This window comes from Dietzia sp. IN118, assembly GCF_032905965.1.
GTDB classification, from domain to species: Bacteria; Actinomycetota; Actinomycetes; order Mycobacteriales; family Mycobacteriaceae; genus Dietzia; species Dietzia kunjamensis.
This window is the reverse complement of the sequence record NZ_JAUMSR010000001.1, coordinates 3161738-3217461: the sequence shown is the minus strand read 5'-3', so window position 1 is coordinate 3217461 and position 55724 is coordinate 3161738. Positions and strand designations below refer to the sequence as shown.

Annotated in this window: 54 protein-coding genes, 1 tRNA gene and 2 pseudogenes (1 of these 57 cut by a window edge); 36 read left to right on the top strand and 21 right to left on the bottom strand. The window is 71.3% G+C overall.

Features of this window, described 5'->3' with window-relative positions; translation table 11 throughout:
- Nucleotides 1–226, top strand: partial view of an MFS transporter gene (locus Q2K20_RS15330; RefSeq protein WP_269504708.1) — the final stretch only. 956 nt of this gene lie to the left of the window's left edge; only the last 226 of its 1182 coding nucleotides appear in the window; the start codon falls outside the window, past its left edge; it ends in the stop codon at nucleotides 224–226.
- Between the two features lie 15 nt (nucleotides 227–241).
- Here Q2K20_RS15330 and ppc read toward each other — a convergent pair whose 3' ends face one another.
- Nucleotides 242–3103 carry a phosphoenolpyruvate carboxylase gene (gene ppc / locus Q2K20_RS15325; RefSeq protein WP_317176921.1) on the bottom strand — a complete coding sequence of 954 codons (2862 nt, stop codon included), beginning with the start codon at nucleotides 3101–3103 and terminating at the stop codon, nucleotides 242–244.
- 95 nt (nucleotides 3104–3198) lie between these two features.
- Here ppc and Q2K20_RS15320 point away from each other — a divergent pair, with 95 nt between their 5' ends.
- Nucleotides 3199–3648, top strand: a complete 450-nt coding sequence (locus Q2K20_RS15320; protein ID WP_132062302.1) for a DUF4870 domain-containing protein — start codon at nucleotides 3199–3201, stop codon at nucleotides 3646–3648.
- 43 nt (nucleotides 3649–3691) lie between these two features.
- Here Q2K20_RS15320 and Q2K20_RS15315 read toward each other — a convergent pair whose 3' ends face one another.
- Nucleotides 3692–5254: an AMP-binding protein gene (locus Q2K20_RS15315; RefSeq protein ID WP_268099023.1), complete on the bottom strand. Its 1563-nt coding sequence runs from the start codon at nucleotides 5252–5254 to the stop codon at nucleotides 3692–3694.
- Between the two features lie 175 nt (nucleotides 5255–5429).
- Between Q2K20_RS15315 and Q2K20_RS15310 the strand changes: the two genes are divergently transcribed.
- The gene (locus Q2K20_RS15310; RefSeq protein ID WP_317176920.1) at nucleotides 5430–6284 is read left to right on the top strand and encodes a tyrosine-protein phosphatase; all 855 of its coding nucleotides are present in this window, start codon (nucleotides 5430–5432) and stop codon (nucleotides 6282–6284) included.
- 16 nt (nucleotides 6285–6300) lie between these two features.
- Here the strand turns inward: Q2K20_RS15310 and Q2K20_RS15305 are convergent, their stop codons facing one another.
- The 6 genes from Q2K20_RS15305 to Q2K20_RS15280 form a co-directional block, all read right to left on the bottom strand.
- Entirely contained in the window at nucleotides 6301–6684 is a 384-nt protein-coding gene (locus Q2K20_RS15305; protein WP_317176919.1) for a hypothetical protein, read from the bottom strand.
- A gap of 278 nt (nucleotides 6685–6962) precedes the next feature.
- Complete coding sequence (locus tag Q2K20_RS15300) at nucleotides 6963–10415, bottom strand: UvrD-helicase domain-containing protein (protein WP_069390009.1); 3453 nt, start codon at nucleotides 10413–10415, stop codon at nucleotides 6963–6965.
- On the bottom strand, nucleotides 10415–13342 hold the full coding sequence (locus tag Q2K20_RS15295) for a PD-(D/E)XK nuclease family protein (RefSeq protein ID WP_269529472.1): 2928 nt from the start codon (nucleotides 13340–13342) through the stop codon (nucleotides 10415–10417). Before Q2K20_RS15295 ends, Q2K20_RS15300 begins: the two co-directional genes overlap by 1 nt.
- Nucleotides 13343–13377: 35 nt before the next feature.
- Nucleotides 13378–13971 (bottom strand): TetR/AcrR family transcriptional regulator, encoded by a 594-nt coding sequence (locus Q2K20_RS15290; protein ID WP_067715435.1) that lies wholly within the window; start codon nucleotides 13969–13971, stop codon nucleotides 13378–13380.
- A gap of 48 nt (nucleotides 13972–14019) precedes the next feature.
- A complete protein-coding gene (locus tag Q2K20_RS15285; protein ID WP_067715430.1) occupies nucleotides 14020–14832 on the bottom strand; it encodes a Fic family protein in 813 nt (270 codons plus the stop codon).
- The gene (locus tag Q2K20_RS15280; protein ID WP_082923854.1) at nucleotides 14829–15731 is read right to left on the bottom strand and encodes a putative nucleotidyltransferase substrate binding domain-containing protein; all 903 of its coding nucleotides are present in this window, start codon (nucleotides 15729–15731) and stop codon (nucleotides 14829–14831) included. The genes Q2K20_RS15285 and Q2K20_RS15280 overlap by 4 nt, the downstream gene beginning before the upstream one ends.
- Before the next feature lie 180 nt (nucleotides 15732–15911).
- Between Q2K20_RS15280 and Q2K20_RS15275 the strand changes: the two genes are divergently transcribed.
- From Q2K20_RS15275 to Q2K20_RS15250, 6 genes are all read left to right on the top strand, one after another.
- Nucleotides 15912–17450 carry an amino acid permease gene (locus Q2K20_RS15275; protein WP_067715427.1) on the top strand — a complete coding sequence of 513 codons (1539 nt, stop codon included), beginning with the start codon at nucleotides 15912–15914 and terminating at the stop codon, nucleotides 17448–17450.
- 6 nt (nucleotides 17451–17456) lie between these two features.
- The gene (locus tag Q2K20_RS15270; protein ID WP_067715424.1) at nucleotides 17457–18332 is read left to right on the top strand and encodes an urea amidolyase associated protein UAAP1; all 876 of its coding nucleotides are present in this window, start codon (nucleotides 17457–17459) and stop codon (nucleotides 18330–18332) included.
- Nucleotides 18333–18343: 11 nt separating this feature from the next.
- On the top strand, nucleotides 18344–19012 hold the full coding sequence (locus Q2K20_RS15265) for an urea amidolyase associated protein UAAP2 (protein WP_067715421.1): 669 nt from the start codon (nucleotides 18344–18346) through the stop codon (nucleotides 19010–19012).
- Between the two features lie 50 nt (nucleotides 19013–19062).
- Entirely contained in the window at nucleotides 19063–21045 is a 1983-nt protein-coding gene (locus Q2K20_RS15260) for a 5-oxoprolinase/urea amidolyase family protein (RefSeq protein WP_067715418.1), read from the top strand.
- Nucleotides 21042–22775: an allophanate hydrolase gene (gene atzF / locus Q2K20_RS15255; RefSeq protein WP_067715416.1), complete on the top strand. Its 1734-nt coding sequence runs from the start codon at nucleotides 21042–21044 to the stop codon at nucleotides 22773–22775. Before Q2K20_RS15260 ends, atzF begins: the two co-directional genes overlap by 4 nt.
- 102 nt (nucleotides 22776–22877) lie before the next feature.
- Nucleotides 22878–22951 (top strand) — tRNA-Asp (locus Q2K20_RS15250).
- A gap of 55 nt (nucleotides 22952–23006) precedes the next feature.
- On the opposite strand, the gene Q2K20_RS15245 is transcribed toward Q2K20_RS15250, so the two are convergent.
- Both Q2K20_RS15245 and Q2K20_RS15240 read right to left on the bottom strand, forming a co-directional pair.
- Nucleotides 23007–23864, bottom strand: a complete 858-nt coding sequence (locus Q2K20_RS15245; RefSeq protein ID WP_067715413.1) for a T3SS (YopN, CesT) and YbjN peptide-binding chaperone 1 — start codon at nucleotides 23862–23864, stop codon at nucleotides 23007–23009.
- Nucleotides 23865–23868: 4 nt separating this feature from the next.
- Nucleotides 23869–24546 (bottom strand): HD domain-containing protein, encoded by a 678-nt coding sequence (locus tag Q2K20_RS15240; RefSeq protein ID WP_253701980.1) that lies wholly within the window; start codon nucleotides 24544–24546, stop codon nucleotides 23869–23871.
- A 124-nt stretch (nucleotides 24547–24670) separates the two neighbouring features.
- Here Q2K20_RS15240 and Q2K20_RS15235 point away from each other — a divergent pair, with 124 nt between their 5' ends.
- From Q2K20_RS15235 to Q2K20_RS15225, 3 genes are read left to right on the top strand one after another with little or no spacing between them, the layout of a single operon-like run.
- A complete protein-coding gene (locus Q2K20_RS15235) occupies nucleotides 24671–24979 on the top strand; it encodes a hypothetical protein (RefSeq protein WP_067715410.1) in 309 nt (102 codons plus the stop codon).
- Complete coding sequence (locus Q2K20_RS15230; RefSeq protein ID WP_317176918.1) at nucleotides 24976–25953, top strand: WXG100 family type VII secretion target; 978 nt, start codon at nucleotides 24976–24978, stop codon at nucleotides 25951–25953. The genes Q2K20_RS15235 and Q2K20_RS15230 overlap by 4 nt, the downstream gene beginning before the upstream one ends.
- 7 nt (nucleotides 25954–25960) lie before the next feature.
- Nucleotides 25961–26188 (top strand): hypothetical protein, encoded by a 228-nt coding sequence (locus tag Q2K20_RS15225; RefSeq protein WP_007626596.1) that lies wholly within the window; start codon nucleotides 25961–25963, stop codon nucleotides 26186–26188.
- A gap of 9 nt (nucleotides 26189–26197) precedes the next feature.
- On the opposite strand, the gene Q2K20_RS15220 is transcribed toward Q2K20_RS15225, so the two are convergent.
- The gene (locus Q2K20_RS15220; protein ID WP_067715405.1) at nucleotides 26198–27256 is read right to left on the bottom strand and encodes an NAD(P)-dependent alcohol dehydrogenase; all 1059 of its coding nucleotides are present in this window, start codon (nucleotides 27254–27256) and stop codon (nucleotides 26198–26200) included.
- 192 nt (nucleotides 27257–27448) lie between these two features.
- On the opposite strand from Q2K20_RS15220, the pseudogene Q2K20_RS15215 reads away from it, so the two are divergent.
- The 3 genes and pseudogenes from Q2K20_RS15215 to Q2K20_RS15205 all read left to right on the top strand — a co-directional run bounded on the left by Q2K20_RS15215 (nucleotide 27449) and on the right by Q2K20_RS15205 (nucleotide 30523).
- Nucleotides 27449–29087: pseudogene (locus tag Q2K20_RS15215) on the top strand (AMP-binding protein).
- Entirely contained in the window at nucleotides 29087–30097 is a 1011-nt protein-coding gene (locus tag Q2K20_RS15210; RefSeq protein WP_317176917.1) for an LLM class flavin-dependent oxidoreductase, read from the top strand. Before Q2K20_RS15215 ends, Q2K20_RS15210 begins: the two are co-directional and overlap by 1 nt.
- Nucleotides 30098–30127: 30 nt before the next feature.
- A complete protein-coding gene (locus Q2K20_RS15205; RefSeq protein ID WP_216635315.1) occupies nucleotides 30128–30523 on the top strand; it encodes a hypothetical protein in 396 nt (131 codons plus the stop codon).
- A 44-nt stretch (nucleotides 30524–30567) separates the two neighbouring features.
- Here the strand turns inward: Q2K20_RS15205 and add are convergent, their stop codons facing one another.
- On the bottom strand, nucleotides 30568–31560 hold the full coding sequence (gene add, locus Q2K20_RS15200) for an adenosine deaminase (protein ID WP_283468037.1): 993 nt from the start codon (nucleotides 31558–31560) through the stop codon (nucleotides 30568–30570).
- Nucleotides 31557–33026, bottom strand: a complete 1470-nt coding sequence (locus Q2K20_RS15195; protein ID WP_317176916.1) for an alanine/glycine:cation symporter family protein — start codon at nucleotides 33024–33026, stop codon at nucleotides 31557–31559. Before Q2K20_RS15195 ends, add begins: the two co-directional genes overlap by 4 nt.
- A 55-nt stretch (nucleotides 33027–33081) precedes the next feature.
- On the opposite strand from Q2K20_RS15195, the gene Q2K20_RS15190 reads away from it, so the two are divergent.
- Complete coding sequence (locus tag Q2K20_RS15190; protein ID WP_227022125.1) at nucleotides 33082–33972, top strand: patatin family protein; 891 nt, start codon at nucleotides 33082–33084, stop codon at nucleotides 33970–33972.
- Between the two features lie 57 nt (nucleotides 33973–34029).
- Here Q2K20_RS15190 and Q2K20_RS15185 read toward each other — a convergent pair whose 3' ends face one another.
- A complete protein-coding gene (locus Q2K20_RS15185; protein ID WP_172812132.1) occupies nucleotides 34030–34179 on the bottom strand; it encodes a hypothetical protein in 150 nt (49 codons plus the stop codon).
- A 237-nt stretch (nucleotides 34180–34416) separates the two neighbouring features.
- Here Q2K20_RS15185 and Q2K20_RS15180 point away from each other — a divergent pair, with 237 nt between their 5' ends.
- The 4 genes from Q2K20_RS15180 (at nucleotide 34417) to Q2K20_RS15165 (ending at nucleotide 38025) form a co-directional block, all read left to right on the top strand.
- Complete coding sequence (locus Q2K20_RS15180) at nucleotides 34417–34596, top strand: hypothetical protein (protein WP_143337720.1); 180 nt, start codon at nucleotides 34417–34419, stop codon at nucleotides 34594–34596.
- Between the two features lie 92 nt (nucleotides 34597–34688).
- Entirely contained in the window at nucleotides 34689–36383 is a 1695-nt protein-coding gene (locus Q2K20_RS15175; RefSeq protein ID WP_269504749.1) for a nitrite/sulfite reductase, read from the top strand.
- A complete protein-coding gene (locus Q2K20_RS15170; protein WP_096906293.1) occupies nucleotides 36380–37162 on the top strand; it encodes a phosphoadenylyl-sulfate reductase in 783 nt (260 codons plus the stop codon). Before Q2K20_RS15175 ends, Q2K20_RS15170 begins: the two co-directional genes overlap by 4 nt.
- Nucleotides 37159–38025 carry an NAD(P)-dependent oxidoreductase gene (locus Q2K20_RS15165; RefSeq protein WP_317176915.1) on the top strand — a complete coding sequence of 289 codons (867 nt, stop codon included), beginning with the start codon at nucleotides 37159–37161 and terminating at the stop codon, nucleotides 38023–38025. Before Q2K20_RS15170 ends, Q2K20_RS15165 begins: the two co-directional genes overlap by 4 nt.
- Nucleotides 38026–38052: 27 nt before the next feature.
- Here the strand turns inward: Q2K20_RS15165 and Q2K20_RS15160 are convergent, their stop codons facing one another.
- A complete protein-coding gene (locus tag Q2K20_RS15160; protein WP_317176914.1) occupies nucleotides 38053–38838 on the bottom strand; it encodes a lysophospholipid acyltransferase family protein in 786 nt (261 codons plus the stop codon).
- Between the two features lie 81 nt (nucleotides 38839–38919).
- Here Q2K20_RS15160 and Q2K20_RS15155 point away from each other — a divergent pair, with 81 nt between their 5' ends.
- Entirely contained in the window at nucleotides 38920–39612 is a 693-nt protein-coding gene (locus Q2K20_RS15155) for a sirohydrochlorin chelatase (RefSeq protein WP_269504757.1), read from the top strand.
- A 142-nt stretch (nucleotides 39613–39754) separates the two neighbouring features.
- Nucleotides 39755–40102, top strand: a complete 348-nt coding sequence (locus Q2K20_RS15150) for a histone-like nucleoid-structuring protein Lsr2 (protein ID WP_069389515.1) — start codon at nucleotides 39755–39757, stop codon at nucleotides 40100–40102.
- Between the two features lie 303 nt (nucleotides 40103–40405).
- On the opposite strand, the gene Q2K20_RS15145 is transcribed toward Q2K20_RS15150, so the two are convergent.
- A complete protein-coding gene (locus Q2K20_RS15145; protein WP_269504759.1) occupies nucleotides 40406–40597 on the bottom strand; it encodes a hypothetical protein in 192 nt (63 codons plus the stop codon).
- Between Q2K20_RS15145 and Q2K20_RS15140 the strand changes: the two genes are divergently transcribed.
- Genes Q2K20_RS15140 through thpR form a run of 6 tightly spaced genes read left to right on the top strand, consistent with a single transcriptional unit; the run spans nucleotide 40569 to nucleotide 44479 of the window.
- On the top strand, nucleotides 40569–41306 hold the full coding sequence (locus Q2K20_RS15140) for a TetR/AcrR family transcriptional regulator (protein WP_244200930.1): 738 nt from the start codon (nucleotides 40569–40571) through the stop codon (nucleotides 41304–41306). The genes Q2K20_RS15145 and Q2K20_RS15140 overlap by 29 nt on opposite strands.
- Nucleotides 41303–42160, top strand: a complete 858-nt coding sequence (locus Q2K20_RS15135; RefSeq protein WP_269504762.1) for a thioesterase family protein — start codon at nucleotides 41303–41305, stop codon at nucleotides 42158–42160. The genes Q2K20_RS15140 and Q2K20_RS15135 overlap by 4 nt, the downstream gene beginning before the upstream one ends.
- Nucleotides 42157–43008 (top strand): maleylpyruvate isomerase family mycothiol-dependent enzyme, encoded by an 852-nt coding sequence (locus tag Q2K20_RS15130; RefSeq protein WP_269504763.1) that lies wholly within the window; start codon nucleotides 42157–42159, stop codon nucleotides 43006–43008. Before Q2K20_RS15135 ends, Q2K20_RS15130 begins: the two co-directional genes overlap by 4 nt.
- A gap of 13 nt (nucleotides 43009–43021) precedes the next feature.
- Nucleotides 43022–43447, top strand: coding sequence for a fluoride efflux transporter FluC (locus Q2K20_RS15125; RefSeq protein WP_069389737.1), 426 nt, complete (start codon nucleotides 43022–43024; stop codon nucleotides 43445–43447).
- Between the two features lie 17 nt (nucleotides 43448–43464).
- A complete protein-coding gene (gene crcB / locus Q2K20_RS15120) occupies nucleotides 43465–43869 on the top strand; it encodes a fluoride efflux transporter CrcB (RefSeq protein WP_069389739.1) in 405 nt (134 codons plus the stop codon).
- 19 nt (nucleotides 43870–43888) lie between these two features.
- Nucleotides 43889–44479 (top strand): RNA 2',3'-cyclic phosphodiesterase, encoded by a 591-nt coding sequence (gene thpR, locus Q2K20_RS15115; RefSeq protein ID WP_317176913.1) that lies wholly within the window; start codon nucleotides 43889–43891, stop codon nucleotides 44477–44479.
- A gap of 13 nt (nucleotides 44480–44492) precedes the next feature.
- On the opposite strand, the gene Q2K20_RS15110 is transcribed toward thpR, so the two are convergent.
- On the bottom strand, nucleotides 44493–45158 hold the full coding sequence (locus tag Q2K20_RS15110; RefSeq protein WP_069389678.1) for a hypothetical protein: 666 nt from the start codon (nucleotides 45156–45158) through the stop codon (nucleotides 44493–44495).
- Nucleotides 45159–45249: 91 nt separating this feature from the next.
- Between Q2K20_RS15110 and Q2K20_RS15105 the strand changes: the two genes are divergently transcribed.
- Both Q2K20_RS15105 and Q2K20_RS15100 read left to right on the top strand, forming a co-directional pair.
- A complete protein-coding gene (locus Q2K20_RS15105; RefSeq protein WP_317176912.1) occupies nucleotides 45250–45876 on the top strand; it encodes a nucleosidase in 627 nt (208 codons plus the stop codon).
- 87 nt (nucleotides 45877–45963) lie between these two features.
- Nucleotides 45964–47502, top strand: a complete 1539-nt coding sequence (locus Q2K20_RS15100) for an HNH endonuclease signature motif containing protein (protein WP_317176911.1) — start codon at nucleotides 45964–45966, stop codon at nucleotides 47500–47502.
- 5 nt (nucleotides 47503–47507) lie between these two features.
- Here the strand turns inward: Q2K20_RS15100 and Q2K20_RS15095 are convergent, their stop codons facing one another.
- Both Q2K20_RS15095 and moaCB read right to left on the bottom strand, forming a co-directional pair.
- Nucleotides 47508–47957 carry a molybdenum cofactor biosynthesis protein MoaE gene (locus Q2K20_RS15095; protein ID WP_069389777.1) on the bottom strand — a complete coding sequence of 150 codons (450 nt, stop codon included), beginning with the start codon at nucleotides 47955–47957 and terminating at the stop codon, nucleotides 47508–47510.
- Nucleotides 47954–49006 (bottom strand): bifunctional molybdenum cofactor biosynthesis protein MoaC/MoaB, encoded by a 1053-nt coding sequence (moaCB, locus tag Q2K20_RS15090; protein WP_269503042.1) that lies wholly within the window; start codon nucleotides 49004–49006, stop codon nucleotides 47954–47956. The genes Q2K20_RS15095 and moaCB overlap by 4 nt, the downstream gene beginning before the upstream one ends.
- Nucleotides 49007–49091: 85 nt before the next feature.
- Here moaCB and Q2K20_RS15085 point away from each other — a divergent pair, with 85 nt between their 5' ends.
- On the top strand, nucleotides 49092–50177 hold the full coding sequence (locus Q2K20_RS15085) for an NADH:flavin oxidoreductase/NADH oxidase (protein WP_069388761.1): 1086 nt from the start codon (nucleotides 49092–49094) through the stop codon (nucleotides 50175–50177).
- Nucleotides 50178–50184: 7 nt separating this feature from the next.
- On the opposite strand, the gene Q2K20_RS15080 is transcribed toward Q2K20_RS15085, so the two are convergent.
- Together Q2K20_RS15080 and Q2K20_RS15075 are read right to left on the bottom strand one after the other, a co-directional pair.
- The gene (locus Q2K20_RS15080; protein ID WP_317176910.1) at nucleotides 50185–51789 is read right to left on the bottom strand and encodes a fatty acid desaturase; all 1605 of its coding nucleotides are present in this window, start codon (nucleotides 51787–51789) and stop codon (nucleotides 50185–50187) included.
- Nucleotides 51790–51906: 117 nt separating this feature from the next.
- Complete coding sequence (locus tag Q2K20_RS15075) at nucleotides 51907–52503, bottom strand: hypothetical protein (protein WP_317176909.1); 597 nt, start codon at nucleotides 52501–52503, stop codon at nucleotides 51907–51909.
- A gap of 102 nt (nucleotides 52504–52605) precedes the next feature.
- Between Q2K20_RS15075 and Q2K20_RS15070 the strand changes: the two genes are divergently transcribed.
- The 5 genes and pseudogenes from Q2K20_RS15070 to Q2K20_RS15050 form a co-directional block, all read left to right on the top strand.
- The gene (locus Q2K20_RS15070) at nucleotides 52606–53634 is read left to right on the top strand and encodes an AraC family transcriptional regulator (protein ID WP_069388762.1); all 1029 of its coding nucleotides are present in this window, start codon (nucleotides 52606–52608) and stop codon (nucleotides 53632–53634) included.
- Nucleotides 53631–54251, top strand: a complete 621-nt coding sequence (locus tag Q2K20_RS15065) for a class I SAM-dependent methyltransferase (protein ID WP_069388763.1) — start codon at nucleotides 53631–53633, stop codon at nucleotides 54249–54251. Before Q2K20_RS15070 ends, Q2K20_RS15065 begins: the two co-directional genes overlap by 4 nt.
- Complete coding sequence (locus Q2K20_RS15060; protein WP_069388764.1) at nucleotides 54248–54910, top strand: TenA family protein; 663 nt, start codon at nucleotides 54248–54250, stop codon at nucleotides 54908–54910. The genes Q2K20_RS15065 and Q2K20_RS15060 overlap by 4 nt, the downstream gene beginning before the upstream one ends.
- Before the next feature lie 94 nt (nucleotides 54911–55004).
- On the top strand, nucleotides 55005–55160 hold the full coding sequence (locus Q2K20_RS15055; protein WP_096906278.1) for a DUF6131 family protein: 156 nt from the start codon (nucleotides 55005–55007) through the stop codon (nucleotides 55158–55160).
- Between the two features lie 267 nt (nucleotides 55161–55427).
- Nucleotides 55428–55724: pseudogene (locus Q2K20_RS15050) on the top strand (transposase); the annotation flags it as partial.

The following is a 55724-nucleotide window of genomic DNA, read 5'->3' as shown; positions in this document are numbered from 1 at the left end:
ATACGCCACGCTGCTGGTGGCGGGGCTGGTCGAGGTCGAGCTGCAGTCCGGACCGCGGGACCACGCCGGGCTCGTGGCCGTGTTCTACGTCCTGGCCTACCTCGGGATGGCCACGCCGTACGTGCTCGCCGAGCTCTCGCGCGCCGGCGGTCCGGTCCCGTGGATCGCCGGGCTGGCGGTGGTGTGCGCGCTGCTCATCCCGCTCACCCAGCGACAGCTACGCTAGCCGGCACGTCGAGGATCACCCCGAGTTGCGCAGGGCCGTGGCCAGGCCGTTCATGGTCAGCTGGATGCCGGTTCGCACCGCCGGGTCGGAGTCCCCGGCGCGATAGCGGCGCAGCAACTCGACCTGCAGCACGTTGAGCGGTTCGAGGTAGGGGAAGCGGTTGCGCACCGAGCGGGCCAGCGCCGGGTTGTCGTCCAACAGCGTTTCCTGCCCCGTGATCTCCAGCAGCATCTCGCGGGTCAGGTCGAACTCGTCGGTGAGCACCCCGTGGATCCGCCGACCCACCTCGGCGTCCGGGACGAGTTCGGCGTAGCGACCGGCCAGCCCCATGTCCGCCTTGGCCATCACCTGCGCCATGTTGGACAGGGTCGTGCGCAGGAACGGCCAGTCGTCGTTCAGCCGCCGGAGCGTGGCCAGTCTCTCCCCGGCCGCCGCCTCGCCCTCGGCGTCGACCCACTGCCGCAGTGCGGTGCCCACGCCGAACCAGCCGGGCAGCATCACCCGCGACTGCGACCACGACAGCACCCACGGGATCGCCCGCAGATCCTCGACGCTCGACGTCTGCTTGCGGGAGGACGGCCTGGACCCGATGTTGAGTTCCCCGATCTCGGCGACCGGGGTGGAGGTGGTGAAGTACTCGATGAACCCCGGGTCGTCGTGCACCAGGGACGCGTACGCCGCCCGCCCGAGCCGCGCGAGCTCGGCCATCACCCCGTACGCCTCCCCGGCCCGGTCGCCCAGACCCTCGACGTCGAGCAGCGAGGCCTCGAGCGTCGCCGCCACGAGCGCCTCGAGGTTGCGGCGCGCCCGCCGCGGCTCGGAGTACTTGGCCGAGATGACCTCGCCCTGCTCGGTGATCCGCAGCGCGCCCTGCACCGCGCCCGGTGGCTGCGCGAGGATCGCCTCGTAGGAGTTGCCGCCGCCCCGGCCGACGGCGCCGCCACGGCCGTGGAAGTAGCGCAGGTGCACGCCCGCCCGCGTCGCGGCCTCGGCGAGATCGCGTTCGGCCTGGTAGAGCGCCCAGTTGGCGGCCAGGTACCCGCCGTCCTTGTTGGAGTCCGAGTAGCCGAGCATCACCTCCAGCACGTCGCCCTGCGCCCGGACCAGCGCCCGGAACTGCGGGATCGCGAGCGCCGTGTCGAGGATGTCCGGCCCCGCCGCCAGGTCGTCGATCGTCTCCAGCAGCGGGATCAGCCGAACGCTCGAGCGGGGCTCCGCCGGGTCGCCCGAGAACAATCCGACCTCGCGCAGCAGCACCGCCGGCTCGAGCAGGTCGGAGACCGTCCCGCACATGGACACGATGTAGTGCGGCACCACCTCCGGGCCGAGCAGGTCCACGGCCGCGGCGGCCGCCCGCATCACCCCGAGTTCCTTGGCCGCCAGCTCTGACAGCTCCGCGCGCGGCCCGAGCAGCGGCCGGTCGTGCGAGAGTTCGCGCAGCAGCAGCTCCACACGGGCGTCCTCGTCCAGCGCCGAGTAGTCCTCGCTCACCCCGGCCAGGGCGAACAGCTCGGTGAGCACCTCCTCGTGCGACTCCGAGTTCTGCCGCATGTCGAGTGCCTGCAGGTGGAACCCGAACGTCCGTACCGCCCACCGCAGGTCCCGCAGACGCGGCGACCGCGCCAGCTCGCCACCGCAGGCCCCGAGCGCGGCGTCGATGACATCCAGATCGGTCAGCATCTCCGCCGGGGAGGTGTAGGCCTCGTCGTCGTCGTGACCGATAGCGTCCGGCGACGATCCGGGTGACGACGACGAGGACCTCACCCGCGCGGCGAGCCGACGGCGAACCACCCGCACGGCGCGGCGGAACGGCACGTCCTCGCGCGCGGCGGCGAGCTCCCCGTCCGTCTCCACCAGCGAGTCCGCGAGGTCGCTGAGCCCGGTGGGCACGTCCACGACCCGCCGCGAGAGGGGCAGCTCCCGCTCGAGCAGCCGCAGTTCCTCCGTGTAGTGGCGGTGCAGTAGCGCGGCGGCCTGCTCGGTGGCGAACCGCACGACGTCCCCGGTGACGTACGGGTTGCCGTCGCGGTCCCCGCCGATCCACGAGCCGGGGCGGACGACGGGGCGGTCGCCGGAGCCGAGACGGTCGGCGATCTCCGCGTTGAGCGGTGGGATCACGTCGATGAGCGTGGCCTCGTGGTACTGCAGGCCGCCCAGGACCTCGTCCTCGATGCGGGGGCGCTGGCTGCGGATGATCGCCGTCTGCCACAGCGTGAGCACCTGCCGGCGGATGTCCTGCTCCACCTGCTCGAGCTCGGCATCGGTGACGCGGTCCCGGTGCCCCGCCTCGTCCGACCCCGTGCGCAGGGCGTCGCGGCGGCGCATGAGGTCCAGCACCCGTCGGGTGATCTCGAAGACCGAGCGTCGGCGGGTCTCGGTGGGGTGCGCCGTGAGTACGGGCGCCACCCGGGCCGTCGCGCGCACCGCCTCCAGCCTCGCGGGCTCTGGTTCGTTCTCGGCCAGTCGCGCCCAGGTGGCCTCGAGATCCCCGTCCGGCGGCGGTTCGCCCGCAGCGGTGTGGATGCGGCGACGGCGCTCCTGGTGGAGGTCCTCGGCGACGTTGGCCAGCAGCGCGAACAGGGAGAACGCCCGGATGACGGGGATCATCTCGGTGGCGGGCACATCGGTGAACAGGGCCGCCACCTCGTCGCGGTCGGCCTCCGAGCGGCGGACGGCGAACGCGGTGCGCCGGGCGGTCTCCACCAGGTCGAAGATCGTCCCGCCCGCCTGGTCGCGCACCGTGTCGCCGAGCACGGCTCCGAGGAAACGCACGTCGTCGCGCAGGGGCCGCACGGCGTCGTCGAGCCGCTCGGAATCGTCCGGCTCGGTCACGCCCGAGGCGGTGGCGGGCACGTCGGATCTGATGGGATCGGCCATGGCTGCCACAGTAGGCGCGCCGTGTGACATCCGCGTGACCGAAGACCCGGGACATCCCCGATGCGCGGATCCCTTCCGGCGAGGACACTGGAGGCATGACCCAGCAGCCCGGCTACCACCAGTACGGCGACCACCAGTTCGGACAGAGCGGGTACGGCGACCCCCGGTACGGGAACCAGCCCCCGGCCGTCGGCCCGGACGACCGCACCCCCGCGGCACTGGCGCACGCGTCCAGCCTCATCGCGATGGCGCTGTCGGCCGGGTGGCTGTCGTTCGTCGGCCCGCTGGTGATGTGGCTGATCTACAAGGACCGCAGCCCGTTCGTCCGCCAGGCCGCCGCCGGGTCGTTCAACTTCAACCTCGGCCTGTGGATCATGAGCATCGTGGGCTGGATCTTCATACTCACGGTGATCGGCCTGCCCATCGGCCTCATCCTGCTGGCGGTGTCCTTCCTCGCGCAGATCATCGGCCACGTGATCGGTACCGTTCGTGCGACCCAGGGCCGGACGATCAACTACCCGTTCCAGCTGCGCGTCCTGCGCTGAGCGCGCTCCCCGGCCAGCGGCCGAGCCCTCACGCCACCCGCCGTCACACCCCCACGGGCCGGCGCCCGTGGAGCTCGTACTCGGTGAGCAGGGCCTCGCGGTCGGCGTCGGTGAGCGGCCGGTAGACGTCGTCGTCGCCCGCCGCGCCGCCACGCAGGTAGACCTCGCCGGGTTCGAGCTGGATGGCGGCCATGACCTGGTCGCCGGTGCGCGGGTCCGGGACGGGGTAGACGGCCACGACGAGCACGCCGGGGAACCGGTCGAGGATGCGTTCGACGGGCCCGGCGGAGAAGTTCTCGCTGTCCACGCGGATCCGATCGCCGGAGCGGCCGGCGAAGTAGAAGTACCCGTCCGCGTCGCGGTAGCCCAGGTCACCGGTGTGGAAGACCTCGCCGATGTTGCGTTCGGCGGTGGCCTCGGGGTTGCGGTAGTAGCCCTCGAAAAATTTGGCGCCAGTGACGTTGCAGATCTCGCCGATCGCCTCGCCGGCGTTGACCAGGCCGCCGTTGGCGTCGAACTCGGCCCGGGGGCATTCGTTGCCCTCCGCGTCGAGGATCGCGACGTCCATGTAGGCGCCGGCCACGCCGAGCGCGCCGGGCGGGGTGTCCTCGGTGTGGCTGATCACGACGCCGCCCTCACTGCTGCCGTACGACTCGAGCGGGGTCACGCCGAAGCGGCGCGCGAACTCGGCCCGGTCGTGGACGGAGGCCTCGGTGCCGAAGACGACCCGCAGGCGCGTCTGCTTCTCCTCGGGCACCTCGGGCCGGGCGAGGATGTAGGACAGTGACCGGCCGACGTAGTTGAAGTAGCTGGCGTTGAACCGCAGCACGTCGGGGAGGAACCCCGAGGCGGAGAACCTTCGGCGCATCGCGAAGGTGCAGCCCACGTACGCGGACGGGGCGAACGCGGCGAAGAGGGCGTTGCCGTGGAACAGCGGCATCGCGCTGTAGGCCACGTCGTCGCGGACGAGGCCCCGGTAGTTGATGGTGCCCATCATCGCCATGCGGCCGGTCGAGCACATGACGGCCTTGGGGGCGCCGGTCGAGCCGGAGGTGAACAGCAGTGCCAGCAGGGTGTGGGGGTCGCGCGCCTCGTCGGGGTGGAGCCTGGGCTCGGCGCCGGCGTGGTCGGTGAGCAGTCCGCGCCACTGCTCGGAGTCGATGTCGAACTGCGCGGCGGTGCCGGTGTCCAGGCCCTCGAGCAGGGCGGTGCCGTCCGAGTCGGTGACGATCACGTCGCAGTCCACGCCCCGGATGTCGGAGGCGAGCTCGGCGCCGCGTCGGGTGGGGTTGATGCCGACGATGGACACGCCCGCGAGCGCGGCCCCGCACAGGACGAACAGGTACTCGGGCACGTTCTCCAGCAGGATGCCCACGTGGAGGTGCCGGTACGGGGCGGGTCGGTCGGCGTACGAGCCGGCGTGCTCGTCAGCCCAGTTACGCAGGATCTCCGCGCGGACGGCGGCCTCGGCGACGAACTCGCGCCAGGTCCACGCGGAGTCCTCGAACAGCAGTCCCGGGTGGTCGTCGGTGGAACGCTCGATGAGGATGTCGCCGAACGTGGCGTGCTGCATGTCGTGCCCGGGATTGAAGTCTGCTGTGGTCATGAGATCGGACACTAGGCGACCGGGCCCCGTCGCACAGGCGAAACGGCCAGCAATATTGACAGGTGTCAGCCTCGGTGGTCACCGGCCCACTCGGTGGGCGTGTCCGGCCGGCATCGGGTAGGAACGAGACGACGGCGCACCACGTGGGCGCGCGGGGATCAAACAGGGGCGTGGGATGGTCGGCGAACACGGCGGGAACGTCGACGTGGACGAGGGTGTCGTCCGGGGATCCGACGACGACGAGGTCGGCCTCGACCGGGACGGATTCGTCGTCAGCGATGTCCGACTCACCAGCGTCCACAATTTCCGGGACGTGGCCGGCCCGGGCTACGCACTCCGTCCGTCCGGGTCGATGGCCCGCGGTCTCGTCTACCGGTCCACGACCCTCGCGGTGGGCGACGACGACCTCGCGGTGCTCGAGAAACTCGGCGTCTCGACCGTCGTCGACCTGCGCACCGGCGCCGAGATCGACAAGCAGCCCGGCGTCGTCCCCGCCGGGGCCGAGTACCTGCCGATCGACGTGCTGGGCGGGCACACCTCGGCGGCGACCCTCAGTGCGTCCGGCCTGGCCGGGGCCGAGGAGGCGCGGCGCGAGATGGCCGCGACATACGAGCGGTTCGTGGTGGGTGATCACGAGCGGCGGGCGTTCGGTCGGGCCGTCCACGCCCTGGCCGTGTCGTCCGGCCCGGCGATCGTGCACTGCACGGCGGGCAAGGACCGCACCGGGTGGGTCTCGGCGCTTCTGCAGTTGGTGGCCGGTGTGCGCGAGGAGGACGTGATCGCGGACTACCTGCTGACGAGGGAGATGTCCGCGGACTTCGTCTCCTCCATCCGTACCTATGTGCAGTCGGAGATGCCCGACAAACTCGAGGCGATCGAGGTGCTCATCGGCGTCGAGGAGGCCAATCTCCGCCGGTCCCTGGACGCATTGGCGCGAGAGTTCGGTGACGCGCGGCGGTATCTCGTGGAGGGCGCGGGAGTGGAGGAGGCGGCTGTCGACGAGTTGTCCGCGCGGTTCAGGCGGGGCTGACCAGGATAGGGATGGCTCAGGCGGCGATGACCAGCGCTCCGACGACGCCGCCGAACCCGATCGCCTGGAGCGTGACCGCGATCGTCCGCCCGAGTTCGGTGCGGGCCGCCGCGTGGACCCGGGGGCCGGCCAGCGTGACCCCGAAGACCATGACGATGGCCGCGACCGCGGTGAGCGAGCCGGCCAGCCTGGACGCCACCCCGTAGACCGCGGCGATGCCGATCAGGCCGCCCGCCAGCGCGGCGATGATCGTCGTCAGTGGCGCCGGGAGGACGGTGGCATGGGGGGCGTCGACACTGCTGGCGTCGACTCTGCTGACGCCGGGCGTGGTGTCGACGTCCGGGTGAGGCGCGCCGGTGTCGTCCGGCCGACGTTCCTCGAGCATGAGGGTGTTGCGCATACCTCGGACCCTACGTACTGATCCGGGCGTGAACTTCGGTCAATCCTGTGGGTTCGGTTCTACCGGTATAGGCACTGGTCAGGGCGTCGCGAGCCGACCGAGAGATGGGTCACATGAGGGCTGCTGCACGGAACCTCTGCCCTTGCGCCGGACGCGGGATTCCGACGTGGATCTGCTGGTCGAGCTCTACCAGGCGTTCGTCCCGGTCGCGGGCGGTTGCCCGGTGCGGAGGCACCTGGGCCGACCGCGGCGGGGCTCGCCCCCGCAGGGCCGTGTCGTCAGCCCAGGTCGCGGGCGACCACGGTCGGGCGGGCCCCGCGGCAGAAGACCAGCTCGATCCGCCCCACCGGTCTGCCGGTGGGGCCACCGAGCAGCTCGGCGTAGGCGCACAGCTGGAGCAGGTACTCGTCGACGGTGTCGGTAGTGACGGCGACGTCGGTCTTGTAGTCGATGATCGTCAGCGAGCCGTCGGCTTCCTCCATCACGAGGTCGACCACCCCGTCCACCGCCACCGTCGTCCCGTCCGCGGTGGCCAGCGGCCCTGCCACGGGTAGCTCGGCCCAGTGGGTCCGGGTCGCCGCCCGCCGGACGGGCTCGGAGGTCAGGGCAGTCCTCGCGACGGAGACCATCTCGGCGACGGCTTCCGGGTTGCGGCTCCCGCGCAGCCCACCTCCCAGCCCGAGAGCGATCAACTGGTCTGCCGCCCACCGCTCCCACTCCGCGACCGCGGAGACGGGGTCGGCTGTCGGTCCGTGCAGCCGGGTCAGGTCCGTGTGCTCGGCCAGGTGGTGGACCGCCGTACCGACGTCGGGTCCCGAGGCCAGTGGGGTGCCCCGCGGGGCGGGCGGCAATTCGTCCGATCGCGTCGGGGCCGGGCGGAACCGATCGCGCAACGCGGCGGCCAGTCGTTCGGGGAGGGGCCGCGGCTCGGCCGCCTCGTCGCGCCGCTGGTCTGCACCTGCGGCGGCGGAACCGTCGGCGACCTCCGGGTGCACGATCCGGGTCGCGGACCAGCCCGCGCGCTCTGCGGACCTGGCCGCGATCTGCTGGCTGCGTCGGGCCCATTCCGCTTCGTCGGGAACGTCGACGTCGGGCACGGCGGCGGCGTCGAGCAGGTTCTCACCGTACTCGACCAGATCGGGCGCGTCGGCGTCCTCGATGACGGAGCCGAGGAGGGTCCCCCACAGTCCTGCCCGGGGCTTTCCGCTCTTGGTGAGGGCGTATCCGTGGCCGGAGACCGCGAGGCGGCTCTCCGCTCGGGTCGTGGCGACGTAGAGGAGGCGGATGCGTTCCGCGAGCGCGTGTTGCTTTTCGCGTTCGGCTGCCGCCGTGAAGGCGGGGTCACGGACGGTGGCGGAGAACGACACCGCCGGCCGGGGAGGCTCGTCGTCGGTCCACAGGAGCCGGTCCCGGCTGGTGGGCCAGCCCCGGCTCATCCCGGCCACGATGACCATCGGGTACTCGAGGCCCTTCGACGCGTGGATGGTGTTGATGCGGACAGCGTCCACCCCGATCTCGGGGATGGCGGCTTCGGGGACGCGGGCGTCCTCCGCGGTCAGCGTCAGCGCCCAGTCCGCGTAGTCACGGAGGTCGGCACGCGCTGGGTCGCTGGCGGACTCCTCCCACTGCCACGCGTGCTCGATCACGAACCGGATCCGTCGCCACAGGTCGCGCCGCCGCGGCGATTCGGCCACGGACTCGAAGACCATGCGATCGTGGACGAGTTTCTCCAGGAGTTCGCCTGGGCGCCGCGTGTGCCGCGACAGGGAGGAGAGGTATCCCATCGCGTCTGCGACGGGGGACTCCGCGAGCTCCGTGGGTGCCGGCGCGCCGGGGGCCCAGGTGCCGCCGGCGGCGCGCCAGCGCAGGAGGTCGTCGTCCCCGCAGGCGAACAACGGTGACCGCAGCGCGCCCACGAGGGACGCCTCGTCGGCGGTGTTGGCGACGGCGCGGACGGCCAGGAGGAGGTCGCGGATCTCCGGCGTCCCGTAGACGATCGAGGACGCCTCGGTGCGGTAGTCGATCCCCGCGTGGTCGAGGCAGGTCTCGAGCATCGGCAGAGAACCGCGCGACGGCAGGAGGATCGCGATGTCCGCCAGCCGCAGTGGGGTCTGCTCACCATCCTTGGACTCGTGGGTCCACCTTTCCCGGATGGCGGTGGCGATCACCCTTGCCACGTCGGCGGCCTCGGTCCAGTGGCGTTCGGTGGCCTCCTTCGAGTCGGGCGGGCAGTGATGGGGGACGTCTTCGGTGCGGAAGACGAACGGCCGGGGTCCGTGGGTGGGGTCGTGTTCGGGCCGGTTCGGTGCCGGTTCGAGGTCCCGGTACTCGGGTTGGATGCCGTCGGAGGCGATGAGTACCTCGGAGAACACCTCGTTGACCCAGCGGAGGACCGGACGTGAGCAGCGGAAGTTCGTGCTCAGTCTCTCGATGGCGGCCCCGCCCGTCGCACCGCCCGTACTGTCGGCTCCGCCCCGGGCCCGGAGATAGGTGGCGATGTCGGCGCGGCGGAATCGGTAGATGGACTGTTTGGGATCGCCGACGGTGAAGAGTCGGCCCGGTTCGGGCCCGGATCCGGCGGCCGCGGACGTCAGTAGTTCGGCGATGTCCAACTGTATGGGGTCGGTGTCCTGGAACTCGTCGATGAGAATTCGTTGGTAGCGTGCCCGGACCCGTTCGCGGACCGTCGGGTCCTGCAGTAGTTCGCGCGCGAGAACGAGCTGGTCGTGGAACTGCAGGGTGCCGTGGCGGCGCCGGTCGGCGGCGTGCCTCCGCACCACCGGGATGAGAGCGTCGAGCACCACGGCGATACGTGGGCGCCAGTGCTCGACGAGGATCGCCTCGCACATCGAGGAGAGCTGCTTGATCTCCGCCTTTATCTCCTTCACGACGTCCGTCCCGCCCCAATTCGCGCCCTTACCGCCGTTTCCCGCGGTGATCGGCTTGCCCAGGAGTTCCATCCAGGAGGGCGACGCGGACGGGTCGGACGAAGCGTCCTGCAGTGTCGCCCCCCAGGCTTCATGTGCGTCGAGGACCGCATAGAGCTTGTCCGTCTCGTCCTGGCAGGAATCCCGCCACCCGACGATCGATCCCACGGCAGCGATGATCTCGGCGAGATCCGGCGACACGGGCAGGTCGGCTGTGTCGGGGTACAGGAGGTCGGTGGGCAGGCGGTCCCAGTCGCGGTGGAGCGCCTCGACGACCTCGCGGAACGCGGAGGCCGTCACACCGGCATCGAGCATGTCGTCGACGGCCCGCGCCAGGTTGCCCGACCGGGTGGCGGTCGGGCCGCTGCCGAACAGGAGAGTTGCGCATTCCTGCCACAGGGCGTCGACGGCGCTGGACTCGGCGGTGTCCTGCTGCACGGTGACCTTCGGGGGAATTCCCGCCTCCAGGGGGTTCTCCGAGAGCAGCCGCAGGGCGAAGGAGTGCAGCGTGCCGATGGCGGCGGTGTCGAGCCCCGCGAGAGCGGCATCCGCCCGGTGGTCGCCCTCGGCGCGCTTGTCCACGAGTGTCACGCGGAGGCGATCGCGGAGCTCGGTGGCCGCCTTCTCGGTGAAGGTGATCGCGGCGATGCGGTCGACGGGCACGGCGTCGTCCAACAGCAGAGTGCTGAGGCGGCTGACGAGGGCATGGGTCTTACCGGTCCCTGCACCGGCTTCCACGAAGAGCGTGACGGAGGTGTCCGTTTCCACCCGGAGCCGGGCGGCCTGGTCGGGGAGGGTACTCATCAGGACGTCTCCGATTCGTGCTCGGTCGGATCGGCGGCGACGAGGCCGGCGAACGCGGGGTGGGATGCGAGCGGGTCCTGTCGGGACAACAGCTCCCAGGCGCGGTCGAGCTCGGAGCCGCCGATGAGCTTCGCAAGATCACGGGACGAGCCGCGCCCGCCCTTGAGGGGGAACCATCCACGCTGGAGGGCGTCCACCAGGTTGCCCACGTCAGCGCGGACCTTGTCCATGAGGTCGACGGTGACGTCGAGGGATATCTGCTCGAACTCGCCCCGTTCGGTGCAGTACCAGTAGCGGACTTCGCGGACCGGCAGATCGCGAGCGGACTCGGCGGCCGCTGCGTAGAGCGGCAACTGGAATCGTGTCCCCGAGATGGTGGGGTCCTCCTCGCTCGGCCGCTCCTCCACCGCGGGCGGCGTCCCGGTCTTGTAGTCGGTGACCCGCTGGGACTCTCCGCGCTCGTCGAGCCGGTCGATGGACCCTGCGAGGAACACCGTGGTCGTGCCGTGGGAGGTGGTCACCTCGAAGGGGATCTCGATCACGGAACCGTCGGGGGCCCCTCGGCCGAACCCGAGTTCGGTCGCGGCCGGCTCCCACCCCGCTCGGAAGTCCGTCTCGTCCTCCGAGTACCACCGGTCGAGTTCGGCCGCGAGCAGGATCTCCCGCCGTCGCCACAGTGAGGCGACGAGTCCCGGTGACGTCGCGATCGCCGCCTCGCATTCGGCGCGCAACGCGGTCATGAGCAGCTCGCGGTCCGGACCGGCCCCGGTCTGGAGGCGATCGGAGACGTAGCGCTGGAGGATCGAGTGGACCAGGTCGCCGTAGTCGCGCAGGTCCATCTCGATTTCCGCGGCCGGGTCGTCGAGCGTCCGGACCCTCAGGACCGTGGAGAGGAAGAACAGATACGGGCTCTGGGCCCAGTCCTCCAGCCTCGTGGGAGAGAGCGGATGGTCGAGGACGGTCAGCAGGCGCGCAGCTGACGAGACATCACCGGTGAACCGCGTGAATCGTCCTCGCCGGCGATCCTGACGCATCTCGTGTGCTCGAACCAGCAGACCGGGGGCACCTGGCCGGGCCAGCCAGCCGTTGGCGGAGAGTTGCCGGATCCGCAGTTCGGAGACAGTGGCCGGGTCCGAACCGAGGGCGGCCGGCGGGGTCAGCACGCCGTCGACGAACGAGGGCACGGCGGTGACGGCCGGACACGCGGCGACGTCCTCCTGCCACTTGGTGGCACGAACCGGTTTCCCGGTGAGTTCGGACAGGGTGGGCAGGAGCCAGCGCGACGGGATCCTGTTGCCGCCGCCTCGCATCGATCCGCGGGGGAATGAGCACGTTCGGTGCTCGGAGCCGGCGCTCAGCGCAAGCTGGAGAACCCGGTACCGCTCGTCGAGCCGCTCGGAGGAGGAGGGCTCGACTGCGCCTTCGGGAACGAGAGGGTCGGGCTTGTGCAGGACCGGAAGGAGTCCCTCCGCCATGCCCACCACGCAGACGGTGTCCAGGTCGCGCCCCACGGCGTCGTCGATCGGACCCAGCGCGACCCCGGCGCCCTCCTCGCCCACGCGGTCGACGATTCCGTCCAGCCGCGTGGCGAGCGCACCGACCACTCGATCCCGGGTGATGGCGGGCGCGATGGTGTCGAGATCCCCGAGAGAACCGACCACCACCAGTGCGGCTGCCCGGGCGGGACTCTGACGGAACAGTGAGGTGATCAGTCCGGTGACGGCCTCCGCCGCCTCGGCCCAGGAACGCGCGGCGTCGACGGCGGCGAGCTCGGAGCGGATGGTCCCGATCAGGCGTAGGAGAGCAGCCGCCGCGGCCCGTTCGTTCTCGCCGAGGGCCCCGGGCTCCCCCCGCAGCCGCAGGTGATCGGCCAGTCGGTCCCAGTCGCCGGCGCCGATGACGGGGAAACGCGTTCGGGTGAGGATCTCCAGGCGCCTGGACGAGACGGCAGCACCCTCCTCGTCGAACGGGACGATCGCGCCCTCGGCGATGATCGACAGCAGGTCGGCGCGGGGCATCCGGCCGGCGTCGAGTCCCAGTAGCCTCACCAACGTGCGGCCGGCCGGAGAGCGACCCGGCCCGGCGTCGGAGGGGCCGTAGACGGCGATCCCGGCCTCCCCGAATGCTCGGTGGAGAAGCCGCAGGTAGGGGTCCGGTGACGGGTAGTAGACACCGATCCGGTGGCCGGGGACCCCGTCCGCCAGGCGCGAGCGGACGAAACGGACCACCGCGCGCACCTCGTCATCGGAGTCCGACGCGTGGAGGACGTGGGTGCCGGTGATCGCCTTCGCGCTGCCGGGCTCGGCGGCGGAGGCGAGGTGCTCCGATCCGGTACCGGGGAGGGGAGATATGCCGCGCTGTTCCAGCGCGGACCGCAGCCTGCGCTCGGCCCGCGTTCCGCGCAGCGGGGCCGCCAGGACGATCCGCCCCAGCACATCCAAACGCTCCAGCGCGGTACTCACCGCCTCGAACTGCGTGTAGTAGGCGTCACCCGTCATCGCGCGGGCCTCGTCGGCCAGCCGGAGGACCTCCGAGTGCAGCCGGGTCTCCGCGGTGACCGAACCCGGCTCGACGGTCCCCAGACGCAGGCACGCCTGGGCGACGGCCTGTCCCGTGACGGGTTCGGATGCCACTGCCTCCAGATGTCCGGGATCGCTGTCCAGCGCCTTCTCGACCGCGGCGGCGAGGAGGGGGAAGGGGAGCGCAGCCCGTGGGGCCAGTGCAGGAGCCGAGAGTTCGCTGATCACCTGGTCGGCGGTTCTCACCGCCACGTTGACCGCCCCGCCGTCGAGCGCGAGCGCCCGGACCACGTCCCTGGCCGCACCGAACGACGGCACCAGGACGGTGATCCGGCCGAGCGGGTCGGTGCCGCGGAGACGGCGGACCTCGGCGACGAGGGCGCTGGGATGAGCCTGGGATCCGGTCACACCGCCATGGTGCCCCACCGGTACGACAAGACCGTTCAGCTGATGCCGATCGCGCGGGTCGCGGCCGTCGCCCATCGCACCGGGTCGATGGTGACCCCGGGATGATCCTGCCGGTGCGGAATCACCGCCTCGACCACCCGGAACGGCAGGTCGAGGGCGGGGTCGGCGGGATCGAGGTCGGGTCGACACAGTGCGACGAGTTCCCGGTAGATCCCTCTGAGTTCCGAGCGCGCGCCGCGGAAACCGGCGAAGTCCTCCCCTGTGACCTCCGGGAGCACGTACAACATCCCGATGTTCCAACGTGAGGCGAGCAGGCCCTCGACGTCGACTGTCGCCAGCGTCAGCAGCGTCTCCCGGGGGTCCCGCCCCTCGGCGCGCAACCGGCGGGCCATCTCCAGGGTCGGCCCGACCGTCGTGTCGAGGAGGGAGCCGAGGATCGCGGCTTTCGTCGGGAAGTGCGTGTAGAGCGACGCCTGGCGCACCCCGACGGCGTCGGCGATGGCGCGGGTGGAGGTGGCGGTGTATCCGCGGGTGGTGAACAGTTCCGCCGCGGCATCGAGGATTTCGTCGGCCGGAGTGGCTCCGGGGCGCCTGCGGTCCACGAGTCGGGGTCGGCCGGGTGTGTCCACGGAGGTCCTTTCGCCACGCCGGTCCGGCGATGTTTCTCGTCCCGGCCGTCAGGTGGCGTGGGGGTCGACGGACCGGTCCATCGTGACACGGAGGAATTCGAACCGGTGCGCCGTGGGATCGACGGTCCTGCGGGGAGGAGTCGGCAAGGAGGATACGGCGGCCTGCACCCACGTCGCACGGGAGGTACGGGTGAAGTCGAGGTCCGCGCCATGCGCGCGTGCCGCGAGCAGGGCGGCGACGGCTGCGGCGCGCCCGTTTCCCTCGCGGAACGGGTGCACGTGGTTGAAGCGGGCGTACCAGTCGGCCAGGGCCAGGGCGATGGTCGCCCTCCGGGGTGCGGGTGCACGTGCGGAGTCCAGCGCTCCGGCGACGAGGTCGGCCGGTCGTTCCAGCGGGGCGACGAGGGCGGGGACGCGGTCTGCCGCGGCGAACACGGAACCCTGCTTGGACAGGCCGACCATCCGGGGGAGGCCCGCCCAGGCGTAGACATCGCCGAACAGTGCGGCATGGATGCCGGAGACGGTCGTCGGAGCGGACGCCGGCTCACGGAGAAGACGGGCCCCCGCGGCGACCGCCAGGAGGGCTTCCGCCCGGGCCAGGGGCCTCTCCGTGGTGATGCCGAGGGAATTCTCCAGTACCCGCGTTCCCCGGAGGTAGTACGGGACGCGGCGGGCCAGGATCCCGGGCCGGGGCCGTCGTACGGCCTCCGGCGGTATCGACTCGAGGACGTGGAGGCGTATGAGCCGATCGGAGGCGCCCCGGTCGACGAGATCGAGGACCTCGTCGTCGTCGACCCCCGGTGCCCATCCCTCCAACGCCGAGATGGCGAGCATCGCGGCGGTGCACGGGTGGCGGGTCACCCCGGATCTCGGATCTGGCCCGCTGACCGGAGGTAGTCGAGGGCGCGCTGGACGCCGGAGATCTCCCGCGCGACGGACCGGAGTCCGGCGCGTTCGGCCGTGGTGAGCACGGAGAGCGGGACCCGGTCGGTTCCGGGGCCGTCGGGGTCCGCCCGCAGACGGACGTCCCACCGTAGACCGGTGACGAATCGGGCGGCCACGCGCAGGGACTCCCACCGGTCCGGCGGAAGGAGATCCGGGTCGGCGGCCAGTTCGAGGCGCGAGCCCGTGCTGGTGGTGGCCACCCCGGCGCGCAGGGCGGACCACCGCGCGATCTTGACGACCGGGGTGATGACCGCTGTCTTGAGGTCGACCACGGGGTCTCCGCGGAACGTCCGGCCGAGTCTGGACGGCACGGAGGCCCGGGTCGAGAGCGCGTCCGCGAGAACGTCTGCGAGCACGGCCGGATGAGCACGAACGGCATCGACGGCCATGCGCGGCAGGAGGTCCGGGTCGCGTCGGTCGTCGGTGAGGGGGCGGGCGTCGGCGAGCAGGCCCAGGTGCACGACCCCCAGGTTCCGCGCGGGCGCGTCCGCCCAGCCCTCGGCGGCCGTGGACCATCCGGCGCGCGTCCGGACGAAGCGGGGATCGGCGGCCGAGGCCGCGGAGGTCTCGGCGTACCACGGTGGTGTCGAGAGATCGGTGGCCGCGACGGCGCGCCGGACCGCGCGGGGGTCCCGGTGGTCGACGACGGCGAGGGATTCCAGGTCACTGCCGGGGACCGCCTCCCCGCGGCCCACCGAACCGGTGACCCACACGGTGTCCGCCACGGTCGGGCCGAGCCTCGATTCCAGTTCTCGTCGCAGGTCGTCCGACCACGCGCGAGTGCGATCATCGTCGCCGGCCCGGGGAGGTGTCATGGGGTCATTCGACCACGTCAGACGGCCGGTGCGTCAGCCGGGAGCGGGCGCGAGTGCCTGTTAATCCGATCGAAACATGGTGCAACCCGGGTGTCATGCGTCCGAGCAAAACTGTCACACGACAGGAACCGCGGTCGCCGAGATCGGGTTCATCGGCCCGCCCCGAGAGGAGCCCCGGACATGAGCGACTCACCCGGTCTCACCACCCCGGTTCCCGAACGCCGGGGTGATCACGACGACCTCGCAGACTTCGGCTACGAACAGCAACTCCATCGGAGTCTCGGCACGTTCGCGTCATTCGCGGCCGGGTTCTCGTTCGTCTCCATCCTCACGACGATCTTCCAGCTCTTCGGCCTCGGGTACGGGTTCGGAGGCCCCGCCTTCTTCTGGACCTGGCCGATCGTCTTCGCCGGCCAGTTCCTCGTGGCGTTGTGCTTCGCCGAACTGGCGGCCAGGTACCCGATCTCGGGCGCGATCTACCAGTGGTCCCGCCGGATGGGCGGGGAGATCGTGGGGTGGTTCGGCGGGTGGTTCATGATCCTCGCCCAGATCGTCACCGCCTCGGCGGCGGCCATCGCCCTGCAGGTCGTCCTTCCGAGCATCTGGTCCGGCTTCCAGATCATCGGCGACGACCCGGCGCTGACCTCACCATCCGGATCGACGAACGCCGTCCTGCTGGGATCGGTCCTGCTCGTCATCACCACGGTGATCAACTCCATCGGCGTCCGGTGGATGGCCTACGTCAACAACATCGGCGTGACGTGCGAGATCGTCGGTGTGATCGCCGTGGTCCTCGCGTTGTTCACCCACGCGGTCCGCGGCCCCCAGGTCGTCTTCGACACCGCGGGCATGGGGGATCAACCCGGGTACATCTGGGCCTGGGTGGTCTCGGGACTGATGGCGGCCTATGTCATGGTGGGGTTCGGCTCGGCCGGCGAGCTCGCGGAGGAGACGGTCAATCCCCGCCGCATCGCGCCCCGGACGATCCGGATGGCACTGACCGTCTCCGCCATCGGCGGTGGACTGATGATCCTGGGAGCGCTCATGGCCGCGCCCAGCCTCACCGACGGGCGTCTGGCGACCGAGGGCCTTCCCTACGTACTTAACTCGGTCCTCGGGAACTTCTGGGGGAAGGTGCTCCTCGCCGACGTCGTCGTCGCGATCTTCATCTGCACCCTCGCCATCCAGACCGCCGCCACCCGGCTCATGTTCTCCATGGCACGCGACGGCAGGCTCCCGTTCTCGACGACTCTCTCGCGCGTCCACCCGCGGACCGGGACCCCGATCGCGCCGTCCGTTCTGATCGGACTGGCCTGCATGGGCATCCTGCTGGTCAACGTCGGCAACTCCGCGATCTTCGCCACGCTCGCCTCGGTGTGCATCATCCTCATCTACCTGGCCTACCTCTGCGTGACCGGACCGCTGCTCATGCGTCGACTCAAGGGGTGGCCGAACGGCCCCCGGCTCACCGACGCCGAGGGCAGGCCCCTGTTCTCGCTCGGCCGCTGGGGGATCCCCGTCAACGTCCTCGCCGTGGCGTACGGACTGCTCATGACCATCAACCTCGCCTGGCCACGGGCCGAGATCTTCGACCCGTCTGGTGAGACACCGTGGCTGCGGTGGGCGGGCGTGGCGACCGTCGTCGCCGTGGTGGGCGTCGGCATCCTGTGCTTCCCCCGCGGCAAGACCCACCCCAACCCCGTCCAGATCGGAGAGTGACCAGTCATGACCAGCACCACCGCACCCGGCCCCGCAGGAACATCCACCACCTCGGGTGCCCGCCGGCACGCCCGCGCCCAGGCAGGCACGATCACCGACGCCATGCCGGTCGTCCCCGCCACCGACTGGCCCGATCCGCCGGCGGACGTCCCGGCTGACCGACTGACGTGGGCCGAGTCCATCCCCGGTGGCCGGTACACCGCGGTCACCCTGGCCCGGGGCACCCGGATCCGACTCACCGACCGGGAGGGCACGGCCTGCGCCTCGCTCATGATGTGGCGCGCCGACGCTCCCTGGGAGCGACTCAACACGGCCGACACGGTGAAGGTCCCGTGGCAGGCCTACCTCGGGACCGGCCATCCGCTGCTCTCGGACCAGGGGCGCGTGCTCGCGACGATCGTCGCGGACACCTCCGGCCACCACGACGCGCTGTGCGGGGCCTCGACCCTGGCCGGCAACGTCGCCCGCTACGGGGCCGGCGCGCCGGAATCGGAGTCACCGGCCGGACGGGAACTGCTGCTACTGGCGGCGCTCAAGAACGGACTGGCCGAACGGGACCTGCCGCACACCGTCTCGTTCTTCCACGGGATCCGGGTCGACGCGGACGGTTCGCTGGTGTCCACCGGAAACGCGGGCGCGGGCGCGACGATCGACCTCGTCGTCCACCTGCCCGTCGTGCTGGCCGTGGCGGTCGCCGACCATCCGCTGGATCCGTCGGAGCAGTACCACTCGGGGACCGTCGAGCTCCTGGCGTGGAGCGCGCCGCAAGACCTCGACGCACTCTGCGAGGGAACCCTCCCCGGCGTCGGGGACGACCTCGAATACCGCCGTGCCGTCGCCAACTCCGAGGCCGCCCACCGCGCCTCCACCCAGATCGACTGAGGAGAACCCCCATGACACCCACGACCGTCTCCGCCGACCCCCGGACCGGCGCCGCCGACGACCTCTCGCTCGCAGACGGGGCCGTGGTCGCCGATGAGATCGTCGCCGCCAGGGCCGCCTGGTCACGCGTCCTCCACGAGGGGCAGACCCTGACCATCGTGGACCTCGAGGGCAACCAGGCCGTCGACACACTGTTCTACGACGCGCACGACCCCACCCGCCGCTACAGTGCCCCGGCGACCGTTGCCGCCCAGGGGTCGATCTTCCTCACCACCGGCAGTGTCCTGCGGGACGACGCCGGGGACCCACTGGTGACGATCACGGCCGACGAGGTGGGCAACCACGACACGCTCGGCGGGGCCTGTTCGCAGGAGTCCAACACCCTGCGGTACGGCCACCACACGCGCCACCAGCACGCCTGCGTGGAGAACTTCCTCCGGGAAGGCGCCCGGTACGGGCTCGGAAAGCGGGATCTGGTCCCCAACGTCAACTTCTTCATGAACGTCCCCGTCGACGGCGACGGCACGCTCGGGATCGTCGACGGGCTCTCCGCACCCGGCAAGCGGCTGTCGCTGCGCGCCGACCGTGACGTGATCGTCCTGGTCTCCAACTGTCCGCAGATCAACAACCCGTGCAACGGCTTCGATCCGACGGCGGTCCGCATGATCGTCACCGCCTGAACCGGGCCCACCGCCACATCACGTCCCTCACTCTCCAGAGGAGAACCACCATGTCCCGCCTCGAGATCCTCGCCCCCGGGCTCATCACCACCGTCCAGGACTGGCCCGGCCGAACCGGGTACTGGGGCGTGGGCGTTCCGCCGTCCGGTGCGATGGACTGCCAGTCCCTCCGGTTGGCCAATATCGCCGTGGGCAACGCGGAGGGCGCCGCCGGGCTGGAGTGCACGCGCGGTGGTCTGAGGGTCCGGCCGGACTCCGCGGTCACGGTGTGCGTGGGCGGCGCCCACGTGCGGCCCACGGTGGACGGCCAGCCGGTTGCCCAGTGGAAGCCGGTGCGGCTCGAGGCCGGATCCGTGCTCGACGTCCCGGTGATCACGGGGCCGGGCATGCGGGTCTACGTCGCGGTCCGGGGTGGGATCGACGTCGAGCCGTACCTGGGGTCGTCGGCGACCTTCACCCTGGGACGGTTCGGCGGACACGAGGGGCGCTCTCTGGTCGCGGGGGACACATTGTCGGTCGGAGAGCCCGGACCGGGTGTACCCCGCCGGATCCTCGCCGAGGAGATCCCTGCCATCGGGCATCACTGGCACGTCGCCGTGGCCGAGGGGCCCCACGGCGCTCCCGACTTCCTCACCCGCGCCGGGATGGACGAGCTGTACGCGTCCACCTACTCGGTGCACTTCAACTCCGACCGCACGGGCGTCCGTCTCGAGGGGCCGCGACCGAAATGGGCCCGGCCCGACGGAGGCGAAGCCGGACTCCACCCGTCCAACCTGCACGACAACGCCTACTCGGTGGGGGCACTGGACTTCACCGGCGACACCCCTATCCTGCTGGGTCCGGACGGGCCGAGTCTGGGAGGTTTCGTCTGCCCGGTGACGGTGGTCAGCAGCGACCGGTGGAAGCTCGGGCAACTCGCTCCCGGCGACACGGTGCGGTTCGTCCGCGTGCGGGTGGACGCAACACCCGAGCGCGCCGGTATCGGCGGCGCGGGGAGTGCCGGCCGGCCCTACGTCCTCGGTGACGGCGGGGACCGCGACGACGGCGTGCTGGGCCGCGGGCACACCGCCGACGGCGTCACCGAGGTGACGTACCGCCGCGGCGGTGACGACAACGTCCTGGTCGAATACGGGCGAATGGAACTCGATCTCGAGCTGCGCGCCCGCGCCCACGCCCTCTACCTGCACCTGCTCTCGAATCCCGTGCCCGGCCAACAGGACCTCACGCCCGGCATCCGGTCGTTGCAGGTAAAGATCACTCCCGGTCGCAGCTCGGTGGCCGCCACGCTGGACGCCCTGCGTGAGGCCGAGGCCGCCCTGCCGGCCGCCGAGGATCTGGTGGTGTCGAGCAGGCGCGTCCGGCTTCCGCTGAGCTGGGACGACCCCGCCACCAAGGAGGCCATCGAGCGGTACATGTACGGCGTGCGAGACGACGCCCCGTGGTGCCCGTGGAACATCGAGTTCATCCGCCGGATGAACGGCCTGGAGAGCGCCGACGACGTCTACCGCACCGTCTTCGACGCCGAGTACATGGTGCTCGGGCTCGGGGACGTCTACCTCGGAGCCCCGGTGGCCACGCCCCTGGACCCGCGCCACCGCCTCGTGACGACCAAGTACAACCCCGCCCGGACGTGGACAGCGGAGAACTCGGTCGGGATCGGCGGCGCCTATCTCTGCATCTACGGGATGGAGGGGCCCGGCGGCTACCAGTTCGTCGGCCGCACCACGCAGGTCTGGAACCACCGGCACCCTGAACCCGCGCCGGGCTTCGACGCCGAGCACCCGTGGTTGTTGCGGCACTTCGACCGCATCTCCTGGTATCCCGTCTCGTCCGAGGAGCTGGCGGACCTCCGGGCGGATACCGCTGCCGGCCGCGGTCTCGTCGACATCACCGACGACACGTTCTCCCTGGCCGAGCACAATGCCTTCTGCGCGCGGGAGGGCGAGTCCATCGCGTCCGCGAGGCGCCGGATGGAGCACGCCCGCGCCGAGGAGTTCGCGCGCTGGGCCGCCAGTGGGGAGCTCAGCGCATGAGCGCCACGACGACGGGGGTCCACGCAGGCGCTGCCGCTGAGGCGCTGGTCGACGACGTCTTGGCCCGGCTGGCCGAGGCCGACCGGCCGGAGGTGTTCCTGCAGGTCCGCGATCGGGAGGACCTGGTGGCCGACATGGCGGCCTCTCTCGCCGGCGGCGGGCCCCTCGCGGGCATGACCCTGGCGGTCAAGAACAACGTCGACGTGGCGGGACTGCCCACGACCGCCGCTTGCCCGGGTTACGCCTACCTCCCGGAGCGGGACGCGGTGGCCGTCGCACGACTGCGCGCGGCAGGAGCGGTGGTGCTGGGGGCGACGAATCTCGACCAGTTCGCCACCGGTCTCGTGGGCACCCGTAGCCCGTACGGGGCCGTGCGGGCAGCTCACCGCCCCGGCCACATCTCAGGGGGCTCCAGTTCGGGTTCGGCCGTGGCGGTGGCGCTGGGGATCTGCGACCTGGCCATCGGCACGGACACCGCCGGGTCGGGCCGGATCCCGGCCGCACTCAACGGGATCGTGGGGATCAAGCCCACTCTCGGCGTGGTCTCCACCGACGGGGTCATCCCGGCCTGCGCCAGCTATGACTGCGTGACGGTGTTCGCGCGCGACGTCCATACCGCCGGGCGGGCGACCGCGGTGATGGCCGGCGGAGAGGGCACCCGGAGGTGGCCGACGGACACACCACTCGCGGCCGGACCGGGGGCGACGCTCGCCGTCCCCCGTGAGTTGGTGGCGATGGCCCCGGGTTGGGCCGAGGCCTTCGCGGCCGCCGTCGACCGGGCCCGGTCGCTCGGATACCGGGTGGTGGAGATCGACCTCGCGCCGTTCCTGGCGGCAGCGCGGTTGCTCTACGACGGTGCGCTCGTCGCGGAACGATACGAGGCTGTCGGCGGATTTCTCGATTCCGCCCGGGGCGCGGACGCGGGCGTCGATCCGATCGTCGACGGCATCATCGCACCCGCTCGCGATATCGCCGCGGTGGATCTGCTGCGGGACCGGCGGAGAGTCGAGGGGCTGCGACGCGAGGCTCTCGCCGAGCTCGACCGACTGGGTGCGGCCGCCCTGCTCGTGCCCACCGCGCCGTTCCACCCGACGATCGCCGAGGTCGACTCCGACCCGATCGCCCTCAACAGCCGGATGGGTACCTATACGAATTTCTGCAATCTCTTCGACCTCTGCGCGGTGGCGGTGCCCACGGGTGAGATCGACGAGGGGGATCGCGGGAGGGCATCGTTCGGCGTGACCGTGGTGGGGCGGCCCTTCCACGACGGTCCGGTGGCCGACATCGCGGCCGACCTCGCCGGCGACGCCGGGTCCGAGGCGGAACCGTTCGCTCCGTGGCCGCTGCGCGCGGGGGCGCCGGCGGTCGATCTGGTGGTGTTCGGCGCACACCGCCGCGGGGGCCCGCTCGAACACCAGCTCACCTCCCGCGGCGCCGCGTGGCGTGGACCGGTCCGCTCCAGCGCCGACTACCGGATGTACCGGCTCGGCACCGAGCCACCCAAGCCGGGGGTCCTGCGTCACCCGGACGGCGCCGAACTGCTCGGGGAGCGGTGGATGATGTCCCCGGCCGCGTTGGGAAGCTTCCTCGACGAGCTGCCCAGGCCGATGCAACTCGGTCGGGTGACGCTCGAGGACGGCACGGAGATGGTCGGCTTCGGTTGCGAGCCCACGGCCGTCACCCCGGAGGCCGACGACCTCACCGAGCGCGGGGAGTGGCCGATCGGGTGAGGAACGGTTCGATGCCTGATTTCACCGGACGGCAGATCTGCCGGGGGCGGTGGAGGGCGAGTCCATGAGTTCCGCTAATGTCCTACCCCGTGCCACGAGCACGGCCCTGTGGCGCAGTTGGTTAGCGCGCCGCCCTGTCACGGCGGAGGTCGCGGGTTCGAGTCCCGTCAGGGTCGCCGGAGAGAGCCGGTGCATTCAGGTCATCGAATGCACCGGCTCTCGTCTGTGCTGCTACCGCGGCCCCAGCCTCGCCGCGATCGCGTCCCGCGTCGAGGAGAACGTGAACAGGAAGTGTTCGAGCGCTACCTGGGCGTGGCGGGGGAGCAGCGGGGCGACCGGCACGGTGGTCCGCTGCAGGACGTGCCGGCCGTCGAGGATCCACGACGTGCGGTCGTCGTCGAGATTGAGTCGAGCCAGCTCGAGCGCCGCGTCGGACCTGGAGCGCACTCCCCGCACGACCCACGCCCAGATGCGTGCGTACGGCTCGTCCTCGTCGAATGAGACGTGCATCCGGTGGCCGACGTGGTCGAAGACGATGGCCCCGTGGTCGTCGACCACGCAGGCCCGTCCCGTGACTCTCTCGACGATCGCCTCGAACCGTTCCCGGGCGTCCTCGTGGTCGGCCACCTCCACCGCCACGTCGATGGGGTTCGGGTGGTCGGCGGGGTCGTTGCCGATGGGGATCGAGTCCCAGCGGAGCAGACGCAGCGGTCCGGTGTGCCGCCCGACCGTGCCCTGGCAGCGCAGGGTCAGCAGTTGGGGGTGCGGTACCCCGAGCCGGTCGCGGCAGGCATCGACGACCGCCCGGGCGATGGTGGCGGGCGCGGCGGGGGCGGTGTGGGCGATCATCTCCTCCACGAGGGGGTGACCGGCGAGGCGCACGGTCACCCAGGCGCGCTCGCCGCCGGGCGCGAGGTGGACGATGCACCGCCCCCGCGTTCCGGACGCGTCGGACGGCGGGGTGAACTCCATCGCGCCGACCGCCCCCGGCCTGCGGAGATGCCCGGCCAGTGTGGTCTCGAAACCGTCCCAGGGGTCCTCCGCGGGACGCAGCGGCGCGCTGCCCGGGCCGGAGAGCTGGTCACGCACGGCGTCATCCCACCGGTGCGAGGGCGGCCACGTCGTCGACCGCCCGGCGGAGTTCTCGCGAGGCGGTGCAGTCACCGAGCCGTTCGGCGACGGCGTCGGCGATCGCGCGGTAGAACCACAGTTTCTCCTCCGGCCCGGCGTTGAACAGGCCCCACATGTCACCGCCCAGCCGCTCGTGCGCGGTGACCATCGAGCGCAGGTTGTGAATCTTGTCGGCGGCCGAGATGAGCAGGCACTCGTGGGAGTCCTCGGCCAGTCGCGCGAGGTAGCCCTCCTTGCGCACCCGCCACGGCGGGGTCTGGACACCGGCGGTCTTCTCCTCCGACACGCCGCGGACGAGTTCCGTGACCCGCTCGCCGAACTCGGCGGTCATGTCGTCGGCCGAGTACACCGTTGGCGGCACGTCCTCCAGGACGTCGTGCAGCAGCGCCGCGACCGCCACGTCCTCGTCGGAGGTGAAGTCCGAGACGATCAGCGCCACCGCGACCGGGTGGGCGATGTAGGGCGTCGGGTCGTCCTTGCGGGTCTGGCCGGCGTGGCAACGGGCGGCGACCGCGAGCGCGCGGTCGAGGGTGGGGGTCCAGGTGAGCGACATGGTGCACTCCTCGAGGGGAGAGGTCCCGACGCCGGGCGACGCCGCCGGGTCGTGGGTGGAACCGGCGGTGACCGGTGTCCCTTCCACACTCCCGAGTACACACCACGGGTACGACACGGGGGAACCGATCGGCGTGGGGCGCGCGTCGTACATGGTGAGGACGCCACGGGGGCGTCCCGGTAGTAGACCGGAACGACGACGAGGAGGGCTCGTGCCCGACGGGACGATCAGGGCGGATGCCGGGAAGATCGCGAGCGCGGTCTCGGTGTTCCGCGACTGCGGGGAGGCGGCCGCGGAGGTGACATTTCCCGAGGTCACGGCACGTCTGGGCGGCGGTCTTCCGGGCGGGTCGGCGATCGAGCAGGCGGTGGACCGGGCGTGCGGTGCTGCCGCGGTGTGCGCCTCGAGAATCGCGGGTCGGCTCGGGGGCCTGGCCGACTTCGCTGCCGAGGCGCACCGGTTCCTCGAGGCCGAGGATGAGGACTTCGCGGCTCTCCTCGCAGCGGTGGCCCGGCGGTGAGCTGGACAGTCGGCGACATTCGTCGTTGGGACGTGTCCGCAGTGGCGGGCGCCGGCGGCGAGGTCGGGCGGCGGGGCTCGGTGGCGGAGGGCATCCGGAGGGACCTGGTCGACGGTGCGGTGGAGCTGGATGATGGCTGGGACGGGGAGGCCGCTGACGCCGTTCTCGACACCGTGGAACGTGAGAAGTCGCACGTCAGCACGCTGGCTGACGGACTAGAGGATCTGGCTGATGCTCTCCGGGACTCGCACGCTGCGCTGGGGCCGGCAGTTCAGACGGTTCGAGATCGGATCGCCGATGCCGAGGCAGCCGGACTGCAGGTGGGCGAATCGTCGGTGCGTCCGTTGTCTGGTCGCGACGACATCGATCAATCGACGGTAGATGAGCATGCGGAGGCGATCAGCTCCGCGGTCGACACCGTGCGCTCCCTCGATGATCACTACGGGCGCCAGATAGACGGGATCGCCGCCCGGCTGCACGCCGCGATCCCACCTGAGGTCGACCGGTCGCCGATCCCGGGCCCGGACGACCCGTGGCCCGGTCGCGGTGTGGACGCGATGACTGGGGCCGCGTCTCGGGGCTATCCGGACGTCGCCGATGAACTCGATCCACTGACGCGGGGGAAGCACATGCTCAACCCGGCCCCTGACGACTTCGGCAGAGCCGCGGCGACAGGACTGCGGGGACTCGGTAGGGTCGCCGGTCCGGTCGGTGGCGGGCTTACGGTGTACGACGGCGTGAAGGCCCACGCCCAGGGGAAGACGTCGACCGGCGAGGCCGTCGCGGAGACCCTCGGGGCTCTGGGTGGCGGCGCGCTCGGAGGCGCCGCAGCCGGCGCCGTCGCAGGAACGATGTTCGGTCCCCTCGGCACGTTCATCGGCGCCGGCATCGGTGCGGCCGTCGGGACGTACCTGGGACAGCAGGCGGGCGATATGGCTCACGACCGGTACCGGGCCCACACGGCAGAGAGGTGACACGACCATGAGGTATGGGCAGAGATGGGACGACCCGTCGGAACGCGACCCGCACCCCTACGAACACCCCGCCCTGGAACCGGAACCCGGATTCTGGGACGGCAAGTGGGAAGAGTTCAAGCGGCGGTTCATCCAGATGGCCTGGGAGGATCACTACAGCCGGACCGTCCTCATCCTCTCGACGGTGGGATTCGTGGCGACATTCATCTGGATGTGGTTCACCGGTGAAACCTGACGCTCACCCCTAGAACGTCTTGGCGTCGATCACGAACCGGTACCGGACGTCCGAGCTCACAACACGGTCGTACGCCTCGTTGATCTTGTCTGCCGAGATGAGCTCGATGTCGGCCGTGATCCCGTGCTCGGCGCAGAAGTCGAGCATCTCCTGGGTCTCCGGGATCCCCCCGATCATGGATCCGGTCAGGATCCTGCGCCCAGCGGCGACGGACCCTGCCCGCACCGACATCGGCTCGGTCGGGATGCCGATGTTGACCAGCGCCCCGCGCGGCTTGAGCGTGGCGAGGAACCGGTCCATCGGCAGGCTCGCGGAGACGGTGTTGAGGATGACGTCGAAGGTGCCGCGGAGCTCCCGGAGGGTGGCCTTGCCCTCGTCTCCGGCGGTCGCGTAGTGCTCCACGGCGCCGTACTTCAGCGAGTCGTCCCGCTTGGAGGTGGTCTGCGACAGGACCGTCACCTCGGCACCCATCGCCACCGCGAGCTTCACCCCGACGTGTCCGAGTCCGCCCATGCCGATCACCGCGACCTTTGTGCCCGGGCCGACATTCCACTGCTTCAGCGGCGAGAACATGGTGATCCCCGCGCACAGCAGCGGCGCCGCCGCGGCCGGGTCGAGCCCGTCCGGTACGGACACCACCATGGGCTCCTCGACCACGATGTGGGTCGAGTAGCCGCCGTTCGTCACCGGGCCCTCGGGGTCGCCCTCGGGCAGCGGGGAGCCGTAGGTCGCGACCGACCCGCGCTCACACTCCTGTTCCTGGCCGGCCTGGCAGGAGGCGCACTCGTGGCAGGCGCCGACCAGGCACCCGACGCCCACGCGGTCGCCCACCGCGTGCCGGGTGACCTCGGAACCGACCTCGCGGACAATGCCGACGATCTCGTGCCCGGGCGCCACGGGGTAGGTGGTCTTCCCCCACTCGCCGCGCACGTGGTGGATGTCGGAGTGACAGATGCCGGCGTACTCGATCTCGATGAGCACGTCGTCCGGGCCGGTGTCCCGACGCCGGATCGTGGTCTTCTCCAGGGGTGCGTCCGGTGCGGTGGCTGCGACGGCGGCGACGTCCATGTGTGGTCTCCCGTTGATCGAGTCGGATTCGTGGTGCGAACTGTCCAGTCGGAGTGCTCGCCACAGTAGAGGCGCGCGCGTTCCGCTGCAGAAAACCGAGTGCCGGGGCGGTTCCCGTCCGCGATTCCCTAACGCATGTCAGCGCCGTGGTTATGATCCAGACCACACCGCCACCCGTGAAGGAATTCCCACATGGCCGACACCGTCCGTGAGCAACTCCGCCGCCATGCCGACTCCGATTCCGTCGCGATCCGCTACGACGACACCTCGATCACCTGGCGTGACTACCTGGCGGGCGCCGACGCCCGGGCCGGCGCCGTCACGGGGATGTTGGATCCCGCGCGGCCGCTCCACGTGGCCACGCTCCTGGAGAACACCCCGGAGATGCTCTTTGCGTTGGCGGCGGGCGCGGCAGGTGGGTACGTCACCGTCGGGCTCAACGCGACCCGCCGGGGGGAGGGGCTGGCCCGTGACATCCGCAAGGCGGAGTGCCAGGTCATCCTCACGGACCGCGAACTCAAGCCGCTGCTGGACGGTCTCGATCTGGGTCAGGTGAGCGTGATCGACACCGACTCCGACGAGTGGTCGGCGCTGGTGGCGTCGTCGTCCGCCCCCCAGGACCTGCCGCCGGTGGAGGCCATGGACCCGTTCATGCTCATCTTCACCTCGGGCACCTCGGGTGATCCGAAGGCGGTGCAGGTCGGCAACTTCACCGTGACGATGTCCGGGGAGAACCTCGCGCCGTCGTTCGGCCTGACCTCCGAGGACGTGCTGTACCTGTCCATGCCGTTGTTCCACTCCAACGCCATCATGAGCGGCTTCTCCCCGGCGATCGCGGCGGGCGCCACCATGGCGCTGGCCCGCCGGTTCAGTGCGACCCGGTTCGGGGACGACATCCGCCGCTACGGCGTGACGTACATGAACTACGTGGGCAAGCCGCTGGCCTACATCCTCGACACCCCGCCCCGACGACGCCCAGACCACGCTCCGCGCCGCGTTCGGCAACGAGGCCGCGGCCAAGGACATCCCCGCCTTCGCGCAGCGGTTCGGGTGCGAGGTCCGCGACGCCTACGGCTCCACCGAGCTCGCGGTGATCATCGTGCGGACCGAGAACTCACCGCTGGCGTCGATCGGGGAACCGTTCCCGGGGGTCGCCGTGTACGACCCCGCGACCGGACAGGAGTGTCCCCGCGCGGTGTTCGACGACGACGGCGCCGTCACCAACCTCGACGAGTGTGTGGGCGAACTCGTCAACACCGAGGGGGCGGGGTTCTTCGCCGGCTACTACAACGACGACACGTCGACCTCCGACCGCATGAGGGACGGGATGTACTGGTCGGGCGATCTGGCCTACCGCGACGCAGACGGCTTCGTCTACCTGGCCGGGCGCAGCGGGGACTGGCTGCGCGTCGACGGCGAGAACATGGCCACCGGCATCATCGAGGAGATCCTGCTGCGCAACCCGGCGGTCTCGCGGGTCGCCGTCTACGGTCTGCCCGATCCGCGCGGGGTGGGTGACCAGCTCGCCGCGGCGATCGTCCCCCGCCACGACTCGGAGTTGGAGCCGGCCGCGTTCGAGCAGTTCCTCGCCTCGCAGCCGGACCTGTCGCCCAAGGCGTGGCCGCGCTGGGTCCGGATCTCCGTGGACCTGCCCACCACGGCGACCATCAAGATCCTCAAGCGGGAGCTCGTCAGGCAGGGCGTGGGGGCCGCCGGCGCGGACGGCACAGGGTCTGACGGCACCGGGGCAGGCGCCGCGCCGGCGGACACCTGGTGGGAGCGCGACGAGCGGGGCACCGCGTACACCGAGCTGGCCGGGGCGCGGGTGTAGTGGTCTACGTCGTCACGCGGTTCGACTTCCGCGCGCCGGGCGCCGGGCCGGAGGAGCGCCGGGACCGCTACCGCGCGGCCCTCGACATGGCCCGCTACGCCGAGGAGACCGGCCACGACGCCGTCAACCTCTCCGAACACCACGCCTCGGAGGACGGCTATCTGCCGTCCCCGCTCATCGCGGCGTCGGCGGTCGCGGCCGTGACCAGCCGCGTCCCCATCACGGTGTGGGCGCTCATCGCGCCGCTGTACGACCCGGTCCGTCTCGCCGAGGACATCTCGGTCCTCGACCACCTCGCCTCGGGCCGGGTCAGCTTCACCTTCGGGCTCGGCTACCGCCCGGTCGAGTACGCGCTGCACTCACGCGACTGGAGAACCCGGGGCGCTCGTCTCGACGCCCAGCTGGAGACCATCCTGGCCGCCTGGCGGGGCGAGCCGGTCGGAGACGACCCGGCGGACGGCTCCCCGCGGTCCTCGCCCACCCCGCGGCCGTTCTCCGGCCCCCACCCCCTCATCTTCCTCGGCGGTGGCAGGGCGGCCGCCCGGCGGGCCGGGCGACTCGGCATGCACTTCCAGCCGCAGGTCGACGATCCCGAGCTCACCGCGCTGTACCGGGCGGAATGCCTCGCCCACGGGCATCGGCCCGGCCTCGTCGTCGAACCCGTTCCCGGCCCCGCGACGGTGTTCTGCGCCGAGGACCCCGACCAGTTCTGGGCGCGGTACGGCCACCACCTCCTCGCCGACGCCCTCGGGTACCGCGCATGGCAGACCGGCGCCGGCGACGCCGGCGGCACCCGCAACTCCTTCGTGCACTCCGACGCCCGCACCGTCGACGAACTGCGCGACGAGGGTGTCTACGTGGTGGCGACCCCCGACCAGCTGGTACGACTCGTGCGTGCCGGCGACCTGGGGCTCATCACCAACCACCCACTGTGTGGCGGGATCCCGGTCGAGGCGGGCTGGGAGTCGCTCCGCCTGCTCGGCGAGCGGGTCCTACCCGAGGTCCGGTGAGGGGCCCGCCGCCCCCGTAGTCTCGGGCGAATGAGCAACGCGACCACCCGCGGCCCCCTTTCTCAGACCGTCCGCTACTGGGCCATGCCCGCCGCCCTCGGCACGATGGGGGCGCTGCACTTCGTGGCGCCCCGGCCGTTCGACGGACTCATCCCGCCGGAGCTGCCGGGCAGTCGGCGCGCGTGGACCTACGGCTCGGGCGTCGTGGAGGTGGCGGTCGCCGGGCTGCTGGCCGCGCCCGCCACCCGGAGGCTGGGCGGCGCGGTCGCGACCGCACTGTTCATCGGCGTCTTCCCGGGAAACCTGCAGATGGTCCGCGCCTGGCGTCGCAAGCCCGTGTGGCCGTATCAGGTGATCGCGTGGGGCCGGCTCCCGCTCCAGGTGCCGATGATCCTCGCCGCCGACAGCATCCGCCGCGGCGCCTGACCCCGAGGCGGGTGCCTGACCCCGCCCCGGGGCGCGCCCCGCGCTCAGTCGAGGCGCCAGGCCTCGATCCGGGCGAGCGCGTCCCGCTTGACGTCGTCCGGCGCGAACGACGCCTCGATCGACGCCCGCGCCACCCCGACCAGCCGCGCCACCGACACGCCCATCCGTTCGTGGGCGGCCACGTACTCGTCGACTACGTCCACGCCGAACAGCAGCGGGTCGTCGGCGCCGAGTGAGCAGCGCACCCCGGCCTCGAGCAGCCGCGGCAGCGGGTGCTCCTCCAGCGAGGGGTACACGTCCAGCACGACGTTCGAGGTGGGGCACACGTCGAGGCAGGTCCCGCGCTCGGCCAGCAGCTCCAGCACCCGGGGGTCCTCCACCGCGCGGACGCCGTGCTGGATCCGGTCCACGCCCAGCTCGATCGCGGAGCGCACCTCGTCCGGGCCGGCCAGTTCGCCGGCATGGGGCACCACCCCGAGCCCGGCGTCGCGGGCGATCGCGAACGCCCCGGCCGCGTCGGCCACGGGGTTACCGCGCTCGTCGGCGACCAGACCCACCGCGACCACGCCGCGGTCGGCGAACCGCGCGGCCAGCCGGGCGGCCTCCAGTGCGTGCTCGCGGCCGGCGCCGCGGTCGATGCTCACGATGGACCCGGTCCACACGCCGTGACGGCGCCCGGCGTCGGACGCGGCCGGGAGGATGAACTCGAGCGCCTCCTCCGCGGAGCCGAACGCCACCGCCTTCTCGGGGATCGACGCGAACTCCAGCGCCACCACACCCTGCGCGGCGGCGTCGGCGACCACCTCGTCCAGTAGCCGTCCGACCCGCTCCGGGGTGTGGAGCAGATCGATGAGCAGGCCGTACGCGCCGAGGAACGCGGTGAAGTCCGCATATTCCACGAGGGGCGGCACCTCGATGCCGTCCTCCGCGCACCACTGCCTCAGGGTGGCCTCTCGCATCGCTGCCTCGAGGTGCACGTGCAGGTGCGCCTTGGGTAGCGCGGTGAAGCGGTCGCGGGCGCTCGTGCGGGGGGTCATTTCTCGGCCTTGACCTCGCGGGCATCGTCGGCGACGTGCTGGTGGGTCATGGGGTCGGTGCCGTCCCACGAGGAGACGTTCCGCGCCTTGGGAAGGTCGTCGCGGTGGAACACCGGGTTGTGGCCCTTGGCCCGCTGCTGCAGGTAGTGCTGGAGGAGCGCCACCGCGAGACCGCCGAGCGGGATGATCGCGATGAGGTTGATGGTGGCCATGACGCCCATGAACAGGTCGGCGAGGTTCCAGATGAGGTCGACCGAGCCCAGGCTGCCACCGAGGACGGCGAGCACCACGAGGATGCGGAAGGTACGCAGTGCGGCGGGGTTGCCGCGCAGGAAGGTGATGTTGGCCTCGCCGTAGTACGAGTTGCCCAGGATGGAGGAGAACGCGAGGAAGAAGATGACGATCATGAGGAAGGGGACGCCCCAGTCGCCGACCGAGGCGGCCAGCGAGTCCTGGGTGAGCGTGATGCCCTCGCGGTCACCGCCGAACTCCGGGTTGGCCAGCAGGATGATGAAGGCGGTGGCCGAACACACGATGATGGTGTCGAAGTAGACGCCGAGCGCCTGGACGAGGCCCTGCTTGACCGGGTGGGAGACCGATGCGGTGGCGGCGGCGTTGGGCACCGAGCCCATGCCGGCCTCGTTGGAGAACAGTCCGCGGCGCATGCCCTGCATGATGGCCGCGCCGACCGCGGCGCCGGCGACCTCGCGGAGCCCGATCGCGTGCCCCACGATGAGGGAGATCATCCCCGGGACCTCGGTGATGTTGAGGGCGACGACGACGAGGGCGACGACGATGTACGCCACGGCCATCACGGGGACCAGGATCTCGGTGACCGCGGACAACCGGCGGACGCCACCGAAGATTACGGCGCCCACGAGGAGGGCGAGGGCGATGCCGATGATCAGGCCCGGGGTGAAGCCCTCGAGGGAGAACTGGTTGCGGACGGACTGCGCGATCGAGTTGGCCTGGACGGCGTTGAACACGAACCCGTAGGTGACGGTGATGATCACGGCGAAGGCGATGGCCAGCGGTTTCCAGCCCAGCCCGTCGCGGATGTAATAGGCGGGCCCGCCCACGTAGGAGTCCTTGCCCTTGACCTTGTAGAGCTGGGCCAGGGTGGACTCGACGAACGCGGTGGCGCCGCCGATGATCGCGAGCAGCCACATCCAGAACACCGCGCCCGGCCCGCCGACCGTGATCGCGATCGCGACGCCGGCGACATTCCCGGTACCCACGCGGGAGGCGGCGGAGATGGTGAAGGCCCGGAAGGCGGAGATGCCCTTCTTGTCCTCCTCGATGTCCGACGGCTTCTCGAAAATCGCCCTGATCATTTCCGGGAACATCCGGATCTGGACGATGAGGGTGGTGACGGAGAAGTAAAGACCGGCGACGACGAGTAGCGCGATCACCGCGTACCAGTAGACGTCGTTGATGGACACGATGAAATCGGTGACAGCGCTCACACGGTGACGGTATCGGATCACGGCCGCGGAGGCGATCCGACCTACCCTGGGAGTCGTGACCGACTTCGCACCGACTGCCCCGGACGTCGCCCTGCTCTTCGAGGGCGGCGGTATGCGGGCGGTGCACACCGCCGGTGTCGTGGAGACGCTGATCGAGGCGGGCATCCACACGGGGTTGGTCGCGGGGATCTCGGCGGGTGCCTCCCACCTGGCGAACTACGTGTCGCGCGACGCGGTCCGGGCCCGCAAGAGTTTCGTGGAGATGGCGGCGGACCCGAACTTCGGCGACTGGCGCAGCTTCGCCCGCGGCAAGGGTCTGTTCAACGCCGAGTACATCTACGAGCAGGCCGGACTACCGGACGAGGTGCTCCCGTACGACTTCGAGACGTTCGACGCCAGCGGTACCGAGGCGCGGATCGGGACGTTCCGCTGCTCCGACGGCGAGACCGTCTTCTGGGGCGAGGATGACATCACGTCGATGAGCGACCTCATGAGGATGGTCCGGTCGTCGTCGACGATGCCGGTGTGGATGCCGCCCGTGCTCATCGACGGCGAGTACTACGTCGACGGGGCGCTGGGTCACGACGGCGGGATCCCGCTGTCGGCGGCTCGCGACGCGGGATACGACAAATTCCTGGTGGTGCTCACCCAGCCGCACGGGTATCGGAAGATCCCGCCACGACGGCTGACGCCGTTCTACCGCTCCTACTTCCGCCGGTTCCCGGCGGTGGGGGAGGCGCTGATGCACCGCTGGGCCCTCTACAACGAGACCCTCGACGAGATCGAGGCGTTGGAGGAGTCGGGCGAAGCACTGGTCTTCCGCCCGCACCGGGTGATGATCCGCAGCTACGAGCGGCGCGTCGACCGTCTCGCCGAGGCGTATGTCCTCGGGCGGGAGCAGGCCAGGCGTGAGGTCGACACCTGGCTCGACTTCTGCGGGATGTAAAGCTTCCGAAATCGCGACACGCCCCGGTGGCGGACCACCGGGGCGTGTCGAATCAGATCAGGAGCCGAACAGCTCCGCGCCACCACTGAGGGTGCCGAGTACGTAGGCCGGGAGGCGCAGCAGGCCGTCGATGGCCGCCGAACCGAACGGCGCGGGGATGAGCTCGGCCGAGCCCGCTGCAAGTCCTGCCCAGAAATCAGAGAACATGGTGTGTCCTTTCGATGTGGTACCCACCAGCTGTGGGCTATGTCTCAGACAGTACGGTCGGTCGCGGGGCCGACGCCACCGCCGAATCGTGAACTTTCCGCTCCTTAACTAATTGCCTAACCGTTATGCTGCACGGTTCCCACTTTATGAGGAAATGCCTAGGCTGACGACGGGGCGTCTGAGGTGCAGATCCGCCACGGTGACGGGTCGTCAGACCAGCTCCGGAAGGAGTGCATCATGGGAAGTCTCGTAGAGCTCGCCGGGTCGTCGATGGCGGCGGCCGGCAGTCTCGTACAGGAGTCCGGCTCGACCCTCGTGGATTCGGCGACGTTCCTCCCGTTCCACATCGTCCAGATCCTCTGGGGGACCCTGTTCGGCATCGCCGGGGATCTCGGCTCGACCTTGCCGGGGGCCTGAACTCGACGTCACCTGAGTGACGACGGGCGGGCGGGGGTCGGTTAGGTCACCCTGGATAGACAGACCAGTCTGTTCTGACTATTGTCGCGGGCATGACCGATACTGCAGCCGCCCCCCGCCCTGCTCGTCCCGCGCGGGCGCCCAAGCCGCAGGGGCAGTGGAAGATCGACGGCAAGCTGACGCTGAACCACAACGAGGAGTTCAAGCTCACCGACGACGCGCTCAACGTGCGCCAGCGGATCCTGGACACGTACTCCAAGGAGGGCTTCGCCTCGATCCCGTCGGACGACCTCTCCGGCCGTATGCGCTGGTGGGGCCTGTACACCCAGCGTAGGCAGGGCCTCGACGGCTCCCGCACCTCCAAGCTGGAGGCCGACGAGCTGCAGGACGAGTACTTCATGATGCGCGTCCGTACCGACGGCGGCGCGGTCACCACCGACCAGCTGCGCGTACTCGCGGGGATCTCGACCGACTTCGCCCGCGGCACCGCCGACATCTCCGACCGGCAGAACATCCAATACCACTGGATCGCCATCGAGGACGTCCCCACCGTCTGGCAGCGGCTCGAGGACGTGGGGATCGACACCGTCGAGGCCTGCGGCGACTGCCCGCGCGTCATCCTCGGCAGCCCGGTGGCGGGCGTCGCCGAGAACGAGATCCTCGACCCCACCCCGGTGATCGCCGAGATCAAGGCCAAGTACATCGGCACCCCCGAGTTCTCCAACCTTCCGCGCAAGTTCAAGTCCGCCATCACCGGCCACCCGAGCCTGGACGTGGTCCACGAGATCAACGACATCTCGCTGGTGGGCGTCGAGCATCCCGAGCTCGGACCCGGTTACGACCTGTGGGTGGGCGGCGGCCTGTCCACGAACCCGCAGCTCGCGACCCGCATCGGCGTGTTCGTCCGCCAGGAGGAGGCCGCCGAGGTGTGGGCCGCCGTCGTGGGCATCTTCCGCGACTATGGCTACCGCCGCATGCGCACGCGCGCCCGGCTCAAGTTCCTCATCAAGGACTGGGGCGCCGAGAAGTTCCGTCAGGTCATGCAGGACGAGTACCTGGGCCGCGAGCTGCCGGACGGGCCGGCACCCCGGCGTGGCGTCGGCTCCGGTGACCACGTGGGCATCTACGAGCAGAAGGACGGCCGCTACTACGTGGGCGCCGCCCCGACGGTCGGCCGCGTGGGCGGCGAGAAGCTGGCGCAGGTCGCCGACCTCGCCGAGGCCGCGGGATCCAAGCGCGTCCGCTTCACCCCGCACCAGAAGCTGCTCGTGCTGGACGTCGAGCCGGACAAGGTCGACCAGCTGGTCGACGGACTGGCCGAGATCGGCATGTACGCCCGCCCGAGCTCGTTCCGCCGCGCCACCATGGCGTGCACCGGCATCGAGTTCTGCAAGCTCGCCTTCGTCGACACCAAGGACACGGCCACCGCGCTGGTCGACGAGCTGGAGCGGCGCTTCGCCGACGACGCGCCCCTGCGCACGCCGCTGTCGATCCACCTCAACGGCTGCCCCAACAGCTGCGCCCGGATCCAGACCGCCGACATCGGGCTCAAGGGTCAGCTGCTCGACGGCGACACCCCCGGATTCCAGGTCCACCTGGGTGGCGGGCTGGCCTCCCAGGACCAGGAGTCGGGTGGGCTCGGGCGCACGGTCCGCGGCCTCCGCGTGCCGTCGGCCGAACTGCCCAACTACGTCGAGCGCGTGATCCGCAAGTACATGGACACCGGTGCCGGCGGCGAGACCTTCGCCGAGTGGGCGCACCGGGTGGACGAGGAGGCCCTCGTATGACGGCTGTAGCTCTGGACCTGCTGCCCCGCAGCACGGTCCTCACCCCCGGCCCCGGTCGGAAGCGCACCGCCGCCGAGCTCAAGGCGATCGCCGAGGAGGCCGGCCGTCGCTTCGACGACCGCGGCCTCTACGGGAACCACTCCGAGATCGACCCCGCCGAGGTCCTGGCGTGGGCGGGCGAGACCTTCGGTGACGCGCTCGCGGTGGCCTGCTCCATGGCCAACACGGTCGTGCCGGAGATGACCGCACCCCACGCCCCCGGCGTGGACGTGCTGTTCCTCGACACGAGCTACCACTTCTCCGAGACCGTCGGCGTCCGCGACGCGCTCGCGGCCACTCCCGGTCTCAACGTGGTGGACGTCCGCAGCCCGGCGACCCGCGAAGAGCACGAGGCCGCCCTCGGCCCGCGCCCCTTCGAGACCGACCCCGAGATGTGCTGCCGCCTGCGCAAGGTGGAGCCCCTCGACGCCGCCCTGTCCGGCTACGAGGCGTGGATCACCGGCCTGCGCCGTGTGGACACCGACCACCGGGCCGGCGCGGCCATGGTCGAGTGGGACGAGAAGCACTCCATGGTCAAGATCAACCCGCTGGTCGCGTGGACCCTCGAGCGCGTCCACGACTACGCGGCCGAGCACGGGTGCCTGCTCAACCCGCTGCTCGACGACGGCTACCCGTCGATCGGCTGCGAGCCGTGCACGCGCCGCGTCGAGGCCGGAGCGGATCCCCGCTCGGGCCGCTGGGCGGGATCGTCCAAGACCGAGTGCGGCATCCACCTGTGACCAGCGCGCTCTCGGCGCCGCCCGCCGGCCCGGCACCGACGCCGGCGCTGGACGGGCTCCCGCTCACCGTCGGCCTCGCCGGTCGCGAGGTGCTGCTCGTCGGCGCCGGGCCCGTCTCGGCCCGCCGGGCGGAGACCTTCCTCGAGGCCGGCGCGATCCTGCGCGTGGTGGCCCCGCGCGTCGACCCGGCCATGGCCGACCTCGCGGAGCGGGCGTCCGACCGCCTCGTCGTCGTCACCAGGTCGTTCACCCCATCCGACCTGGACAGTCCCTGGATGGTGCACGTCGCCACCGGCGCCCCCCATGTCGACGCGGAGATCGCCGCCCTGTGCGAGCAGCGCCGCATCTGGTGTGTCGCCGCGGGGGACGCCGGGCTCGGCTCGGCGCGGGTGCCCGCACGGACGGCCGTCGCGACGCCCGCCGGCCTCGTGCGCATCGCGGTCGACTCCGGCGACCCCCGGCGATCGGTGCGCGTGGGACGCCACGTGGCGCGCTCGCTGGCCACCGCACCCGCGGGCCTGCGCGCGCGTCGCCGCCCGGCCACCGGGTGGGTCGCGCTCGTGGGTGGCTCCGGCGACGGTGACCTGCTCACCGTGCGAGCCCGACGCCTCGTCCACGCCGCGGACGTCCTGGTCACCGACGGCGCGGCCGACGCCGCGCTACTGACGGAGCTCGACGACGACGTCGAGGTGCTCGAGACCGGACCCGGCCTGCCCGCCGCCCGCGTCGCCGAACTGGTGGCGACGCGGTTCGCCGCGGGTCACGGGGTCGTGCGGATCGCGGCGGCGGCCACCCTGGCCGCGCGGGCCCGCGAACTCGACGCCGTCGGGGTGGAGTTCGAGGTCGTCCCCGGCGTGGTCTGAGCAGGGCAGTCCGGGCAGGGCGGGCGTCTACTCCCAGGCGGCGGTGAGGGCGTCGTCGATCCCGTCGCGCACCGCGCCACGCACCTCGTCGATCGCCGGCGGGGCCCCCGGGTCCTCCCATGCGATGGGCCGACCCGCGGCCAGCACCGGGCGTCGCGGTGGTGTCCTGGCGTGCTCCCGCTCGTGGTAGACGATCCCGACCGGTAGGACCGCCACCCGGCCGCCCTCCACGCGGACCCCGCGGACCATCTGGCCCACCCCCTTCTTGACCGAGTCGAGACGGAGCGTGCGCAGGTCGTCGGCCGAGGAGTTGGTCCCCTCGACGAACGTCAGGACCACGCCGCCCGAGGTGAGACGATCCACGCAGAGACCGATGAGCCGGGCCGCCGCCGCATCGTGCACCTCGCGTGCCGTGCCCTGGTAGTTCTTGGCCCGGAACACCGGGACCGTCCCCGTGTACTCGAAGACCGGGCGCAGCGGGCTCCGGAAGAGCGGGTCCTTGGTCAGGCCCGTGCCGCTCGACAGGAACCGGACCCGCTTGTCGAACACGCCCGAGGCCAGGACGAACGGGTCGTGCTTGGACGGGTGGTTGGCGGCGACGACGATCCCCACCCCGGCGTCGTGGAGACGGTGCAGCTCGGACACGGTTTCCGGCGCGATCCGCAGCTCGGGGGCATAGACGGCCCCGACGAGAGCCAGCAGCGGGTGGGTGACGCCGTCGCGCCGACGACCGGGGCCGTAGAAGTCGTACACGGCCTCCCAGTTGGCCACGGTCACCTCTGGCCGCGCACCCCGCCTGCCGCCTGCGTTCATCCCCCCAGTGTCGCCGAGCGGGTGCCGCCCCGCACCCGGATTGCGGCATGCTCGAAGGGTGAGCGCTCCCGGGATGACGTCATGAACCCCCGCCTCCTGCTGGTCGCCCACGGCACCCGGGCGGCGGCCGGCCGCCGCGTGCTGGGTCGGGTCCTGCTGGAAGCGCGTAAACAGCTGGCCGGCGTGGACTGCCGACTGTCCTGGGTGGACGTCCAGTCACCCGGCCCGGGCCGGATACTCGCCGACGGCGCACCGACGGTCGTGGTCCCGGCCTTTCTCGCCCGCGGCTACCACGTCACCCACGACGTCGGGCAGGCCTGCCGCGACGCGCCCGGCACGGTCGTCCAGACGCCGCACCTCGGCGCGGAACCGGAGGTCGTGCGGGCGCTGATGCAGCGGCTCGCCGAGGCCGGCGCGGTGGGCGCATTCGGCGCGGACGCCGTGGTCCTGGGCGCGGCGGGGAGTAAGAACGCGTCGTCGATCGCGGAGACGAGGGCGCTCGCCGCCAGGCTCTCCGACCTCATGGGCGTGCCGGTGATCTCCGGTTTCGCTTCCGCGGCGGTCCCGACCGTCGCCGAGGCGGTCGAACAGTTCCGCACCGAGGGGCGACGACGGGTGGCGGTCGCGACCCACCTTCTCGCCCCCGGTTTCTTCGCCGATCGAATGGCCGCGGCAGGCGGGGATATCGTCTCTCCACCACTCGGCGCACACCCGGAAATCGTCGATCTCATCGTGCGGAGATATCGCGAGAATTCCGGCTCTCTCGGTCACTGAACAACTGTGGAATATCCCCGGAAAGTTCAGCACTGAAAACATTGTCGAGAAGTGTTACCCAAAACATGCGTGTGCGTATGTCGACCTCCCGGTGCATAATGTCTTCATATAGAGAGCAGAGCCGGCCAAGGGAGAAGAACACATGGCACAGCAGTTCCAGGTGCAGTACATCGACGACCTCGACGGAACGGATCTCGGCAGCGACGCCAATACGATCACGTTCGCATTCGACGGTAAGGAATACACGATCGACCTCAGCGACGAGAATGCTGAGAAATTCCGCGAGGTAATGGCTCCGTACGTGGAGAACGGCCATCGTGTCTCGTCCAGTGGCAAGGCCAAGCCTGCACGCCGGGCCGCGGCCAAGTCGTCGTCGTCCTCGGGCGATACCAAGGCGATTCGCGAATGGGCCCGCAGCAACGGTTACGAGGTCTCCGACCGCGGCCGAATTCCGTCCGACATCATGGACGCCTACGCCGCGGCCAACTGATACGGACACCGGTCTGTACGACCAACACACGGACGCGGACTAACCCTGTCGCCACTCGACGAGGCGACGAACTGGAATCGCGTGCAAAGGTAAGGCCCACAGTCCCCGCGAGGGGCTGCGGGCCTTTCTTTTCGCACGCTGACCTTTTCGCACGCTGACCTTTTCGCACGCTGACCGCTCGGGGCCCGCCGACTCTCTCGAGTTGCCCGGCCCGGCGCCGAATTCCCTTGTCCTGGTTCAGCCGGGTCGTGCGTCCGGAACGGACCGAAGCCGACGCGCAGCCATGCGTGGACCGGAACACCGTCACAGCAGGTGGGACACCGTTGCCACGGCGTGCTCGGCGGCGCCGGCCCGGCGCGGGGCGCGGGTGTGATGGCGGCGCCACGACATCGGCATCACGGCGTCCGCCGCGACACGCCACGCCGCTATGACGCCGATGTCGTCGTCGTCGTCGTACCCTGCCGGGGTGACCCCTTCCTCGCCGCGCGCGGCCACCCGCGCCTCGACCCAGGCCGCGACCCGCGCCCCACACCACGCCCAGTACGACGAGGCGCTGCGCCGGGGGATCCTCGACGAGGCCACGCGACGGCTCCGGGACGCGGCGCCGGAGACGCTGGGACTGCGGCCGCTCGCCGCCTCCCAGGGCACCTCCACCACGGCGATCTACACGATGTTCGGCGGCAAGTCCGGCCTGCTCGCGGCCGTCGCGCACGAGGCCGACCGGCAACTGGCGGCCGCCCTGCGCGAGTCGCTGCGGCACGACAGCGTCGAGGGCGACATGCGGTCGCTGTGCCGCGCGTACCGGCGGTGGGCACTGGAGAACCAGGGCCTGTACGGGCTGGTCGTGGGCGAGCCGGTGCGGTCGCCGCGAGCCGGGATCGCCGGGGCCGGGGACGGCAGGGGTGGGGACAGCACCGTCGACGCGCTGTGGCGCGAACCGCTGCTCGAGGTGGTCGACGCGGCCGTCGACGAGGGCGTGTTCCGGTCGGCCGACGTGCACGAGACCGCCACCACGATCTGGGCGTCGCTGCACGGGGTCGTGTCGCTGGAGCTGAGTGTGTGGCGGTCCTCGCCCAGCGCCGAGCAGTACTTCGAGACGCAGCTCGCGGCGATCCTGCGGTCGTGGGCGGCGGGGTCGGCGGGCGGCTCGGCCGGGTTCGGCGCGTACGCCGGCGCCACCGGCACGGACGGGGTGGCCCGATGAGCGAACGCGCCTTCTTCACCCTGGACGACAGCGGGGCGTACCTGCCCACCCGGTACGCCCGCAGCGCCTGGTCGGACAGCATGGTCAACGGCCCGGCCGTCGTGGTGGCGGCCGCCCGGTCGCTCGAGCACGAGTTCGGTGCCGAGGAGTTCCAGCCCGCCCGCCTCACGGTGGACCTGTTCGCGCCGGTGCGCAACGAACCCCTGGTCGTGCAGACCGAGGAGATCCGCAGCGGCAACCGCATCCGCGTGGCCGACGCGCGGCTGATCCAGGGGGACAAGGCCGTCGCCCGCGCCACGTTCGTCCAGCTGCGCCGCGGTGAACAGCCACCGGGGACGGTGTGGCGGTCCGGCCGGGAGCTCGCGGTGCCGGCCGACGCGGATCCGGGGGAGACCGGGCCGGGGACCAACGTGTTCTTCGGCAGCGGCGAGCCCGGCCCGTCGTGGGACCGCGACATGGGCGTGCACCAGAACGACCAGCGCAAGCGCTTCTGGATCCACCCGCTGGACGTGGTGGAGGGGGAGGCGGCCTCCCCGTTCCAGCGGGCCGTGATCGTGTCCGAGTCCACGAGCCTCATGACGCACTGGGGCGACGAGGGGATCGGCTTCATCAACGCCGACCTCACCGTGGCGCTGGCCCGGCTGCCCCGGTCGGGGGACATCGGGATCGAGGCCGACGAGCACGTCAGCGCGGACGGCGTGGCCGTGGGCACGGCCTCGTTGTTCGACCGCGACGGCATCTTCGGCACCGGCACCGTGGTGGCGGTGTCCAACGCGGGGCGACAGATCGACTTCACCCGCCGCCGGGCGGACGGCAACGACCGCCCCGGGTCCGACGAGGCGACGCGCGTATGACCTCCCGGCTCGCCTATTCCAGGATGCTCGACGCGCTCGAGGCGCAGGTCGGGTTGGTGCGGTACGCCCTGGCCGGGGACGGGCTCGGGACCGGTGCGGACGTCACCGCCCCGGTGGTCTCGTGCCCGGGCTGGACCGTGCACGACCTGGTGGTCCACCTGGGCGCGGTCAACTGGTGGGGCGCCGCCACGGTCCGCGAGGCCACGCCCGACACCCGGACCGGGGGCAGGGGAGCGGTCATGGAGTCCGCGCCGCCGGTGACCGAGGGCGCCGCCGCGCTTGCCGACTGGTACTCCGGTCTCACCGCCGAGATGATGGCGACGTTCACCGACACGGCCCCCGACGCCCTGGTCTGGACCTTCTCCGGCCCGGGCCGCGCCGACTTCTGGCCGCGGCGCCAGCTCCACGAGACCTTCGTCCACCGCTGGGACGTCGAGAACGCCCTGCACGGTGCCGCCGCGACGACGCCCGTGCCGGAGGACGTCGCGGTCGACACGATCGACGAGTTCTGTACCGTCATGCGCCCGCACATGGCCGCCCACGTGCCGCCGCTCGCGGTGACGATCCGCCTCCGGGGCGTCCCCCACGCCCCGGAAGGTCCGGCCGCGGTGGGCCTCGCCGCGGGCGCCGAGCCGGTCGGGGCGGGCGCCCTCGGCGCGCTGGAGTGGGAGCTGCCCGGTACGGACGGTGCGGGCCCCGACTCCACGGGCGTTGTCGAGGTGGCGGGGCCGCCGGAGACCCTCTCCCTGCTGCTGTGGGGCCGCGTCGGCGCCGACGCCGCGGGCCTGGAGATCACCGGTGATCGCAACGGCCTCGACGCCGCCCTGGAGGCCGGACTGTCCACGTGAGCGGACCGACGCAGTGAGGTTCCCCGCCGCGGTGGCACTGGTCGCGCTCGGTGGCGCGGCCGGGACCTACGCGCGCGTCGTGGTGTCACTGGTGGTCCCCGATCCGGCGCTGGTGGCGACCCTCGCCGTGAACCTGGTGGGCGCGTTCGCGCTCGGGTACCTGGCGACCCGGCTCGCCGACGGTGCTGACCGGGATGGTGCTCGCCCCGGCCGGGAACGACGACGAGGTGTGCGACTGCTGCTCGGGACCGGCTTCTGCGGGGGATTCACCACCTACTCCCTCATCGCCCTGCAGGCCGCGATGCTCATGGGCCGGGGCGATGTCCCCGTGGCCGTCCTCTACGGCGCCACCACGCTGGCGCTGGGCGCGGTGGCGACGATGCTCGGGATCGTCCTGGCGTCCCGGGGGCGACCAGACCGGGCGCGGGCGACCTCGTGAACATCACCGTGGTGCCCATGACGTGGGATGACGCCGCCCTGGCCGGGTGGCTCGCGCTGGGAGGGGGCGCCGGCGCGGCACTGCGGTACGTGCTGGACGTGGCGGTGTCGTCGCGCTGGCGGCGCCCGTTCCCGCTGGCGACGTTCCTCATCAACGTGTCGGGTTCACTGGCCCTCGGCCTGCTCGTGGGGTGGTTCTACGCCGGCGCGGCGAAGCCGGGGTGGTCACTGGCCGTCTCCGTGATCGGCACAGGTCTCCTCGGCGGGTACACGACGTTCTCCACCGCGAGCTACGACACGCTCCGCCTCGGCCGGGAGGGGCGGGTCGTCATGGCGCTGGCCTACGCGGTGGGCACGATGGCCGCGACGATCGCCGCGGCCGCGTCGGGCTTGTGGCTGGGCGAGTGGTGGGCCACGGTGTAGTGATGGGCACGGTGTAGTGATGGGGCATCGGATGTTCGTCGCGGTCGCGCCGCCCGACGAGGTTCGCGAGGAACTGGAACGGTTCCTCGAACCGCGGTCGGGTCTGGCGTGGACCAACCCCGCCCAGTGGCACCTCACCCTGACGTTCTGTCCCGACGTCGACGACTGGCGCCTCGACGAGCTGATCGAGCGTGTGGAGGCGGTCGCCCGGAGGCACGAGCCGTTCACGCTACGACTGGCCGGCGCGGGGGCGTTCCCGTCCGTCGAGCGGGCCAAGGTGTTGTGGGCGGGGGTCGATCAGCCCGAGGAGCGGCCTCTCAACGCACTGGCGGCGGGCGTCCGCTCGGCCGCCAGTGCGGCGGGCTGCGCCCCGGACGGCGCCCGGTTCCGTCCGCACCTCACGCTCGCCCGGCTCGGCGGCCGCGACGATGCGACCGCCTGGCTGCGGGTGCTCGACACCTTCACGAGCAGACGGTGGGAGGTCTCCGAGATCGCGCTCGTCGACTCGTTCCTCGGCGAGGGGCCGCGGGGCCGGGCCCGCCACGAGGTCGTGGCCCGGTTACCGCTGGGTGCGGGCGAGCGACGCTGGTGGGACCCGCCCGGGGGGTGAATCGGGCAGTCGGTCAGAGCGTTGCGCACTGGCCTTCGCGCGCGCCGCCGACCTGGTTCCCGCCACCAGTCGGGGCCTGGGCGTTGGCCTCGCACTCGAGATCCCCGCCGATCGTGTTGCCCTCGAACCGCTGCGGGCCGGAGTTGCGCTCCGACTCCAGACTGTCGCCGATGCGGACGTTCTCCACGATCGCCTCGCCACCGCGGTCCAGCTCGATCGACCCGGCTACCTCGCCGCCGGAGACCAGGACGAAGGCGTGCCCCTCGGCCTCGACGTCCCCGGTGACGCGGACGTTCGTCGTCTCGAGTCGGCCGCCACCGAGCACGTCGATGTCGCCGGTGACGGTGAGGTCGGTCAGGACGCACGTCTGCCCGTCGCGGACGGTGACGTCGCCGGTGACGTCCTGCCCGGAGACTTCGGTGTCGCAGTTGGCGCGGTCGAAGTCGGTGGCCTGGTCCCGGCGGTCGCCGGCGGGTTGCTCGGTGGCCGGGGAGCTGACCTCGACGGGGGCACTGACCGTGGCCGTGACGGTCTCGGGCGCCTGTGCGTCCTCGGTGCCGTTCGAGCAGCCGGCGGAGGCGAGCAACGCGGCCGCCGGAAGGGCGAGCAGGGCGCGGCGCCGGGCGGCGGTCGCTGTAGTGACGGGTGCTGTGGTGACGGGCGCGGCATGGACGGACATCGCGGACGACCTCTTCCCTCGGGGTGGTTCGACTCCACCGTAGGCCCGGCGGCGGACTCGGGTGGGCCCCGCGACGGCTACCGTATGGCGCGTGGAACTCATCGGGACCGTCGATCCGGCTCACCCTCTCGTCGTCGTCGCGCTGGAGCAGGAGGCACGGCACTTCGTCACCGACTTCCCAGTGCTCGTGACCGGCGTCGGCAAGGTGCGCGCGGCCGTGGCCGTCGCGCACGCGCTCGGTGGCGGAGCCCGGCCCCGGGAGTTGGTCAACGTGGGCACGGCCGGCGGGCTGCACCCGGGGATGGAGGGCACGCACGAGATCGTGACCGTGTTCCAGCACGACTTCGACGACCCCGCCCTGCACGCCGTCACCGGCCGGCACGACGGCCCGCCGCTGGCGCTGTCCGCCACGCGCGCGGTGACCCCCGAGCACGCCGCCGCGCCGTCGGGGCCCGGGGGATCGGCTGCGCCAGTGCTCGCAACCGGCGACAGTTTCGTCGCGGGCGGCCCGGTGCGGGACCGCCTGGCCGGGATCGCCGACCTGGTGGACATGGAGGGGTATGCGGTGGCCGCGGCGGGCGCGATGGTGGGCGTGCTCACGCGACTGGTCAAGCACGTCTCGGATGCCGCCGACGAGTCCGCGGGCACCACGTGGGTCGAGGGTGTCGACGCCTGCGCGCGGATCCTGGCGCAGTGGGTGGGTACCCGGTTGGGGTGAGTGATCGAAGATGATCGAACCCTTGTACTAATGCGCCGGTGCGGGTACTGTCGAATGTAGGTTCGATGTCGGTGGCGGAGGGGTGGAATGGTGACGACGACGAGTTCGCTGTTCGCCGTACCCGAGCCCCTCGGCATGGTCGACATGGAGGCCGTCAGCGAGGCGGCCCGTGCCGCGACGCTGGCGCAGAACCGCGCCGGGGCCACGCGGCTGGAGGCGGCGCATGTCCTGGTCGAACAGTTCGCCCGGTCCGCCCAGGCACAGGCGGAGCAGGCCGACGAGGCCGGCGCCGGTTCGCGCCGGCCCGCGTACGCCCGGCTGGATCCGGAGGCGCGGGCCCGCGATCACCTCGTGGCGGCGTGTCAGCTCACGTGCTGGCACGCCGCGCGGTTGGTGACGGCCGGGACGCAGATCCACCGGCGGCTGCCCCGTCTGCGATCCACGGTCGACCGCGGGCTGCTGCCCGAGCAGTTGGCGGTCGATATCGCGTGTCGCCTGGCGGAGGTGTCCGACGCGATCGTGTCGGCCGTGGAGGACGAGGTGGTCGCGCGCTTCACAGGCGATCTCGACGGTGGCGACCGGCCGACCCGCAACGCGGTGGACTCGGCGATCGATGACGCCGTGGAGCGACACGACCCGGCTGCCGCGCAGGACGCCGCCGCCGCGGCGGCCGCCACCCGCTCGGTCCGATTCCGCGGCGACCGGAACGGCATGGCCACGATGTGGGCCAAGCTCACCGCCGCCGATGCCGAACTCCTCCGTCGTCGCATCGAGACCGATGCGTCAGCCGCCTCGGCGGACGGACTGGACGGTTCCCTGGATCAGCTCCGCGCCGACGCCCTCGCCGCGCTCGCCGTCTATCCGCCTGCTGGTGACCCGTCCGCGACCAGCCCTTGCGCGACCGACCCTGCCGCTGCCCCTGCGTCCGAGCACGACGGCATCGAACTCGGCGACGTCAGGCTCGGGGCGGACCTCCCCCGGCCCACGCTGGGCAACGCCGCGCGGGCCGGTCAGCCGATCCGCATCAGCGTGATCGCCTCCGCGGCCCGGGGCCTGCCCAACCGCGTCGAGTTCGTCCACGGCACCTACAGCAGCGTCGAATGGCTCTGCACGGAACTGCTCGAGGGCGACGACGCGAGCGTGCGGTTCGAGCTCATCGACCCCGCCCCCGGCGTGCTCGACTCCCCCGAGCACGCCCTGCGCTACGTGATCACCCCGGCGATGGCCGAGCGAATCCGCATGCGCGACGGCACCTGCCGCCACCCGGGATGCTCGGTTCCCGCCGAGGCCTGCGACGTGGACCATGTGATCGCGTTCAACACGAAGGACCCCGAGCTCGGCGGGCCGACCACCGAGTGGAACCTCGTCTGCCTGTGCCGCAAACACCACCGGGAGAAGACGTTCGGGACCAACGCCTACCGGTCCGGGCCGTTGGGTGAACTCGTCATCATCACCGACACCGGACACGAACACCGCACCAGACCCAAGGGCCCCTTGGCCCGTGCCCGTGACGCCATCTGGGAACGCGAGTGGAACGCCTTCGCCGACCGCATCGTCGCCGACGACGGCACACTCATCAATCCTCCGGGCCACACCCGGCACGGACCCCGCAGACGGCCGGCCTGACCGCCTCAGCAGTCGCCGACGCCCACCCATTCGGAGACGCCGTCGGTGAAGCGCTGCCGTTTCCAGATGGGCACCCCGTGCTTGAGACGCTCGATGAGCTCCGAGCACGCCGCGAACGCCTCGGCCCGATGCGGAGCCACGGCGACCACGACCACCGCGACCTCGCCCACCGGCAGCACGCCCACGCGGTGGACGGCGGAGACGCGGACGGTGCGCCCGGAATCGGCCGCCGAGGTGTGCTCGGCCGCGACCTCGTCGCAGAGCCGGGCGAGCGTGTCGCGGGCCGTGGGGTGGGCCGAATACTCGATGTCGTGGACCTCGCGGCCCCCGTCGTGGTCGCGCACGACGCCGGAGAACGTCACCATCGCCCCGTCGGCGCTGGTCCACACGGCCTTCTCGACCTCGCGCGGGTCGATCTCCCGGTCGGTGATGTCCACCAGCGGACTGGAGCTCATCGGTGTTCTCCTCCGTGGGCGTGGACGTCGAGCAGATGCTCGAGCAGGTCGTCGAGGACCGCCAACCCGTCGCGGACTCCGCCCGTCGAGCCCGGCAGGTTCGCCACCAGGGTACGTCCGGCGAAGCCCGCGAGCCCGCGGCTCATCGCCGCCGTCGGCGTGGCCGCCAGGCCGCGGGCCCGCATCGCCTCGGCGACCCCCGGCAGCTCCAGCTCCAGGTGCGGCGCGGTGGCCTCCGGCGTGCGGTCGTCCGGGGCGACCCCCGTGCCGCCGGTGGTGAACAGGACCGCGGGGGAGCGGCGGACGTGCTCGGTGACGGCCGTGGCGATGTCGGCGTCGGCCACCACGTGCACCTCGACCGGCGAGAAACCGCGCTCGAGGAGCCAACCCTCGATGGCGGGGCCGGTGGTGTCCTCGCGGTGGCCGTGCGCGGCGGCGGTGGAGGAGACGACGACGACACCACTTCGGCCGGAATCGAGCGCGGCGGGCCCGGTGTTCGCGCGCGTCACCTCGTCGTCGTTCCCGGTCGCCTCCTCGGATTCTCGCGTCCAGTCACCGCGTTTGCCGCCCGTCTTGGCGGCGAGGCGGACCCCGTCCATGGTGGCGAGCGGGTCGACGGCCTTGACCATGTCGTGCAGCGTCAGCCCGGCCACGGAGACGGCGGTCAGGGCTTCCATCTCGACACCCGTCCTGCCCGTCGTCTTGGCGGTGGCCTTCACGTGGATCTCGCCGGCCTCGTCGTCGAGGTCGAAGTGCACCTTGACCGAGTTCAGCGGGATCTGGTGGCACAGCGGGATGAGCTCGGAGGTCTTCTTGGCCGCGCCGATCCCGGCCAGGCGGGCGGTGGCCAGGACGTCGGCTTTGCCCAGCGAGTCTCCTGCGACCATGGTCACGACGTCGGGGCGCGTGCGGAAGACCCCCTCGGCCGTGGCGGTCCGGGTGGTGACGGCCTTGTCGCCGACGTCGACCATGCGCACGCGGCCCTCGGCGTCGAGGTGGGTGAGCTGCGGCTCGGGTGATGAGCCCTGTCCGGTCGGCGCGTCAGTCATGCCGTTCACGGTAGTCGGCCGGGTGCGGCGGGCTCCGGGGGTGCGGCGAGGCGGGGCGTCACGGGATGCGGGTTTAATCGCCGACATGGCGATGCTCTTCGAACCGATCCGTATCCGCGACCTCGAGATCCGGAACCGGGTGTGGCTCTCGCCGATGTGCCAGTACTCGTGCGAGGACCGTGACGGGGTGCCCACGCCGTGGCATCTCGTGCACCTGGGCGCGCGGGCGCAGGGCGGGTTCGGCCTGATCCTCGCGGAGGCCTCGGCGGTGGTGCCGGAGGGGCGGATCAGTCCCGAGGACGCCGGGCTGTGGAACGACACGCAGCGCGATGCGTGGGCGCCCATCGTGGACTTCGTGCACTCCCAGGGGGCGGCGATCGGCATCCAACTGGCGCACGCCGGGCGGAAGGCGTCGGCGTACCGGGCGTGGCCCGGATACCCGGTCGGCTCACTTCCGCCCGAGGAGGGTGCGTGGACGACGGTCGCGCCCTCGGCGATCGGGTTCGGTGACATGACCACACCGGAGGCGCTGGACGTCGACGGGATCCGCGCGGTGGTGACCGCGTTCGCTGACGCCGCCCGCCGCGCCGACCACGCCGGGTTCGACGTCGTGGAGATCCACGCCGCCCACGGGTACCTCATCCACGAGTTTCTCTCGCCGCTGTCCAACGAGCGGGACGACTCCTACGGCGGTTCGCGCGACAACCGGGCCCGGCTGCTGCTGGAGATCTGCGACGCGGTGCGGCAGGTGTGGCCGGAAGGTAAGCCACTGTTCGTCCGGATCTCGGCCACGGATTGGGTGCCCGGCGGCTGGACCCCGGAGGATTCGCGCTGGTTGGCGGGCCGGCTCGCCGAGCACGGGGTCGACCTGGTGGACGTCTCCTCGGCCGCCAACACCCCCGACCGGCCGCCGGTCGAACTGGAGCAGGGCTACCAGGTGCCGCTGACCGAGGAGGTGCGCGCGTCGGGTGCAGTCCTGGCGGGCGCCGTGGGGCTCATCAGTGACCCGGAGTACGCCGAACAGCTGCTGGTCGACGAGCGCGCTGACGTGGTGTTCCTCGGGCGCGCCGCACTGCGCGAGCCCGCCTGGCCACAGCGCGCGGCTGCCGAACTCGGCCTGGACTGGCGGCGGGCCCCGTACCCGCCGCAGTACACGCGCGGGAAGTGGTGACGGCCGACTAGAGATCCAGCTCGACGTCCGAGCAGGCCAGCGCGGTGCAGACGGTGACGCGCTCCTGCGCGACGGCGCCGGGTGCACGGTCGGCGGCCTCCGCGCGGATGGTGCCGCTGAGCTTGGGCGTCACACACGCTTTGCACAGCCCGCGCTGGCAGCCGGTGGGGACGGCGATCCCGGCGCGGCCGGCCGCCTCGAGCAGGGTGGTGGCACCGTCGATCTCCACCGCCGTGCCGGTGCGGCGGAAACGGACGGTGTAGCGACTGCCGTCGTCGTCGGGCCGGTCCAGTTCGGGCGCGGTGAACGATTCGGCGTGGAACCGCCCGGCCGGCTGGCCCAGGTCACGCAGCCACCCGCGCGTCAGGTCGATGAGCGCGGCCGGGGCACACACGTAGGTCTCGCGATCGGCGGCGTCGGGGACCACGCGCTGCAGGAGCTCTGGGCCGAGTCGGCAGGTGGAGAGGTCCTCGCGCGCGGACGGTGCATCGGTGAACAGGTGCAGGGTGATGCCGGAGTCGCGGGCGAGCTCGCGGAGTTCGGACTCGAAGATGATCGAGCGGTCGTCGCGGTTGACGTACAGCAGCGTCGCGTCGGGGCGGGTACCGGTGGCTCCGTCGGGCTGGCCGCGGCGCGCGTCGCGGGCGATGCGGCGCAACAGACTGATGATCGGGGTGATCCCCACCCCGCCGGCGATGTGCAGGGATTTCGCACCCGGCGAGGGCGTCGGGAAGTCGCCCGAGGACTGCGGCACGCCGACCAGTGTCACGTGGTCGCCCGCGCGCAACGAGTCGTTGAGCCGGGTGGACACCCGCCCGCCCTCGACCCGCTTGATGCAGATCTCCATGGCGCCCCCGGCATCCCCCTCCGCGTCCGAACTGTCGCGGACCAGGCTGTACTGGCGGACCGACTCCTCGCCGCCCTGACCATCGCCGCCGTGATCGCCTCCGCCGGCGACCCGGAGCGACACGTACGCCCCGGCATCCCACCCGATGTCCTCCCAGCCGCGCGGGCGGGCCAACCGCACCGACACGGCCTGGCCGTCGGCGACGGGCGTCGCGGACAGGACCCTGACCGGCACGTTGTGGAAGCGCGGCTTGTCCAGGTACGGCGACTCGGGCAGGGGCCTGTAGGACAGCCCGGCGCGCACGCGGCGTACGAGTGAGGCGGGGTCGCGCAACAGTGTCGAGGGGCGGCCGAACTCGCGCTCGCCGAACGGGACCGACAGCCCGGTGAGCGTTTTGGCGATCAGCGGCACGGTCTCCAGCAGCGGGGTCTCGTGGTACGGAAGCCCGTACTTGGCAGCGATGGCCCGAACCTCCGGGGCGATCCGGCGCTGCATCGACGGCGGTAGGTCGGGGAAGAGGTGGTGCTCGACGTGGGTGTCGAGGCCGCCGTAGAAGATCCGCAGGTCGGGGCGATCGGCGAACGGCACCTCCTCCTCCAGGACCCGCGCGAGGGCGTCGTCCATCTGCGTGCTGGGCAGGAAGTTGCGGGTCGCCCGGATCTGTCGCTCGTAGTACTGGTCGGCGGTCTCGTCGGGGCCCGGGTCGGTGAACAGCTCCAGCTCGCCGGCGTGGTGCTCGATGAACACGAGGAACAACACGGCCATGTAGCCGGTGACGCCGCCGGAGTAGTTGGCCAGCAGGGTGGGCAGCGGCTTCCACCCCGAGCGGAACGGTTCGTCGATGAAGCGACGCCTCAGGTCGCGTCCGGCGATCCGGGCGGGCTAGCGCAGGGTGTAGGCGCTGAAGAACGGGTCGCCGGAAACCTTGCGGGCGATGTTGGCCAGGAAGAACGGAGCCGCTGCCGGGGCCGCTGCCGCCAGCGCCGAGATGAGCGCCACCTGACCGAGGTGGTGGCCGTACCAGTCCTGTCCGGCGCTGCCGCGGAAGATGCTGTAGCCGAGGTCGTGGTCCTTGCCGACGATGTTCGTGTTGGGGTGGTGGCCCACGTGATGCATCGTCTTCCAGTGGTCGACGTCCACGTTGAAGTCCCACTCGTAACGGTCGGAGTGATATTCGCCGTTGCCGGGCAGGTGGTCGTAGCTGCCGTGGACGATGTTGTGCCCGAGCTCGGAGAACTGCATGAGCCGGTACATCATCTCCAGCGCCGTGGCCCGCCGGATCGCCCGCGGCCCGCCCTCGCGCAGCAACTCGCGGCGACGGGCGTCGATCGCCCGGCCGTAGGCGGTGACGTTGCGGATGTGCGCCAGGTCGTCCTCGCCGACGGCGGCCTTGGCCCGCGCGTACAGCGCCCGGATCTCGTCGGCGAGGCCGGTGGGGCCGGCTGACTGGGCGGTTCCTGCGCGTGCGGCGAGAGTCATGACTGTGACGCTAACCACCCGACGCGGGCGCGGGAAGGTCGCAAACGGGCGCAGAGTTGGCATTTTCGGACATCCGCCGCCCGGTGTTGCTACGGTCGGCCGATGGACTCCTCGCCGGTATGGGCGGTGCCGCGGGGCACCGAGGGCGTCCGCATCATGGTGGAGGGCGGGCTGGCCCACGGGATGACGACGACGGAGTGCCTGGCTGGCACGGGTCTCGATCCCGGCGACCTCCACGACGAGACCGCGCAGATCTGGGCGCACCAGGAGTTCACGGTGATTCGCACCCTGCTCGCGCGCCTCGGAGACCGGCCCGGGCTGGGGGCGGGCGTCGGTGCCCACTCCACCATCGGACGGACCGGCGTCATCGGCTTCATGATGCTCGCGGGCCCCACCGTGCAGGCGGCGATCGATCGCGCGATCCCCTATCTCGCCTTGTCCCCGACCCACGTGCAGTTCTCTCTCGAGGTGGACGGCCCGGACGGCGGGGCGGTCCTGGTCGCCGCCGACGACCAGATCCCCGCCGACGTGCGCACCTTCGTCGTGGAGCGGGACCTGGCAGGGTTGGCCGCGGCGTTCCGCGGTGCCCGGATCGACCTGGGGCCGGTCTCGCTCGAGACGACCCTCGGCCCGGAGAGCGCGGCGCTGGTCGGGCACGCGTGGGGCCTGGCGCCGGACACGGTCACGCCGCACGCCGCGCGCAACCGGCTGACCGTCTCGCGACAGGCCCTCGAGGCCGAGCTGCCGCAGGGCGACGAGAACACGGCGCGAGTGTTCGAGCGGCAGTGCCGCGCGCTCCTCGCCGACAGGCTCGCGCGGGTCGGCGTGGCCGGCCAGGTGCGCAGCCGGCTCCGGCACGAGCGCGGAACCTGGCCGTCGATGGCGGACGTGGCGGCGGAACTGCACGTCGATGTCCGCACCCTGCGACGCCACCTCGGAGCGGAAGGGACCTCGTATCGGACGCTGGTCGACGAGGTGCGGCATCAGCGGGCGCTCGAGCTGCTGGTGCACGACGTCCCGGTGGCCGAGGTGGCCGCCGAGCTGGGCTACTCCGAGACCGCGACCTTCTCCCGCAGTTTCCGCCGGTGGGAGGGTGTACAGCCGAGTCGCCGACGGGGGAGGTCGTCGTGACCGGGGAGGTCGGAGCGGCGTATTCGAGCCGCGCACAGGAGTACATCGACCACCTCGGTTCTATCGCGTCGGTCCACCCCTCGGACCTCGAGCTGGTCGCGCGCTGGGCGGATCAGCTCGACGGGCCGCTGATCGATGCAGGCTGCGGCCCAGGGCACTGGACGGGCCACCTGGCGGCCCGGGGCGTCGACGTGCGCGGAGTCGACCAGGTACCGGAGTTCGTGAGTCACGCCCGCCGAACTCATCCCGGGTGTCGATTCGAGGTGGGTGACCTCGACGCGCTACCCCGGTCGCCCGGCGAGGTCGCGGGGATTCTCGCCTGGTACTCGCTCATCCACCACGAACCGGCCACCGTGCGACCGACGCTGTTGCGGATGGCGCGGTGTCTGCGCCCCGGCGGCGGACTACTGCTCGGGTTCTTCCACGGTGCGGAGGTCGAACGGTTCGATCACGCCGTGGCCGGGGCCTACCGCTGGTCGGTTGAGGCCCTGTCGGAGGAGTTGCGGATGGCAGACTTCGAGGTGATCGAGACCTACACGCGGACCGGGCCGGGAGCTCGACCTCACGGCGCGATCGTCGCCCGCCTGATGTCCGCCCACGACGGGAGAGCCGAGTGACCCTGTTCGAGACCCTGAAAGACCGCTGCCGTCCAGAGTGGGAGGCCTATACCGAACACGAGTTCGTCACCGAGCTCGGGCAGGGCACCCTGCCGCTCGCGGTGTTCCAGGACTACCTGGTGCAGGACTTCCACTTCCTGGTGCAATTCGCCCGCGCCAACGCGCTCGCCGCCTACAAGAGCCGCACCCTCGCCGACATCACCGCCGCCCACCGGGCGACCGGCGCGATCCTCGCGGAGACCGAACTGCACCTGCGGCTCACCGACCGCTGGGGAATCCCGCGCGCCGAACTCGAGGCCGCCGCCGAGAAGCAGGCCACCGTCGCCTACACCCGGTACGTGCTGGACTCCGGCATGGCGGGGGACCTGCTCGACCTGCATGTAGCGCTGGCCCCGTGCACGATCGGTTACGCCGAGATCGGCGCGCACCTGGCGCCCCGGCTCGCCGAGCACGACGGCGAGCATCCCTACGGCGAGTGGATCTCCGAGTACTCGGGGGCGGAGTTCACCGCCGCCGCCGGCGCCGCGATCGAGCAGCTCGACGTGCTGTCCGACGGCGGGCTCACCGACCGCCGCCTCGACGAGCTCACCGAGGTGTTCCGCACGGCCACCCGGCTGGAGATCGACTTCTGGCAGCAGGCGCTCGACAGCACGGGATGAGGCGCGGGCGTGACCGGGCGCGATCGGTCGCGGACTCTGTGGGACGTGGGTACGCTCAGTCGTTCCCGAAAAATTACGGTGAAAGGACGAACAAATGATCATTCTTGGCGCGATTCTCTTGATCCTCGGATTCCTCTTGGACATCCCCATCCTCTGGACGATCGGTCTCGTGCTCATCGCGATCGGCGTCATCCTCGTCATCCTCGGTGCGGCAGGCCGCGCGGTCGGTGGACGTAAACACTGGTTCTGACACGCCGGGTCACATCTGACCCGGGGTGAGCACGAGCGTCCGGCGCACAGTCCGCTTGTAGCGGGTGCGTCGGACGCTCTTCATTTACACGTCTGCTGTGCCGGGTCAGGCCGGAGTTCCGCAGCTTGTAGGCATTCGTAGTAGTTCGTGATCGGGCCGTGCCTGGTCAGGGCCTTGCATGCTGTCTGGAATCCTGATTACTTGTAGGCACACGACTTTCGGCGTGTTCGGCTGGCCATGGGCGGTTGTCCGTGGTTTCATGTAGGCATGTACTTGCGTCAGACCAAGCGCACCAACCGGGACGGCTCGACGGTGTCGTATCTGCAGCTGGCGCACAACGAACGTCACCCGGATACCGGCGTTCCGAGGGCGAAGGTGATCCACAACTTCGGCCGAGCCGAGCAGGTCGACCGCAAGGGACTGGAGCGGTTGGTGTCCTCGATCTCGCGGTTCCTGACGCCTGAGCAGGCCACCGCCGCGGTGGCGGGCGGGGACGTGGAGATCCTTGATTCGCGTCGCCTCGGCGGGGCCTGGACCCTGGACCAGATGTGGCAGCGACTGGGC

Excerpts from the sequence above, each read along its gene's own strand:
- ppc (WP_317176921.1), bottom strand. The coding sequence starts at position 3,103 with ATGGCCGATCCCATCAGATCCGACGTGCCCGCCACCGCCTCGGGCGTG.
- Q2K20_RS15320 (WP_132062302.1), top strand. The coding sequence starts at position 3,199 with ATGACCCAGCAGCCCGGCTACCACCAGTACGGCGACCACCAGTTCGGA.
- Q2K20_RS15315 (WP_268099023.1), bottom strand. The coding sequence starts at position 5,254 with ATGACCACAGCAGACTTCAATCCCGGGCACGACATGCAGCACGCCACG.
- Q2K20_RS15310 (WP_317176920.1), top strand. The coding sequence starts at position 5,430 with ATGGTCGGCGAACACGGCGGGAACGTCGACGTGGACGAGGGTGTCGTC.
- Q2K20_RS15305 (WP_317176919.1), bottom strand. The coding sequence starts at position 6,684 with ATGCGCAACACCCTCATGCTCGAGGAACGTCGGCCGGACGACACCGGC.
- Q2K20_RS15300 (WP_069390009.1), bottom strand. The coding sequence starts at position 10,415 with ATGAGTACCCTCCCCGACCAGGCCGCCCGGCTCCGGGTGGAAACGGAC.
- Q2K20_RS15280 (WP_082923854.1), bottom strand. The coding sequence starts at position 15,731 with ATGACACCTCCCCGGGCCGGCGACGATGATCGCACTCGCGCGTGGTCG.
- Q2K20_RS15275 (WP_067715427.1), top strand. The coding sequence starts at position 15,912 with ATGAGCGACTCACCCGGTCTCACCACCCCGGTTCCCGAACGCCGGGGT.
- Q2K20_RS15270 (WP_067715424.1), top strand. The coding sequence starts at position 17,457 with ATGACCAGCACCACCGCACCCGGCCCCGCAGGAACATCCACCACCTCG.
- Q2K20_RS15265 (WP_067715421.1), top strand. The coding sequence starts at position 18,344 with ATGACACCCACGACCGTCTCCGCCGACCCCCGGACCGGCGCCGCCGAC.
- Q2K20_RS15260 (WP_067715418.1), top strand. The coding sequence starts at position 19,063 with ATGTCCCGCCTCGAGATCCTCGCCCCCGGGCTCATCACCACCGTCCAG.
- atzF (WP_067715416.1), top strand. The coding sequence starts at position 21,042 with ATGAGCGCCACGACGACGGGGGTCCACGCAGGCGCTGCCGCTGAGGCG.
- Q2K20_RS15225 (WP_007626596.1), top strand. The coding sequence starts at position 25,961 with ATGAGGTATGGGCAGAGATGGGACGACCCGTCGGAACGCGACCCGCAC.
- Q2K20_RS15220 (WP_067715405.1), bottom strand. The coding sequence starts at position 27,256 with ATGGACGTCGCCGCCGTCGCAGCCACCGCACCGGACGCACCCCTGGAG.
- Q2K20_RS15205 (WP_216635315.1), top strand. The coding sequence starts at position 30,128 with ATGAGCAACGCGACCACCCGCGGCCCCCTTTCTCAGACCGTCCGCTAC.
- add (WP_283468037.1), bottom strand. The coding sequence starts at position 31,560 with ATGACCCCCCGCACGAGCGCCCGCGACCGCTTCACCGCGCTACCCAAG.
- Q2K20_RS15185 (WP_172812132.1), bottom strand. The coding sequence starts at position 34,179 with ATGTTCTCTGATTTCTGGGCAGGACTTGCAGCGGGCTCGGCCGAGCTC.
- Q2K20_RS15180 (WP_143337720.1), top strand. The coding sequence starts at position 34,417 with ATGGGAAGTCTCGTAGAGCTCGCCGGGTCGTCGATGGCGGCGGCCGGC.
- Q2K20_RS15175 (WP_269504749.1), top strand. The coding sequence starts at position 34,689 with ATGACCGATACTGCAGCCGCCCCCCGCCCTGCTCGTCCCGCGCGGGCG.
- Q2K20_RS15170 (WP_096906293.1), top strand. The coding sequence starts at position 36,380 with ATGACGGCTGTAGCTCTGGACCTGCTGCCCCGCAGCACGGTCCTCACC.
- Q2K20_RS15160 (WP_317176914.1), bottom strand. The coding sequence starts at position 38,838 with ATGAACGCAGGCGGCAGGCGGGGTGCGCGGCCAGAGGTGACCGTGGCC.
- Q2K20_RS15155 (WP_269504757.1), top strand. The coding sequence starts at position 38,920 with ATGAACCCCCGCCTCCTGCTGGTCGCCCACGGCACCCGGGCGGCGGCC.
- Q2K20_RS15150 (WP_069389515.1), top strand. The coding sequence starts at position 39,755 with ATGGCACAGCAGTTCCAGGTGCAGTACATCGACGACCTCGACGGAACG.
- Q2K20_RS15135 (WP_269504762.1), top strand. The coding sequence starts at position 41,303 with ATGAGCGAACGCGCCTTCTTCACCCTGGACGACAGCGGGGCGTACCTG.
- Q2K20_RS15130 (WP_269504763.1), top strand. The coding sequence starts at position 42,157 with ATGACCTCCCGGCTCGCCTATTCCAGGATGCTCGACGCGCTCGAGGCG.
- crcB (WP_069389739.1), top strand. The coding sequence starts at position 43,465 with ATGACGTGGGATGACGCCGCCCTGGCCGGGTGGCTCGCGCTGGGAGGG.
- thpR (WP_317176913.1), top strand. The coding sequence starts at position 43,889 with ATGGGGCATCGGATGTTCGTCGCGGTCGCGCCGCCCGACGAGGTTCGC.
- Q2K20_RS15110 (WP_069389678.1), bottom strand. The coding sequence starts at position 45,158 with ATGTCCGTCCATGCCGCGCCCGTCACCACAGCACCCGTCACTACAGCG.
- Q2K20_RS15100 (WP_317176911.1), top strand. The coding sequence starts at position 45,964 with ATGGTGACGACGACGAGTTCGCTGTTCGCCGTACCCGAGCCCCTCGGC.
- Q2K20_RS15095 (WP_069389777.1), bottom strand. The coding sequence starts at position 47,957 with ATGAGCTCCAGTCCGCTGGTGGACATCACCGACCGGGAGATCGACCCG.
- moaCB (WP_269503042.1), bottom strand. The coding sequence starts at position 49,006 with ATGACTGACGCGCCGACCGGACAGGGCTCATCACCCGAGCCGCAGCTC.
- Q2K20_RS15085 (WP_069388761.1), top strand. The coding sequence starts at position 49,092 with ATGGCGATGCTCTTCGAACCGATCCGTATCCGCGACCTCGAGATCCGG.
- Q2K20_RS15080 (WP_317176910.1), bottom strand. The coding sequence starts at position 51,789 with ATGGCCGTGTTGTTCCTCGTGTTCATCGAGCACCACGCCGGCGAGCTG.
- Q2K20_RS15075 (WP_317176909.1), bottom strand. The coding sequence starts at position 52,503 with ATGACTCTCGCCGCACGCGCAGGAACCGCCCAGTCAGCCGGCCCCACC.
- Q2K20_RS15070 (WP_069388762.1), top strand. The coding sequence starts at position 52,606 with ATGGACTCCTCGCCGGTATGGGCGGTGCCGCGGGGCACCGAGGGCGTC.
- Q2K20_RS15055 (WP_096906278.1), top strand. The coding sequence starts at position 55,005 with ATGATCATTCTTGGCGCGATTCTCTTGATCCTCGGATTCCTCTTGGAC.